48 protein-coding genes and 1 tRNA gene (1 of these 49 running past the window's edge) are annotated in these 57671 nt (G+C 65.3%); 37 read left to right on the top strand and 12 right to left on the bottom strand.

Annotated features, from left to right (window positions below; genetic code table 11):
* The 3 genes from FVD38_RS20155 to dsbD form a co-directional block, all read left to right on the top strand.
* Positions 1-38: the 3' end of a DNA-directed RNA polymerase subunit alpha gene (locus tag FVD38_RS20155; protein WP_005663401.1), read on the top strand. Its footprint begins 940 nt before the window's first position; only the last 38 of its 978 coding nucleotides appear in the window; its start codon lies off the left edge, out of view; the stop codon is at positions 36-38.
* 178 nt (positions 39-216) lie between these two features.
* Complete coding sequence (gene rplQ, locus FVD38_RS20150) at positions 217-612, top strand: 50S ribosomal protein L17 (protein ID WP_005663400.1); 396 nt, start codon at positions 217-219, stop codon at positions 610-612.
* Between the two features lie 129 nt (positions 613-741).
* Positions 742-2565, top strand: a complete 1824-nt coding sequence (dsbD, locus tag FVD38_RS20145) for a protein-disulfide reductase DsbD (RefSeq protein WP_147936465.1) — start codon at positions 742-744, stop codon at positions 2563-2565.
* 55 nt (positions 2566-2620) lie between these two features.
* On the opposite strand, the gene FVD38_RS20140 is transcribed toward dsbD, so the two are convergent.
* On the bottom strand, positions 2621-3154 hold the full coding sequence (locus tag FVD38_RS20140; protein ID WP_147936464.1) for a Spy/CpxP family protein refolding chaperone: 534 nt from the start codon (positions 3152-3154) through the stop codon (positions 2621-2623).
* 195 nt (positions 3155-3349) lie between these two features.
* Between FVD38_RS20140 and FVD38_RS20135 the strand changes: the two genes are divergently transcribed.
* The 5 genes from FVD38_RS20135 to FVD38_RS20115 all read left to right on the top strand — a co-directional run bounded on the left by FVD38_RS20135 (position 3350) and on the right by FVD38_RS20115 (position 11025).
* On the top strand, positions 3350-4078 hold the full coding sequence (locus FVD38_RS20135; protein ID WP_109345397.1) for a response regulator: 729 nt from the start codon (positions 3350-3352) through the stop codon (positions 4076-4078).
* A gap of 17 nt (positions 4079-4095) precedes the next feature.
* Positions 4096-5436 carry an ATP-binding protein gene (locus FVD38_RS20130; RefSeq protein WP_370660652.1) on the top strand — a complete coding sequence of 447 codons (1341 nt, stop codon included), beginning with the start codon at positions 4096-4098 and terminating at the stop codon, positions 5434-5436.
* A 126-nt stretch (positions 5437-5562) separates the two neighbouring features.
* Positions 5563-6744, top strand: a complete 1182-nt coding sequence (locus FVD38_RS20125; RefSeq protein WP_147936462.1) for an efflux RND transporter periplasmic adaptor subunit — start codon at positions 5563-5565, stop codon at positions 6742-6744.
* Entirely contained in the window at positions 6741-9875 is a 3135-nt protein-coding gene (locus FVD38_RS20120) for an efflux RND transporter permease subunit (protein ID WP_147936461.1), read from the top strand. Before FVD38_RS20125 ends, FVD38_RS20120 begins: the two co-directional genes overlap by 4 nt.
* Before the next feature lie 304 nt (positions 9876-10179).
* A complete protein-coding gene (locus FVD38_RS20115; RefSeq protein ID WP_229493855.1) occupies positions 10180-11025 on the top strand; it encodes a hypothetical protein in 846 nt (281 codons plus the stop codon).
* A gap of 262 nt (positions 11026-11287) precedes the next feature.
* Here the strand turns inward: FVD38_RS20115 and FVD38_RS20110 are convergent, their stop codons facing one another.
* The 4 genes from FVD38_RS20110 to yihA form a co-directional block, all read right to left on the bottom strand.
* Positions 11288-11719 (bottom strand): DUF2442 domain-containing protein, encoded by a 432-nt coding sequence (locus tag FVD38_RS20110; RefSeq protein ID WP_147936459.1) that lies wholly within the window; start codon positions 11717-11719, stop codon positions 11288-11290.
* Positions 11706-11954 (bottom strand): DUF4160 domain-containing protein, encoded by a 249-nt coding sequence (locus FVD38_RS27240; RefSeq protein WP_147936458.1) that lies wholly within the window; start codon positions 11952-11954, stop codon positions 11706-11708. The genes FVD38_RS20110 and FVD38_RS27240 overlap by 14 nt, the downstream gene beginning before the upstream one ends.
* A gap of 374 nt (positions 11955-12328) precedes the next feature.
* Entirely contained in the window at positions 12329-13336 is a 1008-nt protein-coding gene (gene hemB, locus FVD38_RS20100) for a porphobilinogen synthase (protein WP_147936457.1), read from the bottom strand.
* 19 nt (positions 13337-13355) lie between these two features.
* Positions 13356-14105, bottom strand: coding sequence for a ribosome biogenesis GTP-binding protein YihA/YsxC (gene yihA, locus FVD38_RS20095; protein WP_147936456.1), 750 nt, complete (start codon positions 14103-14105; stop codon positions 13356-13358).
* 144 nt (positions 14106-14249) lie between these two features.
* Here yihA and FVD38_RS20090 point away from each other — a divergent pair, with 144 nt between their 5' ends.
* The 5 genes from FVD38_RS20090 to msrQ all read left to right on the top strand — a co-directional run bounded on the left by FVD38_RS20090 (position 14250) and on the right by msrQ (position 20019).
* Positions 14250-14924: a c-type cytochrome gene (locus FVD38_RS20090; protein WP_123069465.1), complete on the top strand. Its 675-nt coding sequence runs from the start codon at positions 14250-14252 to the stop codon at positions 14922-14924.
* 120 nt (positions 14925-15044) lie between these two features.
* The gene (locus FVD38_RS20085) at positions 15045-17138 is read left to right on the top strand and encodes a cytochrome c biogenesis protein ResB (RefSeq protein WP_147936455.1); all 2094 of its coding nucleotides are present in this window, start codon (positions 15045-15047) and stop codon (positions 17136-17138) included.
* Positions 17139-17162: 24 nt separating this feature from the next.
* Entirely contained in the window at positions 17163-18341 is a 1179-nt protein-coding gene (gene ccsB / locus FVD38_RS20080) for a c-type cytochrome biogenesis protein CcsB (RefSeq protein ID WP_147936454.1), read from the top strand.
* Between the two features lie 74 nt (positions 18342-18415).
* A complete protein-coding gene (gene msrP / locus FVD38_RS20075) occupies positions 18416-19396 on the top strand; it encodes a protein-methionine-sulfoxide reductase catalytic subunit MsrP (RefSeq protein ID WP_147936453.1) in 981 nt (326 codons plus the stop codon).
* Complete coding sequence (msrQ, locus tag FVD38_RS20070; RefSeq protein WP_147936452.1) at positions 19396-20019, top strand: protein-methionine-sulfoxide reductase heme-binding subunit MsrQ; 624 nt, start codon at positions 19396-19398, stop codon at positions 20017-20019. Before msrP ends, msrQ begins: the two co-directional genes overlap by 1 nt.
* A 33-nt stretch (positions 20020-20052) precedes the next feature.
* On the opposite strand, the gene lysA is transcribed toward msrQ, so the two are convergent.
* Together lysA and lptM are read right to left on the bottom strand one after the other, a co-directional pair.
* Positions 20053-21330, bottom strand: a complete 1278-nt coding sequence (gene lysA / locus FVD38_RS20065) for a diaminopimelate decarboxylase (protein ID WP_147936451.1) — start codon at positions 21328-21330, stop codon at positions 20053-20055.
* Positions 21330-21521 carry an LPS translocon maturation chaperone LptM gene (gene lptM / locus FVD38_RS20060; RefSeq protein ID WP_147936450.1) on the bottom strand — a complete coding sequence of 64 codons (192 nt, stop codon included), beginning with the start codon at positions 21519-21521 and terminating at the stop codon, positions 21330-21332. Before lptM ends, lysA begins: the two co-directional genes overlap by 1 nt.
* A 41-nt stretch (positions 21522-21562) precedes the next feature.
* Between lptM and cyaY the strand changes: the two genes are divergently transcribed.
* Positions 21563-21892, top strand: coding sequence for an iron donor protein CyaY (cyaY, locus tag FVD38_RS20055; protein WP_147936449.1), 330 nt, complete (start codon positions 21563-21565; stop codon positions 21890-21892).
* 173 nt (positions 21893-22065) lie between these two features.
* On the opposite strand, the gene FVD38_RS20050 is transcribed toward cyaY, so the two are convergent.
* Positions 22066-24399 carry a penicillin-binding protein 1A gene (locus tag FVD38_RS20050; RefSeq protein WP_147936448.1) on the bottom strand — a complete coding sequence of 778 codons (2334 nt, stop codon included), beginning with the start codon at positions 24397-24399 and terminating at the stop codon, positions 22066-22068.
* A gap of 320 nt (positions 24400-24719) precedes the next feature.
* Here FVD38_RS20050 and FVD38_RS20045 point away from each other — a divergent pair, with 320 nt between their 5' ends.
* The 11 genes from FVD38_RS20045 (at position 24720) to FVD38_RS19995 (ending at position 37153) form a co-directional block, all read left to right on the top strand.
* The gene (locus FVD38_RS20045) at positions 24720-25784 is read left to right on the top strand and encodes a pilus assembly protein PilM (protein WP_147936483.1); all 1065 of its coding nucleotides are present in this window, start codon (positions 24720-24722) and stop codon (positions 25782-25784) included.
* Positions 25784-26413, top strand: a complete 630-nt coding sequence (locus FVD38_RS20040; protein ID WP_147936447.1) for a PilN domain-containing protein — start codon at positions 25784-25786, stop codon at positions 26411-26413. The genes FVD38_RS20045 and FVD38_RS20040 overlap by 1 nt, the downstream gene beginning before the upstream one ends.
* Positions 26410-27126 carry a type IV pilus inner membrane component PilO gene (locus FVD38_RS20035; protein ID WP_147936446.1) on the top strand — a complete coding sequence of 239 codons (717 nt, stop codon included), beginning with the start codon at positions 26410-26412 and terminating at the stop codon, positions 27124-27126. Before FVD38_RS20040 ends, FVD38_RS20035 begins: the two co-directional genes overlap by 4 nt.
* Positions 27123-27662, top strand: a complete 540-nt coding sequence (locus FVD38_RS20030; RefSeq protein ID WP_123068194.1) for a pilus assembly protein PilP — start codon at positions 27123-27125, stop codon at positions 27660-27662. The genes FVD38_RS20035 and FVD38_RS20030 overlap by 4 nt, the downstream gene beginning before the upstream one ends.
* A 12-nt stretch (positions 27663-27674) precedes the next feature.
* Positions 27675-29873, top strand: coding sequence for a type IV pilus secretin PilQ (locus FVD38_RS20025; RefSeq protein ID WP_147936445.1), 2199 nt, complete (start codon positions 27675-27677; stop codon positions 29871-29873).
* Between the two features lie 28 nt (positions 29874-29901).
* The gene (locus FVD38_RS20020; protein ID WP_147936444.1) at positions 29902-31815 is read left to right on the top strand and encodes an Ig-like domain-containing protein; all 1914 of its coding nucleotides are present in this window, start codon (positions 29902-29904) and stop codon (positions 31813-31815) included.
* Between the two features lie 105 nt (positions 31816-31920).
* A complete protein-coding gene (gene aroKB / locus FVD38_RS20015; RefSeq protein WP_229493857.1) occupies positions 31921-33531 on the top strand; it encodes a bifunctional shikimate kinase/3-dehydroquinate synthase AroKB in 1611 nt (536 codons plus the stop codon).
* A gap of 10 nt (positions 33532-33541) precedes the next feature.
* Positions 33542-34687 carry a deoxyguanosinetriphosphate triphosphohydrolase gene (locus tag FVD38_RS20010; RefSeq protein WP_147936442.1) on the top strand — a complete coding sequence of 382 codons (1146 nt, stop codon included), beginning with the start codon at positions 33542-33544 and terminating at the stop codon, positions 34685-34687.
* Between the two features lie 12 nt (positions 34688-34699).
* A complete protein-coding gene (locus FVD38_RS20005; RefSeq protein WP_147936441.1) occupies positions 34700-35581 on the top strand; it encodes a LysR family transcriptional regulator in 882 nt (293 codons plus the stop codon).
* Between the two features lie 116 nt (positions 35582-35697).
* The gene (locus FVD38_RS20000; protein WP_147936440.1) at positions 35698-36486 is read left to right on the top strand and encodes an SDR family NAD(P)-dependent oxidoreductase; all 789 of its coding nucleotides are present in this window, start codon (positions 35698-35700) and stop codon (positions 36484-36486) included.
* A 28-nt stretch (positions 36487-36514) separates the two neighbouring features.
* The gene (locus tag FVD38_RS19995) at positions 36515-37153 is read left to right on the top strand and encodes an NAD(P)H-dependent oxidoreductase (protein WP_147936439.1); all 639 of its coding nucleotides are present in this window, start codon (positions 36515-36517) and stop codon (positions 37151-37153) included.
* Between the two features lie 69 nt (positions 37154-37222).
* Here FVD38_RS19995 and mutY read toward each other — a convergent pair whose 3' ends face one another.
* From mutY to mutM, 3 genes are read right to left on the bottom strand one after another with little or no spacing between them, the layout of a single operon-like run.
* The gene (gene mutY / locus FVD38_RS19990; protein ID WP_147936438.1) at positions 37223-38347 is read right to left on the bottom strand and encodes an A/G-specific adenine glycosylase; all 1125 of its coding nucleotides are present in this window, start codon (positions 38345-38347) and stop codon (positions 37223-37225) included.
* Positions 38344-40266, bottom strand: coding sequence for a dynamin family protein (locus FVD38_RS19985; RefSeq protein WP_147936437.1), 1923 nt, complete (start codon positions 40264-40266; stop codon positions 38344-38346). The genes mutY and FVD38_RS19985 overlap by 4 nt, the downstream gene beginning before the upstream one ends.
* Before the next feature lie 19 nt (positions 40267-40285).
* Entirely contained in the window at positions 40286-41119 is an 834-nt protein-coding gene (gene mutM, locus FVD38_RS19980; protein ID WP_147936436.1) for a bifunctional DNA-formamidopyrimidine glycosylase/DNA-(apurinic or apyrimidinic site) lyase, read from the bottom strand.
* Positions 41120-41275: 156 nt separating this feature from the next.
* On the opposite strand from mutM, the gene FVD38_RS19975 reads away from it, so the two are divergent.
* The 7 genes from FVD38_RS19975 (at position 41276) to pth (ending at position 47702) form a co-directional block, all read left to right on the top strand.
* Positions 41276-43117, top strand: a complete 1842-nt coding sequence (locus tag FVD38_RS19975; protein ID WP_229493854.1) for a tetratricopeptide repeat protein — start codon at positions 41276-41278, stop codon at positions 43115-43117.
* Between the two features lie 230 nt (positions 43118-43347).
* Positions 43348-43941: an outer membrane lipoprotein LolB gene (locus tag FVD38_RS19970; RefSeq protein ID WP_147936434.1), complete on the top strand. Its 594-nt coding sequence runs from the start codon at positions 43348-43350 to the stop codon at positions 43939-43941.
* A gap of 3 nt (positions 43942-43944) precedes the next feature.
* Positions 43945-44844: a 4-(cytidine 5'-diphospho)-2-C-methyl-D-erythritol kinase gene (ispE, locus tag FVD38_RS19965; RefSeq protein WP_147936433.1), complete on the top strand. Its 900-nt coding sequence runs from the start codon at positions 43945-43947 to the stop codon at positions 44842-44844.
* A 65-nt stretch (positions 44845-44909) separates the two neighbouring features.
* Positions 44910-44986, top strand: a tRNA-Gln gene (locus tag FVD38_RS19960).
* A 145-nt stretch (positions 44987-45131) separates the two neighbouring features.
* On the top strand, positions 45132-46082 hold the full coding sequence (locus FVD38_RS19955) for a ribose-phosphate pyrophosphokinase (protein WP_109345370.1): 951 nt from the start codon (positions 45132-45134) through the stop codon (positions 46080-46082).
* A gap of 323 nt (positions 46083-46405) precedes the next feature.
* Complete coding sequence (locus FVD38_RS19950; RefSeq protein WP_147936432.1) at positions 46406-46993, top strand: 50S ribosomal protein L25/general stress protein Ctc; 588 nt, start codon at positions 46406-46408, stop codon at positions 46991-46993.
* A 124-nt stretch (positions 46994-47117) separates the two neighbouring features.
* Positions 47118-47702 carry an aminoacyl-tRNA hydrolase gene (gene pth / locus FVD38_RS19945; protein WP_147936431.1) on the top strand — a complete coding sequence of 195 codons (585 nt, stop codon included), beginning with the start codon at positions 47118-47120 and terminating at the stop codon, positions 47700-47702.
* 24 nt (positions 47703-47726) lie between these two features.
* On the opposite strand, the gene FVD38_RS19940 is transcribed toward pth, so the two are convergent.
* Positions 47727-49607, bottom strand: coding sequence for a DUF3857 domain-containing transglutaminase family protein (locus FVD38_RS19940; protein WP_147936430.1), 1881 nt, complete (start codon positions 49605-49607; stop codon positions 47727-47729).
* 95 nt (positions 49608-49702) lie between these two features.
* Here FVD38_RS19940 and FVD38_RS19935 point away from each other — a divergent pair, with 95 nt between their 5' ends.
* The 5 genes from FVD38_RS19935 (at position 49703) to FVD38_RS19915 (ending at position 57474) form a co-directional block, all read left to right on the top strand.
* The gene (locus tag FVD38_RS19935) at positions 49703-50788 is read left to right on the top strand and encodes a patatin-like phospholipase family protein (RefSeq protein WP_187271655.1); all 1086 of its coding nucleotides are present in this window, start codon (positions 49703-49705) and stop codon (positions 50786-50788) included.
* A gap of 140 nt (positions 50789-50928) precedes the next feature.
* Positions 50929-52020, top strand: coding sequence for a redox-regulated ATPase YchF (gene ychF / locus FVD38_RS19930; protein WP_147936429.1), 1092 nt, complete (start codon positions 50929-50931; stop codon positions 52018-52020).
* A gap of 123 nt (positions 52021-52143) precedes the next feature.
* Positions 52144-55251, top strand: coding sequence for a DEAD/DEAH box helicase (locus FVD38_RS19925; protein ID WP_147936428.1), 3108 nt, complete (start codon positions 52144-52146; stop codon positions 55249-55251).
* Between the two features lie 97 nt (positions 55252-55348).
* Positions 55349-56194, top strand: a complete 846-nt coding sequence (locus FVD38_RS19920; protein WP_147936427.1) for an MOSC domain-containing protein — start codon at positions 55349-55351, stop codon at positions 56192-56194.
* A 161-nt stretch (positions 56195-56355) separates the two neighbouring features.
* Positions 56356-57474 (top strand): GGDEF domain-containing protein, encoded by a 1119-nt coding sequence (locus tag FVD38_RS19915; RefSeq protein WP_147936426.1) that lies wholly within the window; start codon positions 56356-56358, stop codon positions 57472-57474.
* Positions 57475-57671: the final 197 nt, after the last annotated feature.

Here is a 57671-nt window from a genome sequence, read left to right as displayed (position 1 = left end):
AACTCGAAAACTGGCCACCAGCCGGCCTCGAGAAGTAATAGCATTCACCCGAAAGTACACCCCTACTTTCGGGTGGTAACAGCCAAAAAGGACCGGCAGAGCCGGATCCTTTTTGGATGATAAAACCGTAGTAAAAACCAACCGAACCGGTCCGCGGTCACGCGCAAGTGTGAACGATCGAAGAACTGGATTTGAAAACACCCGAAAGGAAATACCATGCGTCACCGTCACGGCCTTCGTAAACTGAACCGTACCTCGTCCCACCGTCTGGCAATGCTGCGCAACATGACTGTTTCGCTGCTGCGTCACGAAGCCATCAAGACCACCGTCCCGAAAGCCAAGGAACTGCGTCGCGTCATCGAACCGATCCTGACCCTGGGCAAGACCGACACCCTGGCAAACAAGCGCCTGGCCTTCGCTCGCCTGCGCGACCGCGAAATGGTCCAGAAGCTGTTCGCTGAACTCGGTCCTCGCTACGCAAACCGCAACGGCGGCTACCTGCGTATCCTGAAGATGGGCTTCCGCGTTGGCGACAATGCTCCTATGGCCTACGTCGAACTGCTGGACCGTCCAGAAGTCACCTCGGCTGAAGAAGCACCGACCGCCGAGTAATCGGTAGTCTGACGACTAAAAAGACCAGGCCCCCGGCCTGGTTTTTTTTCGTCTATTCAAAATGAGTTCCGGCGTGAAACAGTGGCCGGGTGTACCATTTGCGGTGCGCTTCACAACCTCTTCGACACCATGCTTCGACTTTCCGTTCGTGGCCTGCTCCAGGCCTGCCTGACGCTGTTCGCCGTCTTCTTCCTGTTCACCGCAACGCCAGCCCGTGCCCAGCAGGACTTCCTGGACCCTGCGGTCGCCTTCAAGTTCGAGGCGCGCATGGCGGATCCGCAGACCGCCGAGATCACCTACGTCATCGCCCCCGCGTACTACATGTACCGCGAGCGCTTCGCCTTCAAGGCCAGCGGCGCCGGCATCACGCTGGGCGAGCCGCAGATCCCGCAGGGCAAGGTGAAGTACGACCCGACCTTCGAGAAGGATCTGGAGACCCATACCGGCACCCTGACCATCCGCATCCCGGTCGAGGGCACGGGCCCGTTCACCCTGACCGCCACCAGCCAGGGCTGCGCCGACGCCGGCCTGTGCTATCCGCCGCAGGAGCACAGCGTGAACCTTGGCGCCGGCGGCGCGCAAGCAGCCTCCGGTCTGCCTATCGGTGCGGGCGCAGCGCAGGGCGGCATGTCGACGCCGCTGTCGGAGGTGCCGCCAACGTCTCCGACAGCCCCGGCGCAGGCGCCACAATCCGACCTCTCGAACATTGCGGGCATCCTCGGCGGCGGCAGCCTGCTGGCCATCGTGCCGGCCTTCATCCTGCTTGGCCTTGGCCTGGCATTCACCCCCTGCGTGCTGCCGATGGTGCCGATCCTGTCCTCGATCATCGTGGGCGAGGGCAAGCACGTGAGCCGTTCGCGCGGCTTCGTGCTGTCGCTGGCGTATTCGCTGGGCATGGCGATCGTCTACACCTTGCTGGGCATCGCTGCCGGCCTGGCCGGCGAAGGCCTGGCCGCCGCGCTGCAGAATCCCTGGGTGCTGGGCACCTTCGCGGCCCTGATCGTGGCCATGTCACTGTCGATGTTCGGTTTCTATCAGTTACAACTGCCTAACACCTTGCAGACCCGTTTGACGCAGGCATCCAACAGCCAGCAGGGCGGCAAGCTGCTCGGTGTGTTCGTCATGGGCGCCATTTCGGCCCTGATCGCGGGCCCCTGCGTGGCCGCGCCGCTGGCCGGCGCCCTGGTCTACATCAGCCAGACGCGCGACGTCTTCATCGGCGGCGCGGCGCTGTTCTCGATGGCGGTGGGGATGAGCATCCCGCTGCTGCTGGTGGGCCTGTCGGCCGGCTCGCTGCTGCCGCGCGTGGGGCCGTGGATGGAATCGGTCAAGCGCCTGTTCGGCGTGTTGATGCTGGCGATGGCGATCTGGCTGGTGTCGCCGGTGATCCCGGCCCTGGCCCAGATGCTGCTGTGGGCGGCGCTGCTGCTGGGCTATGGCTTCTATCTGCTGCGCCATACCCGCCATTGGGCGGCGATGGCCTTCGGCGCCGCCTTCGCCGTGCTGGGGGCGACCCAGCTGGTGGGCCTGGCCAGCGGCGGGCGCGACGCCTGGGCGCCGCTGGCGCACCTGGGTGGCGCGCCGCAGAACCACGGACTCGTGTTCAGCCGCATCAAGACCGTGGACCAGCTCGATGCCGCGCTGGTGGCCAACGCGGGCAAGACCGTGATGCTCGATTTTTATGCCGACTGGTGCGTGTCGTGCAAGGAGATGGAGAAGTTCACCTTCGTCGACCCGGCGGTGCAGCAAAAGCTGGCCGATACGGTGCTGCTGCAGGTCGACGTGACGGCCAACGATGCCGACGACAAGGCCATGCTCAAGCGCTTCGGCCTGTTCGGGCCGCCGGGCATCATCCTGTTCGACGGGCAGGGGAAGGAAATCGCGGATAGCCGGGTGATCGGCTTCCAGAATGCGGAGAAGTTCTTGAATTCGTTGGGGCGGTTGGCGCGCTAGCGCGGCGGTCGGTTGAACGCGTGGACGGCGTAGCCGTCCACCCTACGAATATAGCTTACGCGTGGGCGCGCTTGCCGTGGTGGCCGTGATGGCGCGGGCCCTTGCGGTGCTTGGCCTGCTCATCGAAGGTCTTGCGCTGCTCGGGCGTCAGCTGGGCATAGAAGCTGTTCAGGGCCGCCAGGCGCTGCTCCATGCGGGCGGTGCGATGTTTCTGCAGGTCGATCCCTTTCTGCATGCGCTGCGGCGCGCTCAGGCTGGCCCAGGCGGCGCGGTCGCCACGTCCGGCGCGTTCACCCTTCTTCTGCGGCGCCTGGGCTGCGACGAAGGCGTCCCAGGCCGGTTGCTGCTGCGCATTAAGCTTGAGCGCATCGCGCAGCTTGGCCTGGCGTTCGGCGCGGTGTTGTTCCATCTTCGCGCGGCGCTCGCCGGCCTTGGCCTGCCACTCGGCCTTCTTGGCCAGGCGTTGCTCGGCGGTCAAGGCCGGACGGCCTTCGGCCGGGGCGGAGGTCTGGGCCTGGGCGCCGATGGTGGCGCCGAACAGGCCGGCAGCGGTGAGGGCGATCACGAGGTTCTTGCGGAGGGTGTTCATGGTTCTTCCTTTGTGAGAGTCTGGTTGACGTGCATCCGAAACGCTCGCTGCACGGTTCCCATCTTGCGCACAAACTGTAACCGCGGGGTTTCCCCTGTCTCATACATTGTATCAATATGTTTCGGGCCTATAGGCTTATACACAGCGATACAAAATGCTCCTCCGGCATTGTCATAAACTCGGATAATTGCGGTTATGGATACTCCCTCTACGATTCTGATCGTCGACGATGACCGCGACATCCGGACGCTGCTGGCCGACTACCTCGAGTCGAACGGCTACCGGACGCTGGCCGCCGCCGACGGCACGGCGATGTGGAAGGCGCTCGACGAAACCCGTCCCGACCTCATCGTGCTCGACCTGAACATGCCCGGCGACGACGGGCTGACCCTGTGCCGCAAGCTGCGCGCCACCTCGACCCTGCCGGTCATCATGCTGACCGCCCGCAACGAGCCGCTGGACCGCATCCTCGGCCTCGAGATGGGCGCCGACGACTACCTGCCCAAGCCTTTCGAGCCGCGCGAGCTGCTGGCGCGCATCCGCAGCGTGCTGCGCCGCTCGCACGCCATGCCGTCCAATACGCCGTCCGAGAACGTGCAGCAGATGCGCTTCTCGGGCTGGACGCTCGACCTGACCGCGCGCCACCTGCTGAACCCGGACGGCATCGTGATCATGCTATCGGGCGCCGAATTCCGCCTGCTGCGCGTGTTCCTCGAGCACCCCAACCGGGTGCTCAACCGCGACCAGCTGCTCAACCTCACGCAAGGCCGCGACGCCGACCCGTTCGACCGCTCGATCGACATCCAGATCAGCCGCCTGCGCCAGAAGCTGGGCGAGGATGCGCGCATGCCCCAGATCATCAAGACGGTCCGCAACGGCGGCTACGTGCTGGCTGGCCAGGTGACGGTGGAGCCGGCGGCGTGAAGGATTTCTTCGGGTCGATGACGGGCCGCGTTTTCCTGACGCTGCTGCTGGGCGTGTGGATCTCGGCCGCGCTGATCCAGCTGGCGGCCGACTACCAGCGCTGGCGCGACTGGGAGCGCCAGCTCGAGCAGCACCGGCTGGAGCGCGCCGAGCAGATGGTCATGGCCACCGAGATCGTGCCGGCCGAGGCGCGCTCGATCTACCTCGAAGTCGCCAACCGTCCCGGCCTGGAGCTCGAAGTGGCCGACACCCAGCCGGCGGCAGCCCCGGCCACGCCCTTCGCCCAGCAGCTGGCAGCGCGCCTGGGCAAGGGCTACCGGGTCGAATCGGTCGAGGCACGCCCGGCCGCCTGTGACAGCGCGCAGCGCCTGCCGATGATGTACGGCCTGCTCAGCATGGGTTATGGCGGCGCCTGCGAATCGCTCAACGTGCACCTGCGCGATGGCGCCGAGCTGCGCCTGTCGGTGCTGCCGCCGCGCCTGGTCCGGGACGGCGACACCGACCTGCGCATCCTGGTGGCCCTGTTCATGGTCAGCATCGCCGTGCTGGCCTACCTGGTGGCGCGCATGAGCACCCGGCCATTCAAGCAGCTGGCCCAGGCCGCGCAAGACCTGGGGCAGGACATCAACCGTCCGCAGCTCGACCTCACGGGCGCCAGCGAGATCCGCCAGGCCAGCGCCGCCTTCAATGCGATGCAGGCGCGCATCCGCCAGTACATCTTCCAGCGCACCCAGATGCTGGCCGCCATCACCCACGACCTGCAGACGCCGCTCACGCGCATGCGCCTGCGGCTGGAGAAGGTGTCGGACAACGAACTGCAGGAACGCCTGATCGGCGACCTGTCGGCGATGCAGGAAATGGTGCGCGAAGGCCTGGTGCTGGCGCGCAGCATGGACACCACCGAGGCGATGCAGATGCTGGACCTCGATTCGCTGCTCGAGGCAGTGTGCGCCGACGCCAGCGACGCCGGCCAGGACGTCACGCTGCAGGGCAAGGCCACGATGGCGGTGCTGGGCCGGCCGCTCGACCTGCGCCGCTGCCTGGGCAACCTGATCGACAACGCGGTGAAGTACGGCCGCGATGCGCGCGTCTGCGTCGACCGTGTCAACGGCACGGCGCGGGTGCGCATCCGCGACAGCGGCCCGGGCATCCCGAGGAGCGAGCTGGGACGGGTGTTCGACCCGTTCTACCGGGTCGAGACCTCGCGTTCGCGCGAATCGGGCGGCACCGGCCTGGGGCTGACGATCGCGCGCAACATCACCGAGCAGCACGGCGGCAGCATCACCCTGACCAACCACCCGGAAGGCGGTTTGGAAGTGACCCTGATGCTGCCAGCCTACTATCCGAACAAATCGTGAACGAGTAACTCAATACACGCAGCCGTAACAACACTGTGGGACAATGCGCCGCCCTCATTCCAGGGCGGGCGGCAGGGCCACCACGATCAATGATGGAGTCGCCGGAACGGGCGGCAAGGGACGAGAATGAACAAGAAGAATGTCGGCGTCATCGCCGGAATCGCGGCGCTGGTCGTGGCTGGCGGCTGGTACCTGAACCAGGGCAACGATGCCAAGGCGGAGGGCGGAAGCCAGGGACCGGCCGGCGCGGGCGGCCCGCCGCCGGTGACCGTCAACGTGATCGCGCCCGAGCGGCGCGACGTCGGCGTCGAACTGTTCGCCAACGGCAGCGTGACCCCAATGAAAACGGTCAACCTGCATCCGCAGACCGTCACCACGATCCGCCAGGTCCATATCCGCGAAGGCCAGTTCGTCAAGGAAGGCCAGCTGATGTTCTCGCTCGACGACCGCGCCGACATGGCCAACGTCGCCCGCGCCGAAGCGCAAGTGGCGCGCGATTCGGCCACCCTGTCCGACCTCGAGCGCCAGTACAAGCGCAGCCAGGAACTGGTGGCGCAGAACTTCCTGGCCCAGAGCGCCCTCGACTCCCTGCTGAGCCAGGTCGAAGCCCAGCGCGCGCTGGTGCAGTCGAACCAGGCGGCGGCCCGCGCCACACAAGTGAGCGCCAGCTACACCACGATCCGCGCGCCGATGACGGGCCGGGTCGGCGCCATCGACGTCCACCCGGGCACCCTGGTGCAGATGAGCACCTCGCTCACGACCATCACCCAGCTCGATCCGATCAACGTCTCGTTCACCCTGCCGGAATCGACCCTCGGCGCGTTGCTGGCGGCCCAGAAGCAGGGCAATGTCGAAGTCCGGGTCAATCCCGGCAGCGGCGCCGACGATGCCGGGCAAGTCATCGGCCGCCTGAGCTTCATCGACAACGCCGTCGATCCGCAGGCCGGCACCATCCGCGTGAAGGGCGAGTTCGCCAACGGCGACACCAGCCTGTGGCCGGGCCAGTACGTGACCGCCAACGTGGTGGTGCAAACGCTGAAGAATGCGGTGGTGATCCCGCAGACCGCCATCATCACCGCGACCAACGGCACCTTCGTCTACGTGCTGGCAGAAGGCAACGCGGCGCGCCAGGTGCCGGTGCAGCGCGTGTACGCCTTCGGCGACCGCGCCGCCGTCACCGGCCTCAAGGGCGACGAACAGGTCATCACCGAAGGCAAGCAGAACCTGCGTCCGGGCGGCAAGGTGCGCCTGGCCGGGCAGGGCGCCAAGCCGGCCGCTCCGGCCCCTAAAAAGGGCGAGCAGGCATGAATCTGTCCGAACTGTGTATCCGCCGTCCGGTGATGGTGGTGCTGCTGTCGCTCAGCCTGGTGCTGGTCGGCATCCTGTCGTACATGCAGATCCCGGTCGCCGCACTGCCCAGCTATAACACGCCGGTCATCAACGTCTCGGCCAACCTGCCGGGCGCCAGCCCGGAGACGATGGCGTCCTCGGTGGCGCTGCCGCTCGAGAAGCAGTTCTCGACCATCGCCGGCATCAAGCTGATCACCTCGAGCAATACCCAGGGCGACACCAATATCACGCTCGAATTCGACAACGAGATCGATGTCGACAAGGCGGCGGTGGATGTCCAGGCCGCCCTGCTGGTGGCGCAGCGCCGCCTGCCGCTGGAAATGACCGAACTGCCGGCCTACCGCAAGGTCAACCCGGCAGACGCCCCGATCCTGTTCATGCACCTGACCTCGCCGTCGATGGATCTGTCGGAGCTGAACGACTATGCCGAAAACCTGATCTCGCCGGCGATCTCGACCGTGCAAGGCGTGTCCCAGGTGTCGATCAACGGCGGCAAGCGCTTCGCCGTCCGCGTCCGCGCCCGTTCCGATCTGATGAACGCCCGCAACATCTCGATGGACGAGCTGGCGGCGGCGCTGCGCGCGGCCAACTCGAACACCCCATTGGGCATCCTCGACGGCCCGACCCAGGCGCTGACCATCCAGGGCGGCGGCCAGCTGATGCGGGCGGCCGACTTCGCCAACCTGATCATCGCCACCCGCGATGGCCTTCCGGTGCGCTTGCGCGACATCGCCGAGGTGCAGGACAGCTACCAGTCGGTCAAGGCCATGGGCAGCCTGAATGGCGAGCGCTCGATCTCGCTGATGGTGCAGCGCCAGCCGAACGCGAATACCGTGCAGGTGGTCGACGCGGTGCGCGCGCTGATCCCGCGCTTCGAAGGACAACTGCCGGCCTCGATCAAGATCGAGCTGGTGAACGACCGCTCGCTGTCGATCCGCGAGGCGATCCACGACGTCAACCTGACCCTGGCCGGCACCGTGCTGCTGGTCATCCTGGTGATCTTCCTGTTCCTGCACCGCGCCGCGGCCACTTTCATCCCGGCGGTGACGGTGCCGATCTCGCTGCTCGGCGCGCTGTCGCTGCTGTACTGGTTCGGCTACAGCCTGGATAACATCTCCCTGCTCGGCATCACGCTGGCGGTTGGCCTGGTGGTCGACGACGCGATCGTGGTGCTGGAAAACATCGTGCGCCATATGGAGATGGGCAAGAAGCCGATGGCCGCCGCCCTCATCGGCGCGCGCGAAGTGGGCTTCACCATCATCTCGATCTCGATCTCGCTGGTGGCGGTGTTTATCCCGATCTTCTTCATGCCGGGCGTGATCGGCCTGCTGTTCCGCGAATTCGCGGTCGTCGTCGGGCTGGCTGTGCTGGTCTCGGCCCTGGTCTCGCTGACCCTGGTGCCGATGCTGTGCTCGCGCCTGCTCAAGGATGGCGGCCACGTCGATCCGAAAGACATGTCCTGGATCGGCCGCCGCTTCGAAGCCGGCTTCACCCGCCTGCGTAATGGCTATGGCCGCACGCTCGACCTGGCGCTGCGCTTCCGCTTCATCGTCCTCATGCTGGCGGCGGGCACCTTCGTGCTGACCGGCGTGCTGTATTCGACCATGCCGAAAGGCTTCTTCCCAGAAGAAGACATCGGCCAGATCCGCGTGATGGTCGAAGCCTCGGAAGACACCTCGTCGATGGCGCTGGCCGAGCTGCAGGGCAAGGTGGTCGACATCATCCGCGCCAATCCCTATGTGAAGGACACCACCTCGTTCAGCGGCGGCGGCAATACCGGCCGCATGTTCCTGGTGCTCAAGGACCGCGGCGAGCGTCCGCCGATGGACCTGGTGATCGACGACCTGCGCAAGGCCACGCGCGCGGTGCCGGGCGTGCAGGTGTTCATGTCGCCGCAGCAGAACCTGCAGCTGGGCGGCCGCCAGAGCAAGGCGCGCTACCAGTACACGTTGCAGAGCGTATCGGGCGGCGAGATCGGCGGCTGGGCCGAGCAATTCCTGGAAGGCATGCGCAAGGACGAGCGCTTCCGCGACGTCAACAGCGACTCGCAGAACAAGGCGCTGCAGGCGACGGTGGACATCGACCGCGACAAGGCGGCGCTGCTGGGCGTGGAAATGGACGATATCCGCACCGTGATGTACGCCTCCTTCGGCGAGCGCCAGGTGTCGACCATCTATTCCACGGCGGCCAGCTATTACGTGATCCTGGAAGCCGCCGCGAGCGACCGCTACTATGACGAAGCGCTGTCGCGGGTCTCGGTGCGTTCCAAGTCGGGCGAACTGGTCAAGCTGTCGAGCATCGCCAGCGTGCGCCGCACGGTCGGCCCGCTGCAGGTCAACCACCAGGGCCAGCTGCAGGCGATCACCCTGTCGTTCAACCTGGCGCCGGGCGTGTCGCTGGGCGACGCCACTGCCCACATCGACGAGCTGGGGCGCGCAATGAAGCTGCCGGCCTCGGTCATCGCCACCTATGGCGGCGATGCCGCCGTGTTCCAGGACACGCAATCGAGCCAGCTGATCCTGATCATCACGGCGATTGGCGTCATCTACGTGCTGCTGGGTGTACTGTACGAGAGCTATATCCACCCGTTGACTATCCTGGCCGGCCTGCCGTCGGCGGCCGTCGGCGCCCTGATCACCTTGTGGATTTTCGACAAGGACCTGACCCTGATCGCCATGATCGGCATCCTGATGCTGATCGGCATCGTCAAGAAGAACGCGATCATGATGATCGACTTCGCGCTCGACGCCCAGCGCAACCTGGGCATGAGCCCGCAAGAGGCGATCCGCGAGGCCTGCATCCTGCGCTTCCGCCCGATCCTGATGACGACCCTGGCGGCGCTGATGGGCGCGCTGCCGATCGCGCTGGGCATCGGCGCCGGCGCCGAGCTGCGCCAGCCGCTGGGCCTGGCGGTATGCGGCGGCCTGATCTTCTCGCAAGTCATCACCTTGTATATCACCCCGGTGATCTACCTGTACCTGGACCGCTACAGCGGCACCGGCCCGATGACCGACAAGCAGATCGCGAAGGCCGACCAGGACCACGTGGCGCATACGGTTCCACCGGCCCATCCGGTCCACCCGGCATAAGCCAGGTAGCACGGCAGGCGCCCCTTCCGGCCGCCAGCATCGGATACATTATTGTTCCGATACTGGCGGCCGGAAACATTTGGTAACAACCATCAACGGATCGGGAGGCGCGCCCGGGCGGCTAGCGTGATGCGGTTGCGCCGCAAAACGGTTAGACTGCGGCTCTCTGCCGTTTTTTTAGACGTAGCTATCAGGAAACCGATCCATCTTGCGTGACCATTCCCACACCTACGACCAGGACAGTGAAGTGTGTTCCCACTGCGGACAGCCATTGCCGCCCTCGGGGCCGCGCTATGGACTGGGGATGAATTACGGGCGCAAGGGGCCGAGCCGCTTCGGCGTGGGCGGCACGATCGCGGTCCACCTGTTGCTGGTGCTGCTGTGGTTCTACGAGCCGAAGGAACAGGAGCAGCGCACGGCGCGCCCGGCCTCCGAGGACCAGGGCGACAGCCAGGTGGTGTATGTGGCGCCGCTGCGCGAAACCTCACCCAATGAAGCCGCGCCGCGGCCGACGCCGCGGCCCCTGCCGGCGCCGCCGATCCCGCGCGTGGAACAGGAACGCATCATTGTCCAGCGCCTGCCGGACACCATCACGGTCCCCGACGAGCGTCCCGCACCGCCGGCCCCGCCGCAACCGCAGCGCCAGCAGCCGCCGACCGAAGTGCCGCCCGACATGGACATGGCGGCCTATGTGAAGGCCCAGCGCGAGCGCCGCGGCGCGCCGACCGGCGCCGAAGTGCCGGCCCAGGAAAGCGACGCCGCGCGCGGCACCCGCAACGCGCTGGCGAACATCGCCGCCATCAACGGCCGCGGCACCGACGACAGCAACGAGACGGGCGGCATCTTCTCGGTGTCGAACAAGACCTTCAACACCATGGACCTCAAGTTCCGCGGCTGGAACCCGAGCTTCAAGCGGCGCTGGCTGACGGCGGTGACGGTGGAGCAGGGCAGCGAGCGCGATATCGAGACCGCCGTCATCAAGAAGATGATCGAGCTGATCCGGCGCGAGAAGAAGGGCGATTTCGAGTGGGATTCGCACCGCCTGGGGCGTGTGGTCAAACTCAGCGCAAGGCCGCAGGATACGGATCAGCTGGTGGAATTCTTGTACAAGGAAATGTTCCCGGATTACAGGCCGGTGCCGGGCAGGTAATCGCGCCGGACGCTGGCGTACACTTGTTCACCGAATGTTCACGGTGCTCAGGCGACTCGGCGGTCTTCAAGGTCGTTCCGCCACTGGCTCGGCGCCAAGGCGCTGCCTTGCTTGCGCGTCTGGCAACGACTTCGCTGATTGATGACGATACAGCGCCAGGGCCACATGCAGGTTCTCAGCCTCAATTACAGCTTACAGCACCTGAAAGAAAAAAGCCGTTCAGTTCTAACTGAACGGCATTACGGTCGAGCCGTCCGCTTTACTACGCCGGCATCAATTCTTCGTTTTTTTTCTTTTTAGGGCGCCCCCCAAGTTGTCCGTTCGATCGGGCTGCTGCAGCTTTAGCTTCAGTTGACACCTTGCCGCCTTTCTTGCCATTTTTGGCTGCCATCCAACGTTTAGTCCCTAGATAGCCCTCAAGCAAGCCAGGCACGTAAAGGTCCATATCAAGCTTCGGAAAATATATACCGAAACCTGATGGGCTGATCTCGACACCTTCTAGATCTTTTGGCTTAGCGTTCTCCAGGCCCTGCAAGTCCTTTAGCGACATGGTAAGGCCCAACCCAGTTTCCAGATCGACAACTAACCTGGCAATGCGGCGGTCGTATCGGACGCTACTTGCGCGCGGATAGTGCGCTTGCCTATGCGCAGCACGCTTGTTAGCAAGTTCAAAATCGTCATCAGTAATGTTCATGGATCGCCTTCCATTGAGTGCAAAGCACAGTAAGATTTTTGGCTAGCTGAGCAAGGATCTTACTCAATGCACTGCGAGTAAAACCATGGTTCTCGCGCAGGTCAGGAGGGCCGTGAGGGCAGTTCAATCTGAACACAGCCTCACAACCGTTACCAATGACATGTATATGCGCAGGCCTGTGATCATTAGGATAAATGACAACTCGGCAGCCAAGAATATTCAAGACAGTAGGCATTCTATCAGAAACCTAAGCAGGTTGGGTTTGCAGGTATTTATTACAAATCAATAGTAACTATAAGGTACATTAGCATAAGGAATTGCATTCTTACAATAATTTGGTGAGTCCACTTGCAGGGTTACAGGCAAATTCGAGCATGCCCAGCATCCGCCGGTGATCGCTATGCTGCATATGCACCTGTCAAGGGTGCCCAGGCGCCCCCAGTCCGGGACTTCCTGAGCTTGCACGAGAAAATTGGAGCGTGTCATCGAATGCGGTGACGCAGGTTCACAGCCTCGACCACCGCTTACAACACCTGAAAAGAAAAATGCCGCTCAGTCTTAACTGAGCGGCATTAGTGCTTCCGCATGGTTTTTGTTGGCGCGGCGCGATCAGACGGCCTTCAGCTTGCGCGCGATATCCAGCGCGAAATAAGTCAGCACCCCATCCGCCCCGGCGCGCTTGAAGGCCATCATCGATTCCATCATGACCTTGTCGTGATCGAGCCAGCCATTCTGCGCCGCCGCCTTCAGCATCGCGTACTCGCCGCTGACCTGATAGGCGAAGGTCGGCACCTTGAACTCGTCCTTTACACGGCGCACGATGTCCAGGTAAGGCATGCCCGGTTTCACCATCACCATGTCGGCGCCTTCGGCCAGGTCGAGCGCCACTTCGCGCAGGGCCTCGTCGCTGTTGGCCGGGTCCATCTGGTAGGTGTTCTTGTCGGCCTTGCCCAGGTTGGCGCTGGAACCCACGGCGTCGCGGAACGGGCCGTAGAAAGCGGAGGCGTACTTGGCCGAATAGGCCATGATGCGGGTGTGGATGTGGCCCTGCGCCTCGAAGGCGTTGCGGATGGCGCCAATGCGGCCGTCCATCATGTCCGACGGCGCCACGATGTCCACGCCGGCATCGGCGTGGGTGAGCGCCTGCTTCACCAGCATCTCGATCGTCTTTTCGTTGACGATGTAGCCGTTCTCGTCCGGCAAGCCGTCCTGGCCGTGGGTCGTATACGGGTCGAGCGCGACGTCGGTGATGACGCCCAGTTCCGGGAAGTTCTTCTTCAGTTCGCGCACCACGCGCGGCACCAGGCCGTCCGGGTTGGTCGCCTCGATGCCGTCATAGGTCTTGACCGACTGGTCGACCAGCGGGAACAGGGCCATGGCCGGGATGCCGAGCGAAACGCATTCTTCGGCAACCTTGAGCAGCAGGTCGAGCGAGACGCGCTCGACGCCCGGCATCGACGCCACTTGCTGGCGCTGGTTCTGGCCTTCGAGCACGAACACCGGATAGATCAGGTCGGCGGAGGTGATGGTGTTCTCGCGCATCATGGCGCGCGAGAATGGGTCGCGGCGCATGCGGCGCGGGCGGGCCGCCGGATAGGCGGAGGTGATGATGGTCATGTCAACAGTCCTTGCTAGATCAGGCGGAAGGATTATCGTCGTCCGCCGACGGCGCAGCACTTTCTTCGTTGCCGATGTCGTCTCCTGCTTCTTCCTCTTCCTCTTCCGAGTTCAGTCCGGCCAACTCCAGGATCTTGGCGTCCGCTTCCTCGATGCCGATGCGCTTGAGCGCCGAGAACAGCTGCACCGTGAACGGGAAGCCGTTGCCATCCTCGTCGACATAGCTGTCGAGCACGGCGCGTGCTTCGCGCAGGGCATTGGTCGACTCGTTGCGGTTGAGCTTGTCGGCTTTGGTCAGGATGCAGTGGATCGGCTTGCCGGTCGGGGCGAACCATTCCAGCATCTGGACGTCGAGGTCGGTGAACGGACGGCGCGAATCCATGATCAGGATGAGCGCCGCCAGCTGGTCACGGCGCTGGACGTAGTCGCCCAGCAGTTTTTGCCAGTGCAGCTTGGCGGTGCCCGAGACTTCGGCATAGCCGTAGCCCGGCAGGTCGACCAGCAGCGCTTCGATCTCGTCGACCCGGACCGCATCCTTGCGGTGCTGGCCCACGTGGGCGCCGCCGATCGAGAAGTAATTGATGTGCTGGGTACGGCCAGGCGTCTTGGAAGCGAAAGCGAGACCCTTCTGGTTGGTCAGGATATTGATCGCTGTGGATTTGCCGGCGTTCGAGCGCCCGGCGAAGGCGATTTCCGGTACTTGCGTGTCGGGCAAATCGCGCAACTGGTTAACGGTCGTGAAGAACCGGGCTTGCCATAATCTGGACATTGGGGAGAGGGATTAAGGGCCATGAAATGGCGTTGGGGAAACAAAGCTATTGTACAATAAGGGGTTGATTGCTGCTCCGCCCATCGGCGGGTAGATCAAGTCGCTGCACTGAACTTTCTAATTTGACTTTATAAGGTGCCAGTTATGAATCGGTTGACGTCCCCCCTACTCAAAACACTGTTGGTCACTTCGCTGACTGTCTTTGGGGGACTACCGGCGGCGATGGCGGCGTCCGCCGCAACCGCAACCGCGGTCAAAGCCGATCCAGCCAAAGGTGGCGCCCTGTACGAAAACGGCGATCCCGCACGCGGCCTGCCGTCCTGCCTGTCCTGCCACGGTGCGGCCGGCAATTCGTCGATCGCGATCAATCCGAAACTGTCTGGGCAGTTCGCGACGTATACACACAAGCAGCTGATCGATTTCACGACCGCGCACCGCCAGCAGCCCATCATGACGACCTATGCCAAGATGCTGACGGAGCAGGAGAAGAAGGATATCGCAGCCTGGCTCGCGACGCAGGCGCACAAGCCTGGCGCGGCGAAAAATAAAGAGACCGTGGAACTGGGCCGCAAGATTTATCGTGGCGGCATCGCGGAAAAAGGCGTGGCGGCCTGCGCCAGCTGTCACGGCGCCACCGCCAACGGCATCCCGGCGCAATACCCGCGCCTGGCCGGCCAGCACCAGGATTACACCACCGCCCAGCTGGAAGCATTCAAGACCGGCAGCCGCGCCAACAGCCCGCAGATGACGGTGCTGTCGCAACGGATGTCGCCGGAAGAGATGCGTGCGGTGGCCGACTATATTGCCGGCTTACGCTAAAAGTGTCGCTTTAGCGCTACGCATGAGCATGAGATGAACGGAAGAGGGCGGCAGCATCGAGCTGACGCCCTTTTTTCCACGCGCGGGCCCCGCCTTCGCGCAGGATGAAAGTTGTAGAGTATGAGTACCACCGGAATTGAACTGAATACCCGCCGCCGCTGTCTGGCCGAGGCGGTCGAGCTGATCTCGTCGATGCGCTTCGCGATCAGCCTGCTCACCATCATCTCCATCGCCTCCGTCATTGGCACCGTGCTCAAGCAGAACGAGCCGATGCCCAATTACGTGAACCAGTTCGGGCCGTTCTGGTTCGAGATTTTCGACAGGCTCGGCCTGTACAACGTCTATTCGAGCTGGTGGTTCCTGGTCATCCTGGTGGTGCTGATCGTCTCGACCGCGCTGTGCGTGGTGCGCAACACGCCCAAGATGCTGCGCGATATGCGCAGCTGGCGCGAAAACGTGCGTGTCGACTCGCTGCGTAATTTCCACCACAAGGCTGAATGGCAGGCGCCGCTGGCGCGCGCCGCGCTGGCCGAGCAAAGCGCCCTGCGCCTGCGCCACGCCGGCTATGCCACCAAGATCGTGGAAAAAGACCAGGCCATCCTGGTGTCGGCCAAGAAGGGCGCCGGCAACAAGTTCGGCTATATCTTCGCGCATAGCTCGATCATCGTGATCCTGCTGGGCGGCATGCTGGATTCGGAACTCCCCGTGCGCGTCCAACAATGGTTCTTCGGCAAAACGCCCTTCACCGGTAGCGGCGTGATCGCCGAGATCCCGGCCCAGCATCGCCTGGGCACGGGCAATCCCAGCTTCCGCGGCAATACTGCGATCGCCGAGGGCCAGACCAGCCATACCGCGATCCTGAACCAGCCGTCCGGCGTGCTGGTGCAGGAATTGCCGTTCGGGATCGAACTCAAGAAATTCCACATCGAGTTCTATTCGACCGGCATGCCCAAGCTGTTCGCCAGCGACGTCGTGGTGCACGACCTGGAGAACGGCCATAAATTCGAATCCACGATCAAGGTCAACCATCCGCTGATCTACAAGGGCATCGCCGTCTACCAGTCGAGCTTCGACGATGGCGGCAGCAAGCTCCGGCTGACCGGCTTCCCGATGACGGGCGCCAGCGCGGCCAGCTTCCCGATCGAAGGTGAAGTCAATGGCGCGACCGAGCTCAAGTTCGGTAAGGACAGCTATGCCGTCGAGTGGTCGGGCTTCCGCCCCTTCAACGTCGAGAACGTCGCCCAGGGCAACGATGCGCGCGCGGTGGGCAAGAACATCGGCTTCAATGCGCAGTTGTCGGCCACGCTGGGCAAGGCCTCCGGCGCGGCGGCCGATCCGGACGCCAACAAGGACCTGAAAAACGTCGGCCCCAGCGTGCAATACAAGCTGCGCGACCACACGGGCCAGGCGCGCGAGTACATGAACTACATGCAGCCGCTGACCCTCGAAGGCGCCCAGGTCTACCTGGCCGGCGTGCGCTCGAACCCGTCCGAGAATTTCAGCTTCCTGCGCATCCCGTCCGACGAGCGCTACGGCGTAGGCGACTGGATGCGCCTGCGCGCGGCGCTGTCCGATCCGGTCGCGCGCCAGGAGGCGGCCGCCCGCTACGCCAGCCGCGCGCTGAGCGCGGAACAGCGCGGCGGCGGGCTGCTTTCCGGCCAATTGAAGGATTCGGCCGCGCGCACGCTCGACATCTTCGCCGGCGGCGACGGCCGCGGCGGTTTCGTCGGCGTGGCCCGCTTTTTGGAACAGATCCCGCAGGCCGAGCAGGAAAAGGCGGCCGGCATCTTCATGAAGATGCTCAACGGCGCGTTGTGGGAGTTGTGGCAGGTGGCGCGCGAGAAGAACGGCGACGCCGCCGCCAAGCCGACCGACGAGAACGGTCGCTTCCTGCAACTGGCCACCAATGCCTTGTCGGACAGCTTCCTGTACGGCGCCCCGGTCTATTTGCAGCTGGACGATTTCACCGAAGTAAAAGCGTCGGTGCTGCAGATGACGCGTTCGCCGGGCAAGAATGTGGTCTACTTCGGCTGCCTGCTGCTCACGCTGGGCGTGTTCGCGATGTTCTATATTCGCGAGCGCCGCGTCTGGATCTGGGTGCGCGACGTAGATGGAGGGGCCGAGGCCCTGATGGCGATGAGCACCCAGCGCAAGACACTCGATTTCGAGCGTGAATACGAAGAATTGTCGGTCAAGCTGCCGCAACCGGCGTAAGCTGGCGACGATCTGGAGAAAATGATGGAACTGTCCCAAACGAAAAACAGCGCCCCGGCGCGCTCGACCGACAAATACCAGGAAAAGGTCGGCTACTTCCGCCGCCTGACCGCGGCCGACTGGCTGTACGGCATCGCGCTGCTGGCCGCGGCCCTGTACGCGCAAATCCAGTACGGCCATTTCATGGACATCTATGAAGAGGCGATCCTGATCTGTACCGCGCCGGTATTCGCGGCGCTGGGCTGGTACTGGAAGCCGATGCGCTGGCTGTTCCCGCTGGTCGGCGTGCTGTCGCTGGGCGCGATCTCGATGTACGACGGCAACCTGGCGGCGGCTGAGCAGAAATTCTTCCTCAAATACATGCTGTCGAGCGGTTCGGCCATCCTGTGGATGAGCGCGCTGTTCATGTTCTCGACCGTGTTCTACTGGGTCGGCCTGTTCAGCCGCGGCAAGTTCGGCGGCAATGTCGGCGCCAACCTGTGCTGGGCCGCGATCGTGATCGGCTCGGTCGGCATGATGGTGCGCTGGTACGAAAGCTACCTGATCGGTCCGGACGTCGGCCACATCCCGGTGTCGAACCTGTACGAAGTATTCATCCTGTTCGCGATCATCACCGCGATGTTCCACCTGTACTACGAAGAACACTACGCCACCCGCCAGCTGGGTCCGTTCGTGATGCTGATCATCGCCGCCGCGGTCGCCTTCCTGCTGTGGTACACGGTGTCGCGCGACGCCGCCCAGATCCAGCCGCTGGTCCCGGCGCTGCAGAGCTGGTGGATGAAGATCCACGTGCCGGCGAACTTCATCGGCTACGGCACCTTCGCCCTGGCGGCGATGGTCGCCACCGCCTACCTGCTCAAGTCGCACGGCATCCTGGCCGACCGCCTGCCGTCGTTCGAGGTGCTCGACGACGTGATGTACAAGTCGATCTCGGTCGGCTTCGCGTTCTTTACCGTCGCGACCATCCTGGGCGCCCTGTGGGCGGCCGAGGCCTGGGGCGGCTACTGGTCGTGGGACCCGAAAGAGACCTGGGCCCTGATCGTCTGGCTCAACTACGCGGCCTGGCTGCACATGCGCCTGATGACCGGCCTGCGCGGTCGCGTGGCGGCCTGGTGGGCGCTGGTGGGCCTGCTGGTGACCACCTTCGCCTTCCTGGGCGTCAATATGTTCCTGTCTGGCTTGCACTCCTACGGCGAGCTCTAACTGTGTTGGTGGCCTAACGCTGGCTTAAGGGAACTTCGTGTAATGTGAAGACTCTTAAGCTCGCGGGGCCAGCCATGCTGTTCAAACGTCATCCCAACGGACTCGATCTTCCGTTCCCATCCGAAATCACGCCGCAAGAGGTCTATACCGGGCGGCGTCAATTCATCGCCCGCATGGCGGCCACGGCGGCAGTCGGCGGCGGCGTGTGGGAGATGGCCAACCGCGAAGCCTTCGCCCAGGCCGCACCCGCCCAGAAGCTGGCGGCGCGCGCCAACGTGGCGCTGTCCACCGACGAGAAGCAGACCCCGTTCAAGGACGCTGCCGGCTACAACAATTTCTACGAGTTCGGCCTCGACAAGGACGATCCCGCCAAGAACGCGCATACGCTGGTCACGCGTCCCTGGACCGTGCGCATCGAGGGCGAGGTCAACAAGCCGCTCACGCTCGACATCGACGGCCTGCTCAAGCTGGCCCCGCTCGAGGAACGTATCTACCGCCTGCGTTGCGTCGAAGGCTGGTCGATGGTCATTCCCTGGATCGGCTATTCGCTGTCGAACCTGCTCAAGCAGGTCGAGCCGACCGGCAACGCAAAATTCGTCGAATTCACCACCCTGGCCGACCGCAAGCAGATGCCGGGACTACGCAGCGGCGTGCTCGACTGGCCATATGTCGAGGGCTTGCGCATCGACGAAGCCATGCACCCGCTCACCCTCCTGGGCATGGGCATGTACGGCCAGGTGCTGCCGAACCAGAACGGCGCCCCGGTGCGCCTGGTCGTGCCCTGGAAATACGGTTTCAAGTCGGCCAAGTCGATCGTGCGTATCCGCCTGACGAGTCGCCAGCCGCGCACCGCCTGGAACGATTCGGCGCCGCGCGAATACGGCTTCTATTCGAACGTGAACCCGAACGTCGACCATCCGCGCTGGTCGCAGGCGAGCGAACGCCGCATCGGCGAGACCGGCCTGTTCCAGCCGAAGCGCAAGACGCTCATGTTCAACGGCTATGACCAGGTCGCCTCGCTGTACACCGGCATGGACCTGAAACGCTATTACTGATGGCGTTGCAGCTTTCCAATAAGCAGATCGGGTGGGTAAAAGCGGCCGTTTTTGTCCTCTCGCTGCTGCCCTTCGCGCGCCTGGTGTGGGGGACGGCGAGCGGCGCCTTTACCGATCCGCTGGCGGAAATCACCGGGATCAGCGGCGAATGGGCGCTGTACTTCCTGTGCATCACGCTGGCGGTCACGCCGCTGCGGCGCCTGACGGGCTGGAACTGGCTGGTGAAGCTGCGGCGCATGGTGGGACTGTTCACCTTCTTCTATGCGCTGGTGCACTTCATCGCCTTCCTGTGGTTCGACCATTTCTTCGACGTCGCCGCGATGCTGGCGGATGTGGTGAAACGGCCGTTCATCCTGGTCGGCTTCATCGCCTTCGTGCTCCTGATCCCGCTGGCGGCCACCTCGACCAATGCGATGATCAAGCGCCTGGGCGGCAAGCGCTGGCAATGGCTGCACCGGCTGATCTATGTGATCGGTCCGCTGGCGATCCTGCACTACTGGTGGATGAAAGAGGGCAAGAGCGACTTTGCGCAGCCGATCCTGTTCGGCGCCATCGTGGCCGTGCTGCTGGCGCTGCGGGTGTTCTGGCATGTCAGGCGCAAACCACAAACCGTGCGCGCCTAAAATTGAAAAGGCCCGCATTGCGCGGGCCTGTTTTTATTTGATCATGGTTTCGAGTGCGAACACCTCGGCCGGTGTCTCGCGCCGCCGCACCAGATGGGTGACCTCGCCATCGACGATCACCTCGGCCGCGCGGCCGCGGGTGTTGTAGTTCGACGCCATCGTCATGCCATAGGCGCCGGCCGTCATGATGGCCAGCAGGTCGCCCTGTTCCACCGCCAGCTCGCGTTCGCGCGCCAGCCAGTCGCCCGACTCGCACACCGGGCCGACGATATCCCACACCAGTTTTTCACCGTCGCGCGGGGTCACCGGCTGCACGCCCATCCAGGCCTGATACAGGGTCGGGCGCATCAGGTCGTTCATCGCGGCGTCGACGATGCAGAAGTTCTTCTCGGCGCCGGGCTTGAGGAATTCGGTCTTCGTCAGCAGCACGCCGGCATTGGCCACGATCGAGCGGCCCGGCTCGAAGATCACCTTGATCGGCCGGCCGCCTTGTTTTGCCGCGCCCCAGGCGTCGATGCGCGCGAACAGGCGGCCCAGATAGTCGCCCACCGGCACCGACGGCTTGTCGCCGGCCACGCCGTAGTCGACGCCGATGCCGCCGCCGATGTCCAGGTGGTGCAGGTGGATGCCCTCGGCGTCCAGGGTATCGATCAGCTCGATCAGTTTATCGAGGGCTTCGAGCAGCGGGGCGTCGTCCAGCAGCTGCGAGCCGATATGGCAGTCGATGCCGACCACGTCCAGGTGCGGCAGGCTGGCGGCGGTGCGGTAGGTGTCCAGCGCCTCGTCGAAGGCCACGCCGAACTTGTTGGCTTTCAGGCCGGTCGCAATATACGGGTGGGTCTTGGCGTCGACGTTCGGGTTCACCCGCAGCGAGACCGGAGCACGCATGCCGAGCTTGCCGGCGACCTCGTTCAGGCGGTGCAGTTCGGGGATCGATTCGACGTTAAAACACAAAATGCCTTTTTCCAGCGCAAGCTGCATCTCGTCGACGGTCTTGCCGACGCCCGAGAAGATGGTCTTGCCCGGGTCGCCGCCGGCCGCGATCACGCGCAGCAGTTCGCCGCCCGAGACGATGTCGAAGCCCGCACCCTGGCGCGCCAGCAGGTCGAGCACGGCCAGGTTCGAGTTGGCCTTCATCGCATAGCAGACCAGGGCGTCGCGGCCCTGGCAGGCGTCTTGGTAGGCGGCGAAGTTGTCGAGCAGGGCGGCTTTCGAATAGACGTAGGTCGGCGTGCCGAATTGTTCCGCGATGGCGGACAGCGAAACGTTCTCGGCGTGCAGGACGCCGTCTTGGTGCGAAAAATAGGACATTAGCGGTGCGGTGCGGGCGTGGAGGCGTTGTTCGAAGGGACGGGCTGGGCTGGCTGGTCGACCGGGGCTACGGGCGGCGCCGCTACGGGCCGGGTGGGCGGCGTCGGCATGTACAGGTCGCCGGTCTGGCCGCAGCCAGACAGGGCGGCAAGCAAAACAGCAGCCGGGAGAAGCGCAAGAGAGGACTTCACGATTAGAATCACGGTTTAATTAGCAGATTTTGGAGTGTAGCATGACCGAAACCGAATTTTTGGACCTTGCCGACCTGACCCTCAAGCAGATCGAGGAAGCCTTCGACCGCCTGAACGACGAGGACGTGATCGACGTCGAATGCAAGCGCAGCGGCAATGTGCTGGAGATCGAGTTCATCGACAACGGCTCCAAGATCATCGTCAACAGCCAGGCGCCGTTGCAGGAGATGTGGGTGGCGGCACGCTCGGGCGGCTACCACTACAAGCGCGTGGGCGACGAATGGCGCAATACGCGCGATGACAGCGAGTTCTTTGCGTCGCTGTCGCAGTATGCGGGCGAGCAGGGCGGGGCGCAGGTTTCTCTGGTTTGATTTGATGCCGGGGAGCCTGAGGCTCCCTTTTTTTGTTAGCTGAAAAACGTCGTCCCCGCGAAGGCGGGGACCCAAGCTTGCCTGCATACCACTTACTTCAAACGTAATGGCAGAGCGGAGGACTTGGGTCCCCGCCTTCGCGGGGACGACGGTTTTAAGGCTAACGAATTTGCTTAGAACAACTCGTTCCTCACCGCATCACGCTCCTTCTGCTGTTCCGGCGCCGGTGGCGGCCCCACGTCCAGTGTCTCGACCCCGCTGCCCGGCGGCGTCTCGGCGTAATAGTAATCCGACCCGTACTGCACCAGCCCGGCCGGCACTTCGCGCTCGACGTTCGGCTCGCCCTTGAGCGCCTTCTGCATATAGCCGATCCAGATCGGCAGCGCCAGGCCGCCGCCCGTTTCGCGGGCGCCCAGGTTGCGCGGCTTGTCATAGCCCATCCAGGCGATGCCCACCACCTTCGGCTGGTAGCCGGCGAACCAGGCGTCGATCGAGTCGTTGGTGGTGCCGGTCTTGCCCGCCAGGTCGGTGCGCTTGAGCGCCATCGCCTTGGCCGCGGTGCCGTAGCGCACCACGTCCTTGAGCATGCTGTCCATCAGGAAGGCGTTGCGCGCGTCGATCACGCGGTTGGCCTCGTCGCCGGCGCGCGCTGGGCGCGCCTCGGACAGCACCTTGCCGTCGCTGTCGGTGACCTTCGAGATCAGGTAGGGGCTGATGCGGTAGCCGCCGTTGGCGAATACCGCGTAGGCGCCGGCCATCTGCAGCGGCGTGGTGGCGCCGGCGCCCAGCGCCAGGGTCAGGTAGGCCGGATTGCGTTCCGGCTCGAAGCCGAAGCGGCCCGCGAATTCCTGGCCGTAGCGCGCGCCGATCTTGTTCAGGATGCGGATCGAGATCATGTTCTTCGACGAGGTCAGGCCGCGCCGCATGGTCATCGGACCTTCATACTTGTTGTCGTAGTTCTTCGGCTCCCAGGCCTGGCCGCCGGTCTGGCCGGCATCGAAGCTGATCGGGGCGTCGTTGACGATCGTCGCCGGCGACAGGCCGCGCTCGAGCGACGCCGAGTAGATGAAGGGCTTGAACGAGGAACCCGGCTGGCGCCAGGCCTGCGTCACGTGGTTGAACTTGTTGCGGTTGAAGTCGAAGCCGCCGACCAGGGCGCGGATCGAGCCGTCCTCGGTATTGGCCGCCACGAAGGCCGATTCGACTTCCGGCATTTGCGTGATCAGCCACTTCGACTCGTCGTCCTGCATCACGCGGATCACGGCGCCGCGGCGCACGCGGCGGTTCGGCGCCGCCTTGTCGGACAGCCAGGCGCGCGCGAAGGCCAGGCCCTGGCCGGTAATGGTGATCGTGTCGCCCGAGGCGATGGTGGCCTGGACTTGCGTGGCGGAGGCCTGCAGCACGACGGCGGCGATGATGTTGTCGCTGTCCGGATGCTCCGCCAGCTCGGCCTCGATCGCCTCGTCCGCGTCAAGCTTGGCGCCCGGGATGTCGATGAACGATTCGGGGCCGCGGTAGGGGCGGCGGCGCTCGTAGTCCATCACGCCGCGGCGCAGGGCCAGGTAGGCGGCGTCCTGGTCGGCCTTGGTGATGGTGGTGAACACGTTCAGGCCGCGGGTATAGGTATCTTCCTTGAACTGCTCGTAGACCAGCTGGCGCGCCATCTCGGCCACGTACTCGGCATGCACGCCGAAGGCGGTGCTGTCGGTCTTGATCTTGAGCGGCTCTTCCTTCGCCTGGGCGAACTGGGCGTCGTTGATATAGCCGAGCTGGTGCATGCGCTGCAGGATGTATTGCTGGCGCGTTTTGGCGCGGGTCGGGTTGACCACGGGATTGTAGGCCGACGGCGCCTTCGGCAGCCCGGCCAGCATGGCCGCTTCGGCCACGGTGATGTCGCGCAGGTCCTTGCCGAAATAGATCTGGGCCGCCGACTGGAAGCCGAAGGCGCGCTGGCCCAGGTAGATCTGGTTCATGTACAGCTCGAGGATCTGGTCCTTGGACAGGTTCTTCTCGATCTTCCAGGCCAGCAGGGCCTCGTAGGCCTTGCGCTTGAAGGTCTGCTCAGACGACAGGAAGAAGTTGCGCGCGACCTGCTGGGTGATGGTCGAGGCGCCCTGGCGTGCGCCGCCGGTGGCGTTGCGGAAGGCGGCGCGCAGGATCCCCAGGTAGTCGATGCCGCTGTGCTCGTAGAAACGGTCGTCCTCGATCGACAGCACGGCCTTCTTCATGACGTCCGGGATGTCCTTGAAGTGGACCAGGGTGCGGCGTTCCTCGCCGAACTCGCCGATCAGGACGTTATCGGCTGTAAAGATACGCAGCGGCATCTTGGGCCGGTAGTCGGTGATCGTGTCCAGCGCCGGCAGGTTCGGGTAGGCCATCGCGAGGGCGAACACGAGCACCAGCACGCCGATGGCGCCCAGGCCGAACAGGCCGGCGACGGCCATCAGGACCAGGCGTTTGGGGCTGAACTTCGAGGAAGAAGAGGACGCTGCTTGTTTCTCTTTCATGCTGACTTTCACTTTGTTGATCCGCCTCATTATAAGGCAGCGGTTTGGAGCCCGATACTGGCCAGAGCTTAACGGAACTCAAGGGGAATATTGGCCTGGCAATGAAAACGCCAGAGTGTGGCGCGCACGCCCCGAAACGGGGTGTTCCAGTGCAGAAATTTCTTGTCCGCAGTCATCCTTTGTTGCTACGATCCGTGGCGGTGCTGCACGTAAGTACCGGATTTTTAAAAGAAAGTTATAAGAAGTAAATAGCTGTTCTATTTACGACAACATCCAATTTCCGGGCGCTCAAGCCCATTCTGCAGCCAGGGGTGTATTTGGTGATCAATCTGGGTTCCTTGTTTGGTAAATCGACTCCGCCGATGGTCGGGCTCGATATCAGCACGTCCGGCGTCCGCCTGGTCGAGCTGGCCGATGCCGGCAAGGGTATCGTGCGCCTGGAGCGCTACGCCACCGAAGCGCTGCCGCGCGGCGCCGTGGTGGACGGCAATATCGAAAACATGGACCAGGTCGCCGAGGCGGTGCGCCGGGTCTGGAAGAAGAGCGGCACCCGCGCCCGCCACGTGGCGCTCGGCATGCCGCCCGCCGCCGTGATCACCAAGAAGATCATCCTGCCGGCCGGTTTGTCGGAAGACCAGCTGGAAGTGCAGGTCGAGTCCGAGGCCAGCCAGTATATCCCGTTCGCGCTCGATGAGGTCAGCCTCGACTTCGACGTGATCTGCCCGGCCCCGAATTCGCTGGACGACATGGAAGTGATGCTGGCCGCCGCGCGCCGCGAAAAAGTCGAGGACCGGGTCGCGATCGCCGAAGCGGCGGGCCTTACCGCCACCGTGATGGATATCGAATCGTACGCCGCGCGCAGCGCGCTCGAACACGCCGCCCTGCCGCGGCAGGACCAGATCGTGGCCCTGTTCCAGATCGGCGCCCACGCCACCCACGTGTCGGTGCTGCTCAATGGCGAAGCGGTCTACGAGCGCGAGCAGCCCTTCGGCGGCAATGCGCTGACCCAGGACATCGTGCGCAGCTACGGCATGGCGTTCGAGGAAGCCGAGACGCGCAAGAAGGCGGGCGACCTGCCCGAGAACTACCGCGCCGACGTCCTGGCGCCGTTCCTGGAAAGCGCGGCGCTGGAAATCACGCGCGCCATCCAGTTCTTCTACACCTCGACCCCGTACACGCGGATCGACGGGCTGTACCTGGCCGGCGGCTGCGCGCTGCTGCCCGGGATCCTTGACATCGTGGCCAGCCGCACGCGCCTCCCGGTCAACCTCGCGGCGCCCTTCGAGGGCATGCAGCTCGGTTCCGGCGTGCGCGAACACCAGCTGCGCCAGGACGCCCCGGCCTACCTGGTCGCCTGCGGCCTGGCGCTGCGGAGGTTCGGCTGATGATCCGGATTAACCTGCTGCCCCACCGCGAAGCCAAGCGCAAGCAGAAGCAGGCCGCCTTCGTCGCCCTGCTGGCGCTGGGCGGCGTGCTGGGCGCCATCGTGGTGATGCTGGTCGGCGGCTATAACGCCAGCCAGATCTCGGTCCAGAACCAGCGCAACGACGTCCTGAAGAAGGCCAGCGCGGAGCTGGACAAGAAGATCGGCGAGATCACCAACCTGAAAGAAGAAATCGCGGCCCTGCAGGCGCGCCAGCAGGCGGTCGAGGACTTGCAGGGCGACCGCAACCAGCCGGTGCACCTGCTCGACGAACTGGTGCGCCAGACGCCGGAGGGCGTGCACCTGAAATCGGTCAAGCAGAACGGCCAGCGCGTGATCCTGACCGGCAACGCCCAGTCGCAGGAGCGGGTGGCCGAGCTGCTGCGCAATCTGTCGAGCGGCTCGCCGTGGCTGCAGAACCCGGACCTGACCGAGGTCCGCGCGATCAGCCTGACCCAGGGCAAGACCAGTCGCAATGTGGTCGAGTTCACGCTCGGCGTGTCGATCAAGCGCGCGCGCCTGAGCGAGGGCGAAGAGGCTGCGGATGGCGATAAGCCGGCCGCGGCCAAGCGTGAGGCGGAGACGTCATGAACATCGACATCAAAGACCTCGGCGCCCGCCTGGCGGCGCAATTCCAGGACCTGCAGGGCCGTCCGCCCGGCCAGTGGCCGCTGGCGCCGCGCCTGCTGTGCGCCGCCGGCGTGCTGTTGGCGGTCGTCGGCCTGGGCTACTATTTTTACTGGAGCGACCAGTTCGCGGCCCAGGAACGCGGCGCGCTCGACGAGCAGAAGCTGCGCGAGGAATACAAGACCAAGATGGCGCAGGCGATCAACCTGGAGGCGCTCAAGGCGCAGAAGGCCCAGGTCGACCAGTACGTGGTGCGCCTGGAGAAGCAGTTGCCGAACAAGTCCGAAATGTATTCGCTGCTGTCCGACATCAACCAGTCGGGCGTCGGCCGCGGCCTGCAGTTCGAGCTGTTCAAGCCGGGCCAGGAAGTGGTGCGCGACTACTACGCCGAGCTGCCGATCGACATCAAGGTGAACGGCCGTTACCACGACATGGGCGCGTTCGCCGCCGACATGGCCAACCTGCCGCGCATCGTCACCTTGAACAACCTGACCCTGCAGGTCGGCAAGGACGGCAGCCTGGGGATGCAGGCGGTGGCCAAGACCTTCCGCTACCTCGACCAGGAAGAACTGGCGGCCCAGCGCGCCGCGCAAGCGGCCGAGAAGAAGAAGGGCAAAGGCAAGGGCAAAGGTAAGGACAAGACCAGCGCCAAGGCCAAGACCGGGGGCAAGAAATGATGCGCGCACGAGTGACAGCGTTGTTGCTGGCGAGCGGCCTCTTGGCCGCCTGCGGCGACGGCGGCGTGGGCGAGACCCGGGCCTGGATGAAACAGGTGGAAAAGCAGACCGTGCCGAAGGTCAAGCCGCTGCCGGAGCCGAAGACCTTCGAGCCCTATGGCTACGATGCGCGCCAGGCGCCCGATCCCTTCGATCCGGGCAAGCTGCTGGGCGAGATGGCGCGTATGGCGCAAGCCAGCGGCAATGCCAACCAGCCCGACCTCGAGCGGCCGAAGGAATTGCTGGAGACCTTCCCGCTCGACATGATGCGGATGGTCGGCACGATGCAGAAGGGCGGCGTGACTTACGCGCTGGTGCAGGTCGAGCGCTCGCTGTACCGGGTGCGCAGCGGCCAGCGGATTGGACAGAACTATGGGCGCATCACGCGTGTGAGCGAGGGCGCCATCGAGATCAGAGAATCGGTGCAGGACGCCACTGGCGACTGGGTGGAACGCATGGCCCACATCGAGCTGCAGCATCGCGCTGCGGCAAAATAAGGAGAGCAGTAAATGACCTTCAACGTCAAGATTCGCTTCGCACCGCCGGCATGGCTGGCGCGCGCCGCGGCCGCACTCATGCTCATGATGTGCGCCGGCGCCGCCGTGGCCCAGGGCAACGCGATCGAATCGATCACGGCCAACCAGCAGGGCAGCAACGTGGTCATCAACGTGACCATGCGCGAGGTCCCGGCGCGTGCGCCGATCGGCTTCGCGATCACCAATCCGTCCCGCATTGCGCTCGACTTCGGCGCCACCGCCAATGCCACCGGCAAGACGGTGCACGAGATGAACCTGGGCGACGTGCGCAGCCTGAACGTGGTGCAGGCCGGCGAACGTACCCGCCTGGTGCTGAACCTGGCGCGCGCCCTGAATTACGCCACCACGATCGACGGCAAGTCGGTGATCGTGACGGTGGAAGGCTCGGGCGGCGTGGCGCGCCCGCTCAATGCCAGCGGCATGCCGGCAGTTGCAGCGGCGCCGTCCGCGCTTCCCGCCTCGCGTCCCCAGTTGCGCGACCTCGACTTCCGTCGCGGCGCCAACGGCGCCGGCCGGGTCGTGGTCGACCTGCCCGCCAACCAGGTGGCGGTCGACGTGCGCCAGACCGACAGCGGCGTGACCGTCGACTTCCTCAATGCGCGCCTGCCGGAGTCGCTGCGGCGGCGCCTGGACGTGACCGATTTCGGCACGCCGGTCACCCGCGTCTCGACCCAGGCCCAGGGCGACAACGTCCGCATGACGGTGGAGGCGCAAGGCAACTGGGAACAGTCGGTGTTCCAGAGCGATTCCCAGCTCGTGGTCGAGGTGCGCAAGGTCGAAGGCGACCCGAATCGCAGCAGCCTGGGCTCGCGCGACAACCCGCAGGGTTATCGCGGCGAAAAGCTGTCGTTCGAGTTCCAGGACGTCGAAGTGCGCGCCGCGCTGCAGGCGGTGGCCGACATTTCGGGCCTGAACATCATCGCCAGCGATTCGGTCACCGGCTCGCTGACCCTGCGCCTGAAGGACGTGCCGTGGGACCAGGCGCTGGACGTGATCCTGACCGCCAAGGGCCTGGACCAGCGCAAGAACGGCAACGTGGTGTGGATCGCGCCGAAGGAAGAACTGCTGACCAAGGAAAAGCTCGAACTCGAGCAGCGCGCCCAGATCGCCGAACTCGAGCCGCTGCGCTCCGAGATCTTCCAGCTCAATTACCAGAAGGCGGAATCGTTCCGCAACGTGTTCGGCCTGGACGCCGCCGGCGCCACCGCCAGCAGCGACGCCGGCGGCCGTAACCGCGTGCTGTCGCGGCGCGGCAGCGCGATCATCGATCCGCGCACCAACCAGCTGTTCGTGACCGATATCGCCTCCAAGATCGAGGACATCCGCAAGCTGATCCAGAAGACCGACATCGCCTCGAAGCAGGTGCTGATCGAGGCGCGCCTGGTCGAGGCCAACGACGGCTTCTCGCGCAACCTCGGCGCCAAGCTGGGCTTCAACGACCTGCGCACCCAGCGCGGCGGCGACTCCGGCTGGCAGATCAGCGGCAACGAGCGCGTCGCCATCGGCGGCAACCTGGCCGGCGTCGGCCAGGTGACGGGCCAGACCCCTGCCAGCACCAGCATCGACAACACCACGATGGTCAACCTGCCGGCGGCCAACATCGGCGGCATCGCCCCGTCGACGCTGGCGTTCTCGCTGTTCTCGTCGGCCGCCAACCGCTTCCTGAACCTGGAGCTGTCGGCGCTGGAAGCCGATGGCAAGGGCAAGATCATCTCCAGCCCGCGCGTGGTCACCGAGGACAAGCAGGTCGCCGTGATCGAGCAGGGCGTCGAGCTGCCCTACGAGCAGGCAACCAGCAGCGGCGCCACCTCGATCGCGTTCAAGAAGGCCAATCTGCGCCTGGAAGTGACGCCGCAGATCACGCCGGACGGCAACGTGGTGCTGGAAGTGGACGTCAACAAGGATTCGAAGGGTGAAGAGACGCGCGCCGGCTTCGCGATCAACACCCAGCACGTCAAGACCAAGGTGATGGTCGAGAACGGCGGCACGGTGGTGCTGGGCGGGATCTACCAGCAGACCGAGCGCAACAACGTGACCAAGGTGCCGCTGCTGGGCGACGTCCCGCTGCTGGGCTATCTGTTCAAGACCACCGGCACCGAGCACAGCAAGACCGAGCTGCTGGTCTTCATCACCCCGAAGATCGTGAACGAGAACGTGGCGGGCACGCGCTGAACTGACTTTAACCCCAACTGATAATAATATGAACAACCAGCACATCAAGTACGGCAGCCTGGCGCTGCTCCTGGCCGCAACCCTGTCCGCCTGCGGCGGCGGTGGCGGCAGCCCGGGCACCCCGGGCGGCAGCGGCGGCAATGGCAGCGGCGGCACGCCGGTCACGCCGGCCGCGCCGACCGTCGGCGTCAGCCTGGTCAGCGCCTCGGGCACGGCCAGCACCTCGCTGTCCGGCGCCACTCCGCTGACGGTACGCGCCCTGGTGCTCGACGCCAACAAGCAGCCGGTACCGAATGCGCTGGTCACCTTCACCACCGCCGCCGACCTGGCCGTGTTCGCGCCCGGCGCCGGCACCGCCCTGACCGATGCCAGCGGCACCGCCAGCATCACCATGCGCGTGGCCAGCCTGGCGGCCGGCGGCGCCGGCACCGTCACCGCCAGCGCCACCGTGGCCGGCACCGCCGTCACCAGCACCGCCAACTACTCGGTCAACGCCACCGCGCTGACCTTCAGCGCGCTGCGCCTGGAGCCGGCCAGCATCAACGCCTATGATTCGAGCAGGATCTCGGTCGACCTGCTGGCCAACGGCGCCAAGTACATGGGCCAGGTCAACGTCAACTTCACGTCGGCCTGCGTGGCCGCCGGCAAGGCCACGCTGGCGGCCGTGGTCGCTACCAACAACGGCACCGCCGAGACGGTCTACCGCGACCAGGGTTGCGGCAACAACGACACCATCACCGTGACCGCCGATGGCGTCACGACCCCGGCCACGGGTTCGCTCGTGATCGCCCAGCCGGGCGCCGCGTCGGTGCAACTCGTCGAGGCGCTGCCGATCGACAAGTCGATCGTGATCCGCGGCCAGGGCGGCATCAACCGCACCGAGACCGCGACCCTGCGCTTCCGCGTGTTCGACCTGTTCAACCGTCCGCTGGCCAACAAGGAAGTGCGGTTCTTCATCGAGCCCGAGGGATTGGTCAACCTGAACAAGAGCATCGACCGCACCGACCAGAACGGCGAGGTGATCACCACCGTCAATTCGGGCTCCGTGCCGACCTCGTTCCGCGTGCGCGCCGTGCTGCCCGGCACCGCCAGCGGCAATGGCGCCGACATCTCCACCACCTCGGACTCGATCGTCGTGACCACCGGCCTGCCGGTGCAGCGCGCCTTCTCGCTCTCTGTGACCCAGGGTAACGTGGATGGCTGGGAATTCGACAGCGGTCCCGTCACGCCTGCCGCCACCGTCAACGTGCTGCTGGCCGACGCCTTCGGCAACCCGGTCGCCGACGGCACCCCGGTCGTGTTCCAGACCAATATGGGCGCCATCGGCTCGTCGGACAAGGGCGGCTGCACCACCGTCAATGGCGGCTGCTCGGTGCCGTTCCGCACCCAGGAACCGCGCAAGGCCATTCCGGGCATTCCGGCCACCCCTTGTAATACCGGCCCCGGATCGAGCCCGGACGTCAATCGCATGGGCGTGGCCACGGTCTGCGCCAGCACGACCGACGGCGCCAACACCCAGTTCGCCAGGACCACGATCACCTTCAGCAATGCCGACGTGACGAACGTCTACCTGGAAAACGTGCTCAAGCCCCAGTCCGGGTGGCCAATCGACCTGGGCAGCGCCAACGCCAACGACTCGAAGGTATTCACGCTCAAGCTCACCGACCTGAACGACAACCCGCTGCCGGCCGGCACCACGATCTCGGTCAGCGGCGCGGTCAATGCCACCGGTGTGGAAGTGATCCCCGAAACCGTGCCGAGCATCTTCGTCGGCACCGCCACGGGCGCCGTGGGGTCGAGCCACACCGTCACCGTGGCCGCGACCGGCGAAAAGCCGTGCACGACCTCCAGCGCGGCCACCTTCAACGTGCGCGCCACGACGCCACGCGGCAAGATCACCTCGATCCCGTTCAAACTGGCCTTCACGTGCTCCCGCCCATAAAATTGGCGGATTGACAGGCGGCCAGTCTATACTGGCCGTCTTTTTATCAGAGCGGGTTTGGTAGTGCCACATCCCAAGAACGACAATATCTTCCTTGTTGGCCTGATGGGGGCGGGGAAGACCACGATCGGCCGATTGCTTGCACGCAAGCTCAATCGCCGCTTCGTCGATTCCGACCACGAGATCGAGGCGCGTACCGGCGCCACCATCCCCTGGATCTTCGAGATCGAGGGCGAGGCCTGTTTCCGGCGGCGCGAAGCGGACGTGATCCGCGACCTCACCGGCCAGCAGGGCCTGGTGCTGGCCACCGGCGGCGGCGCCGTGCTGGACCCGCGGAATCGCGCCTACCTGGCCGAGCGCGGCACCGTGATCTACCTGCGCGCCTCGATCGGCAGCATCCTGCAACGCACCGCCCACGACAAGAACCGTCCGCTGCTGCAGACGGCCGACCCGCGCGCGAAACTCGAAGAGCTGTGGACCCAGCGCGATCCGCTGTACCGCGAGATTGCGGACCTCGTCATCGACACCGGCCGTCCTAACGTACAATCGATGGTACAGACCATATTGGATCAGCTGGCGGCGCAGGAAACAGCGCGCGCGCGCCGGCTGGCAAGGACATCGATGAACGAACAGGACCACATCACCCTCAACGTCGACCTCGGCGAACGCAGCTACCCGATCGCGATCGGCCCCGGCCTGCTGGACGACGCCGCACTGCTGGCGCGCCACATCGGCGGCAACAAGGTGGCCATCGTCACCAACACCACCGTCGCGCCGCTCTACCTGGCCAAGGTGGCCGGCCACCTGCGCGCCGCGGGCCGCGACGTGCTCGAGATCGTGCTGCCGGACGGCGAAGAGCACAAGAACTGGCAGTCGCTCAACCTGGTGTACGACGCGCTGCTGCAACACAAATGCGACCGCAAGACCACGCTGGTGGCGCTGGGCGGCGGCGTGATCGGCGACCTGACCGGCTTCGCCGCGGCGAGCTATATGCGCGGCGTGCCCTTCGTGCAGATCCCGACCACCCTGCTGTCCCAGGTCGATTCCTCGGTGGGCGGCAAGACCGGCATCAACCACCCGCTGGGCAAGAACATGATCGGCGCCTTCTACCAGCCGCGCGCCGTCATCGCCGACACCGCGACGCTCGACACGCTGCCGGCGCGCGAGCTGTCGGCCGGCCTGGCCGAGGTGATCAAGCATGGCGCCATCCTCGACGCGGCCTACTTCGACTGGATCGAGGCGAACGTTGAGGCCCTGCTTGCGCGCGAGCCGCAGGCGCTTGCCTATGCGATCGCGCGCTCGTGCGAGATCAAGTCCGACGTGGTGCGCAAGGACGAACGCGAAGGCGGCCTGCGCGCGGTGCTGAACTTCGGCCATACCTTCGGCCACGCGATCGAGAATGGCCTGGGCTACGGCGAGTGGCTGCACGGCGAGGCGGTCGGCTGCGGCATGGTGATGGCGGCCGATATGTCCGCGCGCCTGGGCCTGATCGAACCGGCCGCCGTTGAGCGCGTGCGCGCCCTGGTGCGCGCCGCCGGCCTGCCGGCCGTGGCGCCCGATCTTGGCGAGGCGCGCTGGATCGAGCTGATGGAAGTCGACAAGAAGAACGAGGGCGGCGAGATTCGCTTCATCCTGCTCAAGCCGCTCGGCAGCCCGTCGATCACCACGGCCCCGCTGGACATCCTGCGCTCGACCCTGGCGGCGTGCAGCGGCTGAGGGGCACACGATGAACGCTACGTGGAGCTTCGACGCCAGCCTGGCTCCCTACGCGGCGCACTCGTCGCAGTCGCGCGGCCGGCGCCACATCGAACCAGGCCCGGGTTCGCGCAGCGAATACCAGCGCGACCGCGACCGCATCATCCACTCGACCGCCTTCCGCCGGCTCGAATATAAAACCCAGGTATTCCTGAACCACGAGGGCGACCTGTTCCGCACCCGGCTGACCCACAGCATCGAGGTGGCGCAGATCGGCCGCACCCTGGCGCGCAGCCTGCGCCTGAACGAAGACCTGGTCGAAGCCACCGCGCTGGCGCACGACCTGGGCCACACTCCCTTCGGCCACGTGGGCCAGGACGTGCTCAACGACTGCATGAAGGACTTCGGCGGCTTCGAGCACAATCTGCAAAGCCTGCGCGTGGTCGATCATCTGGAGGAGCACTACGGCGCCTTCGACGGCCTGAACCTGACGTTCGAAACGCGCGAGGGCATCCTCAAGCACTGCTCGCTGAACAATGCGCGCCAGCTGGGCGAGCTGGGCCAGCGTTTCATCGACCGCAGCCAGCCCAGCCTGGAGGCGCAGCTGACCAACCTGGCCGACGAGATCGCATACAACAACCACGATATCGACGACGGCCTGCGCTCCGGCCTGCTGACCATGAAGCAGATGGAAGAGGTGGAATTGTTCGCGCGCCTTCGCTGGCAGGTCGAACAGCAATACCCCGGGTTAGCGGGACGGCGCGCGCTCTACGAGACGATCCGCCTGATGATCACGGCGATGACGGCCGACCTGGTCGAGACCTCGGCCCAGCGCATCCTGGACGCGAACCCGCAGACCATCGACGACGTGCGCGCGGGCCCGCCGCTGATCCGCTTCTCGGACACCATGCGCGCCGAGACCACGGCGCTCAAGCGCTTCCTGTACGCCAACCTGTACCGCCACTTCCAGGTCAACCGCATGCGGGTGAAGGCGAGCCGCATCGTGCGCGAGCTGTTCCAGGCCTTCCTCGACGACCCGGTGCTGCTGCCGAACGACTACCAGGTCGAGGGCGACCCGATGAAGCAGGCGCGCAAGATCGCCGACTACATCGCCGGCATGACCGACCGCTACGCGATCCGCGAGCATCGGCGCATCTTTTCGCTCGATCACTTCTGATCCCGGGCCGCCATGGACCGGATCGACGCGCTGCGCCTGCTGCTCGACGTTTCAAGCACCGGCAGCTTTTCGGGCGTGGCGCGCCAGCGCAACGTTGCCATCTCCACCGTCACCCTGGCGGTCGACCAGCTGGAGCAGGAATTCGGCATCGCCCTGCTCAAGCGCTCGACGCGCCGCCTGGCCCTGACGCACGAGGGCGAGCAACTGGTGGCGGACGCGCGCCGCCTGGTGGGCGAGTGGGACGGCCTGCTGGCCGCGCTGAAGGAAGACGGGCCGCTCTCCGGGCCGATCCGCATCGGCGCCACCAACGACTTCGGCCGCAAGCAGCTGCGCCCTTTGCTGGACGCCTTCCAGGCGCTTCACCCCGGCCTGCGCCTGGCCCTGCTGCTCAGCGACAGCACGGTCGACCTCATCCACGAAAACATCGACCTGACCTTGCGCAGCGGCCCGCTGCCGGATTCCGGCCTGCATGCGCGCCTGCTGGTGCGCGGCGACCGCCTGGTGTGCGCCGCCCCCGATTATTGGGAGCGCGCCGGCCGGCCGACGCATCCCGAACAGCTGGCCGGGCATAACTGCCTGGTGCTGGCGCGGCCCGATGCGCCGCTGGCTGCCTGGAATTTCCAGTCCGAGGGCAAGCCGTTCAACGTCAAGGTGAGCGGCGACCGCCAGTCCAGCGACGGTGAAGTATTGCGCGATTGGGCGCTGGAGGGCAGGGGCGTCACCTTCAAGAACCGCTGGGACGTGCAGCGCGACCTCGTCGCCGGGCGCCTCGAAGCCGTGCTGGACGACTTTCTGGCGGGGCCGGTCGACCTGTACGCCGTGTACCCGGTCAGCCCGCCCAGCCGGCGGGTGGCGGCGCTGGTGGATTACCTGGCGGCGGCGCTGGCAGGGTAGGGCGCAAGCCGGCGCCGATTAGCGCCGGATCTCGAAAGGTGATTTGTCCTTTGGCCGATGTTTCGGCCGCCGGCCGAGGTCTAAGATGATTTCTCTTACTGAACAGGAGAATCATCATGCATATCGACTTGACCGGCAAGACCGCTATCGTGACCGGCTCGACCCGCGGCATCGGCTACGCGATCGCCGAAGGACTGGCGCGCACCGGCGCGTCCGTGGTGCTCACCGGACGCAAGCAGGACCAGGTCGACCGGGCGCTTGCGCAGCTGCGCGCGGCAGTCCCCGCCGCCCAGGTGCGCGGCGTCGCCGCCGATCTCGGCACCGCCCAGGGCGTCGCGACGCTCAAGGCGGCCGAGCCGCACGCCGACATCCTCGTCAACAACGTCGGCATCTTCAACCCGCAACCGTTCGCCGAGATCCCGGACGAAGAGTGGACCCGTTTCTTCGAGATCAACGTCATGTCCGGCGTACGCGCCAGCCGCGCCTACCTGCCCGGCATGCAAGAGAAGGACTGGGGCCGCATCGTGTTCATCTCGTCCGAGTCGGCGCTGAACATCCCGGCCGACATGATCCACTACGGCTTCACCAAGACCAGCAACCTGGCCATCTCGCGCGGCCTGGCCAAGAGCCTGGCCGGCACCGGCATTACGGTCAATGCGGTGCTGCCGGGGCCGACCCTGTCGGAAGGCGTGCAGCAGATGGTGGCGCCGGGCGGCGACCATGCCAGTGCGCTGGCGGCGGCGAACGCGTTCGTGCGGGAGCACCGCAGCTCGTCCATCCTGCAACGCGTGGCCACGCCCGACGAGGTGGCGAACATGGTCGTCTACGTCTGCTCGCAACAGGCCTCGGCCACGACCGGCGCCGCGCTGCGCGTCGACGGCGGAACGGTCGACACCATCGCGTAATCCAACTACTACCGAAGGAAACAGGAAGATGAACCAACTGCTCTCGCGCCTGGAATGGCGCTACGCCACCAAGAAATTCGATCCGGCGCGCCCGGCCGCCCAGGAACAGGTCGACCGCATCGTCGAGGCGATCCGCCTGGCGCCGACCTCCAGCGGCCTGCAGCCTTATGACCTGATCGTGGTGAGCGATCCCGCGCTGCGCACGCGCATCAAGCCGGTCGCCAACGACCAGCAACAGATCGTCGACTGCTCGCACCTGCTGGTATTCGCCGCCTGGGACGACATGACGCCGACCCGCATCGACAAGATGTTCGACCTGGTGAACAGTGAGCGCGGCTTTGTCAACGAGGGCTGGGAAGCCTATCGCAAGGTGTTGCTGAACAAGCATGCGGCGCAAGGCAGGCAGGCCAATTTCGAATTCGCCGCGCGCCAGGCCTATATCGGCCTGGGCACCGGCATCGTGGCTGCCGCCATGGAAGGGGTGGATGCGACGCCGATGGAAGGCTTCGATCCGGCCGGCGTGGACCAGGTGCTGGGACTCGAGGCCATGGGCCTGCGCAGCGTGAGCATGCTGGCGCTGGGCCACCGCGATGCGGATGGCGACTGGCTAGTGAAGCTCAAGAAGGTACGGCGTTCGCGCGAGGACTTCGTTCTCGCTTTTGGCTGAGGTTCGCCGACCGTTTCAATAATTTTTGATTTTCACGGCCCGTGAAAATCGAAGAAAATTGAAAACGAATCATCCGAACAAGCTTGGCCTTGCCAGATCCAGCAACAGCTTCTTGACTGGCGCTGGCAGCGGCGCCTCGCCGATCGTATCGAGTTTCCACCAGACGTGCCCTGGCGGCAGGGCCGCGCGCGTCGCCAGCGTCACCGCGAACGGCGCGATGTGCAGCTTGTAGTGGGTGAAAACATGCACCAGCGGGCTCAGTGGCCGCACTTCGTCGATCGTGCCAAATGGCCCGGCGGCAGCGGCAACGTCCGAGGTACAGACCGGCGCTTCATCCTCATCCATCGGCACGTGTCCGCCCACTTCCGGCAGCGACAGCAGGCCGCCCCAAATGCCGGTTTGCGGACGCTGCTCCAGCAGCACCTCGCCGCGGTCGATGACGACCAGCAGCGCGGTGCGCTTTTCCGGCGTCGCCTTCTTTGGTTTACGCACCGGCAGTTCGGCGGTGCGGCCGGTGGCGAAGGCGACACAGCGCGCCTGCAGCGGGCAGCGGCCGCAGTCGGGACGCGAACGGGTGCACAGGGTGGCGCCCAGGTCCATCAGGCCCTGGGTATAGGCCTCGATGGCGCCCGGGTTGCCGGCCACCTCGGGGAGCAAGGCGTCGGCGCGGCGCCAGAGCGCATCCTCAATGGGTTTCAGGCCAGGATAGGCATCGATGCCGAACACGCGCGCGAACACGCGCTTGACGTTGCCGTCCAGGATGGCGGCGCGCACGCCGCTGGAAAACGCCGCGATCGCCGCCGCCGTCGAGCGGCCGATGCCGGGCAGGTCGGCCAGCAGCGCCGGGTCGCTCGGGAACACGCCGTCGTAGTCCTGCACCACCCGTTTGGCACAGGCGTGCAGGTTGCGTGCGCGGGTGTAGTAACCGAGGCCGCTCCAATGGGCCATCACGTCTTCCGATGGCGCCTCGGCCAGCGCGTGGACGGTCGGGAAGCGCTCCAGGAAGCGGGCGTAGTAGCCCAGCACCGCGGCGACTTGCGTCTGTTGCAGCATTATCTCGGACAGCCAGACGCGGTAGGCGTCGGTGGTGTTTTGCCAGGGCAGGGTGTGGCGGCCATGGCTGCGCTGCCAGTCGATCACGGCCTTCGAGAAGGTCGGATCGGCCAGCTGGTCAAACTCGGTGAGGCGTTTCATGCGATATCGGGTGAGTGGCTCTGGGCCGCAAGTTGGGTGGTGACGCCGGCCGCGATGGCGGCCAGGCGGATGCGCGTGGATTCGAGCTCGGCCTGGCCGTGCTCGAAGGCGCCGATCTTCTGTTCCAGGCTGTCGCTGGCGTCGTGGATGCGCTGGACCGTGGCCTGGCGCTGGCGCAGGTTGTCGCGGTGCTGGCGGATCTGCGTTTCCAGCGGCGCGTTGGCGACCTTCAGCCAGGCTTCGACGTCGGCGTTGGCGGCGCGGTAGACGCGCCGCACGCGCGAGGCGATCGAGTCGAAGAAGCGCTCGAGCAAGGTCGCGCGGCTGGTCATCAACAGGGTCGCGGTGCCGAACTGACGCTCGAACAGCGTTTCGATGGCGTCGATCTCGTCGACGTGGCGCGTCAATGATAAAGCTTGCGGCAGCGCCAGCGACAGGCCGTGTTCGGCCGCGAAGCGGCGGTGCATGGCATCCATCATGGACTTGATCTCGTCGACCTTGGCGCAGGCGTCGAGCAGGCCGGCGCGCGCGCCGGCGAAGTAGTTGCGCACCGGCGCGCGCATGCCGGTGGCGAAGCGCGCCGCCGACATCGCGGCGCGCACCGTTTCGGTCCGGTCCTGGAGGCCGTCCATGCCGACCAGGGTGTACAGCTCGGTCGACAGGCGCGTGAACACGGCGCGCGTGCCCTGCAGCTTGAACAGGCCGGCGTCGAATTCCTTCTTCTCGGCTTCCACCCGGCGCACCATGTGGGCGATCATGCCCTGGTTCTTGCCGCGCAGGCTGCGCAGCTCCTGCAACTGCTCGACCAGTTCGCGCAGGCGCGCCGCCACCAGCACGTGCTGGCCTGCCGCCAGGATCTCGAGGTCGGCGCGCAACTGGCGCGCATTGATCGTGCGCCGCGCCGGGATCAACTGGTGGAACAGGGCCGATTCGAGCGCCCCCATGCGGCTGCGCTCGAACAAGTCCATGTCGCCGCCGATGCGTCCGACCAGCGCCTTGTGGGCCGAGACCGGATAGACCTGGCCGGCGTCCAGCCCGAGCAGGCGCGCGACGTCGTGCTGCTGGCGCGCGATCTCGGTTTGCACGGCGACCGGGCTTTTGAGCTCGTCCCACATGGCGTCGATCTTGTTCAGCACCGCGAGCCGGCCCGGCCCGGCGCCGATATGGGTGCGCCAGACCTCGATGTCGCTGCGCGTCACGCCGGTGTCGGCGGCCAGCACGAACAGCACCGCGTGCGCGTTCGGGATCAGGTTCAGCGTCAGTTCCGGCTCGGTGCCGATCGCGTTCAGGCCCGGCGTGTCGAGGATCACCAGGCCCTGCTTGAGCAGCGGGTGCGGCAGGTTGATGATGGCATGGCGCCAGCGCGGGATCTCGATATGGCCGTCCGCATCGACGCCGGCGGCCAGGTCGGGATCTTCCGGGTCGAACAGGCCGTAGCGCTCGGCCTCGCCCGTCGCCACATGGCGGGTCTGGCTGACCTGGCGCAGCGTCTCGTGCATCGCGCCCGGGTCGTCCAGGTCGAGCGGCAGCACGGTCCAGGCGCCGGGATCGTCGCGGTAGTCGCCCGTGGACAGCTGGCCGGCGCGGGTCTCGATCGGCAGCAGGCGGATGCAGGGCGGCAACTGGGCATCCCACAGCAGCTCGGTCGGGCACATGGTGGTGCGGCCGGCGCTGGACGGCAAGATGCGCTGGCCGTAGTCGGCGAAGAACAGTGCGTTGATCAGCTCGGTTTTTCCACGCGAGAACTCGGCCACGAAGGCGACCGACAGCCGGTCGTCGCGCAAGCGTCCGAGCGCGCGCGCCAGCACCTGTTCGCCGGCGGCGTCGATCAGGCCGGCTTCGCGCAGGGCAGTGCCGTAGCCATCGAGGCTGGCGGCAACGCTGGCTCGCCACGCTCCATACTGTTGTAGATCCTGCATCGTTCAGCCCGTTATGTCTTCAGCGCTGGCACTGCGCGCAATAGAAGGTCGAGCGCTGGCCCTGCTTGATCTGGCGGACCGGCGCCTCGCATTGGCGGCAGGGCACACCAGCACGATCATAGACGAAATATGTCTGCTGGAAATATCCAGACTGCCCATTTACAGCAATAAAGTCACGCAGGGTACTGCCGCCCTGGACGATGGCGGCGGCCAGGATCTCGCGGATCACTTCGGCCAGCCGGTCGTAGCGCGCGCGGCTGATGCGCGAGGCCGCCGTCTTGGGGCTGATGCCTGCCCGGAACAGGCTCTCGCAGGCGTAGATATTGCCGACGCCCACCACGATGTCGCCGGCCAGCAGCACCTGCTTGATCGGGGCGCTGCGGCGCCGCGTTGCCCGGTGCAGCAGGGCGCCATCGAACTGCTCGCCGAGCGGTTCCACGCCCAGGCCGCGCAGCAGGATGTGTTCTTCCAGGTCGCCATCCTCGTTGGCATGCCACAGCACGGCGCCGAAGCGGCGCGGATCATGCAGGCGCAGCACTTGCACGCCATCGGGGCCATTGACGACGAGGTCGAAATGGTCGTGCTTGCGTGGTTCGATGCCCGGCGGCAGCACGCGCAGGTGGCCGGACATGCCCAGGTGGATGATCAAGGTGCCGTGCTCGAAATGAATCAGGAGGTATTTGCCGCGCCGGCCGGTGGACAGGATGCGGCGGCCGGCCAGCAGCGCGGACAAGCCGGGCGGGAAGGGCCAGCGCAGGCCGTCGCGGCGGCAGACGACCTGCTCGACCACGCGGCCTTCGATGTGGGGCGCGACACCGCGCCGGGTGACTTCTACTTCTGGCAGTTCAGGCATGGGGGAGACGAATCGTGTAAAGTCGGGTTGCCGTCGCGGCTGGGCAGCCTGCGGGCCGGGCTGGCGCCAGGGATCCTTACGCAGCTCATGCGCGGCAGGCGCCTGCGCGTGAGCGTAGAATCAAATCAAAATATCAACTCGGATCTTGGACTTGCTTTGAAAAACGCTTTCGCCATTGTAACCGTCTCCGGGCTGCTTGCAGGCCTGCTCTCAGGATGTGCTGCCTCCCCGCAACAGCAGTCGCTCGCCGCCGGCGAGGACGCCAAGTTCGGCCAGCAGCAATCCGCGCAACAATCCGCGCAGAAAGAGGCCGAGCCCGAGCTGGACGAAGAAGAGCTGGCGGCCAAGCAAAAGGCCGAGGAAGAAGCGCGCCTGCCCAAGGTCGAGCTCACGCCCGTCATGCTCGAGCAGCTGATGAAGGCGGAATTCGCGTTTCGCAATGGCGACTGGCAGGGGCCTTATCTGACCGTCTACAACCTGGCCCAGCGCACCCACGATCCGCGCCTGGCGCGCCGCGCGGCCGAGATGGCAGTGGCCGCCAAGCAGGCCGACGACACCCTGGCCGCGGTGCGCCTGTGGTACCGGCTCGACCCGGATTCCGACGAAGCGACCCAGTATTTCGTCGGCATGGCCGTCACGTCCGACAAGATCTCTGAACTCGAACCGATCTTCGAACAGCGCCTGCGCGAGGCGACCCCGGCCCGGCGCGGCGTGCTGCTGTTCCAGGTCCAGCAATTGCTGGGCCGCGCGAAGGACAAGGAAGCGGCGATCGCCATGCTCGAGCGACTGATCGCGCCCTACGAAAATACGATGGAAGCGCGCGTCGTGCGCGCCCAGATCGCGCTGGTGCGTGACGACAAGGCGCTGGCCCGCAGCGAAGCCCAGGCGGCGCTGGCGATCAAGCCCGACGCCGAGATCGCCCTCTTGATGCTGGCGCAGGTGACCGAGGACGAGGCGCAAGTGGTGGCCTTGATGCAGAAATTCCTCAAGAGCTATCCGAAGGCGAGCGACGTGCGCGCTGCCTATGCGCGGGTGCTGGTCAACCGCAAGGATTATCCGGCTGCGCGGCGCGAGTTCGAGCTGCTGGTCAAGGCCCAGCCCGACAATGTCGCCCATCTGTATGCGCTGGGCATCCTTGCCACGCAGATGAACGATGCCCTCGGCGCCGAACAATATTTCACGCGCTTCGTGGAAGTCCTGGGACGCAATCCGGACGACGAACGCGATCCTTCGCGCGCGCTATTGATCCTGTCGCAACTGGCGGAAGAGCGCAACGACCTGGTCGGCGCCCTGCAATGGCTGGACAAGGTGCCTGAAGGCACGGACCCGCAGACCCGTTTCAATACCCAGCTGCGCCGCGTCCACCTGGTCGGCAAGGGCGGCGACGTGAACAGCGCGCGGCGCCTGCTGGCCGAGATCAAGACCGACGATCCGGCGCGCCAGGCCCAGCTGATGGCGGCCGAGGCGCAACTGCTGCGCGAAGCCAACCAGTTGCAGGAAGCCTATGCGGTGATGGAAGCGGCCACCAAGCGCTTCCCGAAGAATCCCGACCTGCTGTACGACTTCGCGCTGCTGGCCGAAAAACTGGGCAAGGTCGACGTGATGGAAGCGCAATTGCGTGAAGTGATGGCGCAGGCGCCGGACAATCACCATGCCTATAACGCCCTCGGCTATTCGCTGGCGGAGCGCAATGTGCGCCTGCAGGAAGCCTATGGCCTGATCGCCAAGGCGCTCGACATGGCGCCGGACGATCCCTTCATCATGGACAGCATGGGCTGGGTTCATTATCGGATGGGCAATCTGGTTGAGGCCGAGAAATTCCTGCGCCGCGCCTACGGTTTGCGCAAGGACCCCGAGATCGCCGTCCACCTGGGCGAAGTGCTGTGGCAGAAGGGCGATAAGTCGGCGGCCGAGAAGCTGTGGCGCGAGGCGGGCGCCAAGGATCCGCAGAACGACACGCTGCGCACCACGCTGGCGCGGTTGCGGCCTGCCTTGTGAAATAATCCTTTTTTGCGGGGGGCAGCATCGTTAAGTTAAGCTGCAGCCACGTCGTCCCCGCGCAGGCGGGGACCCAAGTTGCATGCACTGCCACTGCGTTCAGTCGAAGCGGCAGAGCGAAAAACTTGGGTCCCCGCCTTCGCGGGGACGACGTTTCCGCGCTCGCTGACAGCAATCAGGCTGTTGGCTACGTTCATGTTTTTTCTTAACTGCACTCCAGACATTTTTCTATGCCGCTGACCCGACGTCTCACCCTGCTCGCCTGCGCCGCCATCCTGGCCGGCTGCGCCACCAGCACCGCCAACCTGTCCACCGCCACGGTCGGCGATTACCGCGACACGATCGACCTGTCGGGCAAGCTGTCGGTCAATTATCAGAAGGATGGCAGGCAGGAGTCGATCACCGGCAATTTCAACTGGGAACAGCGTCCCGCGGCGATCGACGTCGCCCTGATTTCCCCGCTGGGCCAGACCGTGGCCACGATCAATGTCACGCCGACGACTGCGACCCTGGTCCAGGGCGGCCAGGAGCGTACGGCGGGCGACATCGACAGCCTGACCCAGGAGACCCTGGGCTGGCCGCTGCCGGTGTCCGGCCTGCGCGACTGGCTGCAGGGCTATGCGTTGGATGCGCAGGGGCAGCGCTTCCGCGCCTCGCCGGCCAATAACAGCGTGACGACCAAGGATGGCTGGCGGTTGCGCTTCGTCGAGTGGCAAGATTCGGCGGCGGCCCAGCCGACGCCGCGCCTGATCCAGGCCGAGCGCGCCGCCTCGGGCGACATCACGGACCTGGCGATCCGCATCGTCATCCTGCCGGCAGCCTGATCCATGCGTTCGCTGCACGATTGCCCGGCGCCGGCCAAGCTCAACCTGTTCCTGCACGTCACCGGCCGCCGCGCCGATGGCTACCACCTGCTGCAAAGCGTATTCCAGCTGATCGACCGTGCCGACCGCCTGCATTTCGACTTGCGCGACGACGACCAGATTCGCCGCACCAACGACGTGCCGGGCGTGCCCGAAGAGCAAGACCTGGTCGTGCGCGCGCTGCGCCTGCTGCAGGCCGAGTTTGCGCGCCGCCACGGCCGGCTGCCGCCAGGCATCTCCGTCAGGGTGGACAAGGTCTTGCCCATGGGTGGCGGGCTGGGCGGCGGGTCGTCGGATGCGGCCACCGCCTTGATGGCAGCCAACGCGCTGTGGCAAGCCGGCTTGAGCCGCGAAGAATTGATGGCGCTGGGCTTGCCGCTGGGCGCCGACATCCCGTTCTTCCTGTTCGGCGAAACCGCGTTCGCGGAAGGCGTGGGGGAGGCCTTGCAGGCAGTGCCGGGGCCGGATTGCTGGTATGTGGTGATCGAGCCGGGTGTCGCGGTGCCGACGCCCGCAATTTTTTCTGCGCCGGATTTGACAAGAGATTCAAAGCCCGTCAAAATAGCGGACTTTTCCAGCCACACCGATTCATGCAGTACGGTTGGTTTTGGGAAAAATGATTTGCAGGACGTGGCGATGCGCCTATTCCCGCCGGTAGCAGAGGCGGTTGAATGGTTGAGCAGCCATGGCGATGCCAGGATGACTGGCTCAGGGGCGTGCGTGTTTTGCGCGTTCTCCAGCGAAGACGCTGCCGACCAGGTGTTGGCGCAAGTGCCGGGCAAGTGGACGGCATGGAAGGCGAAGTCGCTGAAGACACACCCGCTGATGAAATCGCTCTTGCAAAATCAGGGAGTTGTAGTATAAAATACTGCCTGTCGCAGCGTTGAGCAGCAAGTTAAAATGCTAGCGGCAAGCAGTAAAGATCGTGTAGGGGAATCGCCAAGCTGGTTAAGGCACCGGATTTTGATTCCGGCATACCAAGGTTCGAATCCTTGTTCCCCTGCCAAAGTTTTCTTGTTCTGTCGATGCCTTAGCGTCCAGCAGGAAAATCGCGATACGGTGCCGAGCGCCGCGTCAGCATGCTAATCAGCCGGTTAATCCGGCTGATTGTTTTTCTACCGTTCAAACGCTTTTTACCCTTTAGGACTCCCATGGCTTACGAAAACCTGATGGTTTTTACCGGCAATGCCAATCCGGCACTAGCAGAGGGGGTCGCAAAAAGCCTCGGCATTCCTCTCGGTAAAGCAGTCGTCTCCAAGTTCTCCGACGGCGAAGTCATGGTCGAGATCAACGAGAACGTGCGTGGGAAGGACGTCTTCGTCCTGCAATCGACTTGCGCCCCGACCAACGACAGCCTGATGGAAATCATGCTGATGGTCGACGCCCTCAAGCGCGCTTCGGCTGGCCGTATCACCGCCGCCATTCCTTACTTCGGCTATGCCCGTCAAGACCGCCGCCCGCGTTCGGCGCGTGTCGCGATCTCGGCCAAGGTCGTCGCGAACATGCTGGAAGAAGCCGGCGTCGAGCGCGTCCTGATCATGGACCTGCACGCCGACCAGATTCAAGGTTTCTTCGACATCCCGGTCGACAATATCTACGCATCGCCAATCCTGCTGGGCGACCTGCAGAAGCGCAACTACGACGACCTGCTGGTCGTGTCGCCTGACGTCGGCGGCGTGGTGCGCGCACGCGCCCTGGCCAAGCGCCTGGGTTGCGACCTGGCGATCATCGACAAGCGTCGCCCGAAGGCGAACGTGTCGGAAGTGATGAACATCATCGGTGAAGTCGAAGGCCGCAACTGCGTGATCATGGATGACATGGTCGACACCGCAGGCACCCTGTGCAAGGCCGCCGAAGTGCTCAAGGAGCGCGGCGCCAAGAAAGTCGTTGCCTATTGCACGCACCCGGTCCTGTCCGGCCCGGCGATCGATCGCATCGCGAACTCGCCGCTGGACGAACTGGTCGTCACCGACACCATCCCGCTGAGCCCAGCCGGCGCCGCTTGCGGCAAGATCCGCCAGCTGACCTGCGCACCGCTGCTGGCCGAGACCTTCAAGCGGATCGTCAAGGGTGACTCGGTGATTTCGCTGTTCGTCGACTAAGTTTTTTAGTCGCTGAAATTCGCGGCGCGCCTGGCTAACAGCCGGCGCGCCGTTGACGTATCAGAATAAGTTACACCAAGCACGTCGTTCCCGCGGAGGCGGGAACCTAATTTAGCGAGCGTCTCGACATCGCTTGCAGTACTTGGGTTCCCGCCTTCGCGGGAACGACGTTGTGGTAGTGCCGAAGTATCGATTTCTTGAGCGCGCAGCATTGGCGCTCTTTCTTGACCGTCCCTGGTCGCGGGGATGGTCGCCACTTGGGCAACCGGGTCGGGAAACTTTTTTCCCGACATTCGGGCCCGATTTATTTTTTGGAGTTTCAAATGAAAGTAGTCGCATTCAACCGCACTCAACAGGGCACCGGAGCGAGCCGCCGCCTGCGCAACGCTGGCCAGACCCCAGGCATCATCTACGGTGGCACCGAAGCCCCGGCACTGATCGCCCTGGACGGCAACGCGTTGTACCACGCGCTCAAGAAAGAAGCATTCCACGGTTCCGTGCTGGACCTGGAAATCGACGGCAAGACCCAGCAAGTGCTGCTGCGTGACTTCCAGATGCACGCATTCAAGCAACTGGTCCTGCACGCTGACTTCCAGCGCGTCGACACCTCGAAGCCGATCCACACCAAGGTCACCCTGCACTTCGTGAACGCCGAAGTCTCGCCAGCAGTCAAGCTGAGCGGCGCCATCGTGTCGCACGTGCTGAACGAAATCGAAGTGTCCTGCCTGCCAGGTCAACTGCCAGAGTTCATCGAAGTCGATCTGTCGAAGCTGGAATCCGGCCAATCGATCCACACCGGCGACCTGGTCCTGCCAGAAGGCGTGACCGCGCTGACCCATGGCCAGAACCTGACCATCGTCACCACCTCGATCCCACGCGGCGCAGCTACTGCTGAAACCGCTGCTGAGTAATATCGGCTGATCGCGCCGCTTCGGTGGCGCATCGAAAAGACCCGCCGCGGCTTGCCCGGCGGGTTTTGTTTTTTGTGCTCGGCAGGTTTGAGCGATAATCGCGTTTTTCCTAAAAGACCCACGCATGTCTATCCGTCTGATCGTCGGCCTCGGCAACCCTGGCCCGGAATACGAACAAACCCGCCACAATGCCGGCTTCTGGCTGGTCGACAACCTGGCCAACAGCCTGCCGGGTTGCCGCCTGCAGCGCGAATCGCGCTTCAACGCCCTGGTGGCCAAGACCTCGATCTCGGGCAACGATGTCTGGCTGCTCGAGCCGCAGACCTTCATGAACCGTTCGGGCCAGTCGGTCGGCGCGCTGGCGCGCTTCTATAAAATCAATCCGGACGAAGTGCTCGTCGTGCACGACGAGCTCGACCTGATGCCCGGCGTCGCCAAGCTCAAGAAGGGCGGTTCCTCCGGCGGCCATAACGGCCTGAAAGACATCACCGCGGCCCTCGGCACCCAAGAATACTGGCGCCTGCGCCTGGGCATCGGCCATCCGCGCAGCCTGAGCCTGCAACAGGGCGTGGCCGACTTCGTGCTGCACCGCCCGCGCAAGGAAGAACAAAGCCTGATCGAGGAATCGATCGACAAGAGCCTGCGCATCATTCCGCTCGCCTGCGAAGGCAAGCTCGACGTGGCGACGATGCAGTTGCATACGGCCTGAGGCCGCGCTCTTCGATTCTTTGGCTCATCCTCCCCGCACCACGACCTGCGAGCGCAGGTCGCGCAGCATGCGCTCGAGCGCCGGCCGCATGCGCCGGTAGTCGTCGGGCGAGCAGGTGGCCGCCGTGTGCCTGAACTTGAGCTGGCGCTTGACCGTCACCAGCGCGCCGCGCCGCTGATAGTGCGAACGGTAGGCGAAGTTGGCATCTTCCACCTTGACGGCGCGTGGCAGGGCCAGCACCTGCGCTCGCCTCGGCAGGTGGAAGCGTAGTTCATCCTCGGCATCGATCGCCGGGCACACGAACTCCTGGCGCCGCTCGGGTTCCTGCGTGAACGCGAACACGGCGTCGCCCAATCCTCCCCAGAAGTTATACGTGGTGGCCAGCCCTGCGGGCCCCGGCAGTTGCGTGAAGCCGCTGCTGGCGCCGCGGAACGACAGGGTGTAATCGTCGGCCACGCCTTCGGTATCCCCCGGCTCCAGCACGCCGCCACCCTGTTGCCCCAGCCCTTGCAGCATGCGTTCGACGAAGCGGTCGCGCTCGGCCGCCGGCGTGGCGCGCACCACGCGCCGGTAGGGCTCGGCCTGGGCGCCGCTGCTGGTGCGCGTGACCTTGAAGCGGCTGCCGCCGTCGGGCTGGATGTCGAACTGGGTAAACGTGCGGCTGCGGGCCTGCTGGAAGAAGGGGATCATCGCGAATTCGCCCGAGCGCGCCAGCACTGCCGGCTTGCCGAGCAGCGACGCTGGCAAAAAGCCGCCCGCCACCGATTCGGCGGTCGGGTCGAGATACAGCTGCAGCGAAGGAATGTAGACGATCGCGTGATTGAGCACGCCGAGCGTCGGCACGTCGGGCAGGCGATAGGCGTCGCCGTTATTGACCAGCGCCACCGTGCTGTCGATGCCGGAACTGGCCAGCAGCGCCTCGAGCAGGGTCGCGTGGTCCTTGCAATCGCCATAGCGGTTGGCCAGCACGCTCGACGCCGCATGCGGCACCACGCCGCCGGGGCCCAGGTAGACGCCGACGTAGCGCACGTTCTTGCGCACCCAGTCGGAGAGGGCGATTGCGCGCGTGCGGCGGTCGAGGATGGCGCCCGTGATGCCGGCCGCCAGCGCCGCCACCGTGTCGTCGGGCAGCGCCTTGCCGGCGGCGCGCTCCTGGTAGGCGCGCGCGAATGCGGCATAGTCGGCGAAGGTCGAGACCGCGAGCCGCTTGCCGTAGTCGAGATAGCTGACGGAATCGGCCTCCAGCCGCGCATTGTCGCCGTCGACGTAGCGCCAGGCGTAGCGGCGCTTGCCGGGCGCAGGGGCGGGCGTGCTCATGGTGGCAATCGCCTCGAAGCCGACCGCGTCGGCGTGCAGGGGCATCGAGGCCGGCATGTCGTAGATCAGGCGGAAGTCGCGCTGGCGCTGGAAGCGCGCCGAGGTCAGGTCTTCGAAGTGGCCGGGAAACAGCGGCGTGTGGCGCCGCACGACGTAGCGCACCGCGACCTTGTCGCCCGCTTCGACGTCGGGGAAGACGACGATCTTGAGCCGCGTGTCCTGGAACATCGGGGCGTCGAGCGAGGCGGCTTCTTGCTGGTCGCGGATCTGGTGCGGCTGCACCGCCAGGCGCCGGCCGTCGGCCTTCTCGGTATGCGCTTCGACGGAGACGACTTCGTCGAGCGACTGGTTGTAGCCGATGTAGAACTGGGCGTGTTCGTGCAGCGCCGCGCGGTTGACGATGGTCTTGGCCTGCTCGACCGTGAGCGTGTAGCCGCCGCCCGTTTCGACCACGAAATGCTGGACGTAGCGGTCCACCACCACCGAGCGGTCGGTGCCGCTGTCGGCCTCGAGCGCGCTGGCAGACGCAGGCAGGCCCAGCAATGGACACAGAAGCAGACACAGCATGACGACGAAGCGCAGGGGCATGGCATTCTCCGGACACGCGACCGGCCCATGTTACGCAGCAGTACGGTGGCAGGATTGATCGGGCGCAAGTGCATGCTTCCTGCGATAATTTCGGCATGAAGGCGCTCACTTTTCATGCCGGGCCGCTGGCCATGGCGCAGATTGCAGAATACGGCTTGCGGGCCCAGGACATGGCCATCGTGCCGGCCGCGGCGGGCGGCCCCAAGGGATTGATCTTCCAGTCGCTCGACCAATGGATGTTCGGAGAATGGTTTCCTTCGGCCCCGCGCGAACGCACGCTGATCGGCGCCTCGATCGGCGCCTGGCGCATGGCGGCCGCCTGCCAGAAGGATCCAGTGAAGGCTTTCGCCCTGCTGGGAGAGCTGTACGCGGGCCAGCGCTACACGCGTCTCAAGCCCACGCCGCAGGACATCGACGAGGTCGTGCAAGCCTTGCTGGGCGAGCTGGTGCGTGGGCATGAAGACGACATCGTCAACCACGAGCACTACCGGCTGCACCTGCTGACCGTGCGCGGGCTGCGTTCGCTGGCGGCGCCCGCGCACCGCTATGCCGAGATGCGCGGCTTCCTGTCGGCGGCGCTGCACAACGCCGGCTCGCGCGCCTGGCTGGGGCGCCTGATGGAGCGGGTGGTGATTGGCGATGCGCGGAGTCAGGCGCCATGGCTGCGCGAGCGCTTCGACAGTTTCAATACGCATTTCACGACGCTCACGCGCGACAACCTGGCGGCCGGACTGCTCGCTTCGGGCACGCTGCCCCTGATCATGAAGGCGGTGACCGGCATCGCCGAGGCGCCCGCCGGCAGTTACTGGGACGGCGGCATCATCGACTACCACCTGGCGCTGCCGTATTCGCGGGCGAAGGGCGAGCTGGTGCTGTACCCGCATTTCACCGAGCACATCGTGCCGGGCTGGCTGGATAAAGGATTCCCGTGGCGGAGGGCGGCGCGCGGCGCCAATCGTGGCTGGCTCGACAACGTGCTGCTGGTGGCGCCGTCCGACGAATTCCTGCGCACGCTGCCGCGCGGGAAACTGCCGGACCGCGCCGATTTCAAGTTCTACGGCCTGGATCACGATGAGCGCGTGCGCACCTGGAAGAGGGCGATCGGGGAAGGGGAGCGGTTGCGCGATGAGCTGGCCGAATTCGCCCTGCGGCCGGACCCAGGGCGCATCAAGCCGATCTAGCTTGTCATTGTGAAAACCCGACCGTTGCGGCAGGCGCGGAAAGCGCCGTTTTTTGCGGCAGCCGGCCCGGTCCGGGTTACAATGCAGGGTTTAGAGCGGTTCATCGATCGCTCGCGCTTATCGAATTAGGAAGAGTATCCATGACCCTCAAATGCGGCATCGTCGGCCTGCCCAACGTTGGCAAATCCACCCTGTTCAACGCACTGACCAAGGCCGGCATTCCGGCTGAAAACTACCCGTTCTGCACCATCGAGCCGAACGTGGGCGTGGTCGAGGTGCCGGATCCGCGCATCGACGCACTGTCCGCGATCGTCAAGCCGGAACGCGTGGTCAAGGCCATCGTCGAATTTGTCGACATCGCGGGCCTGGTGGCCGGCGCGTCGAAGGGCGAGGGCCTGGGCAACCAGTTCCTGTCGCACATCCGCGAAACCGACGCCATCGTCAACGTGGTGCGCTGCTTCGAAGATCCGAACGTGATCCACGTGGCCGGCAAGGTCAGCCCGATCGACGATATCGAAGTCATCCAGACCGAACTGGCGCTGGCCGACATGGGCACCGTCGAGAAAGCCATCCACCGCGAGCAGAAGAAGGCGCGCTCGGGTGACAAGGACGCGGCCAAGCTGGTCGCCCTGCTCGAACGCGTGCTGCCGCACCTGAACGAAGGCCAGCCGGTGCGCACCATCGGCCTGGATGCCGAAGAGATGGCGATCATCTACCCGCTGCACCTGATCACCGCCAAGCCGGCGATGTTCGTGGCCAACGTGTCGGATACCGGTTTCAAGGACAATCCGCTGCTCGACCAGCTGACCGAGTTCGCCAACAAGCAGAACGCCCCGATCGTCGCCATCTGCGCCTCGATCGAATCCGAGATCGCCGAGATGGACGACGCCGACAAGGCCGACTTCCTGGGCGATATGGGCATGGACGAGCCGGGCCTGGATCGCCTGATCCGCGCGGCGTTCAAGCTGCTGGGCCTGCAGACCTACTTCACCGCCGGCGTGAAGGAAGTGCGCGCCTGGACCGTGGCGATTGGCGCCACCGCGCCGCAGGCCGCGGGCGTGATCCACACCGACTTCGAGCGCGGCTTCATTCGCGCGCAGACCATTTCGTATGATGACTTCCTGACCTACAAGGGCGAGTCGGGCGCCAAGGAAGCGGGCAAGATGCGCGCCGAGGGCAAGGAATACATCGTCAAGGATGGCGACGTGCTGAACTTCCTGTTCAACGTCTGATCCACCGGGCGCGCGCTGCGCCCAACCCTACGCAAGCCCTTCCTTCCGAAGGGCTTGTTGCTTTTTGGCTTATACAAAAACAATAAGGCATGCCGTCTGGATACGGTTGAGCTACAGGAAAACATGAACGATACAGTCCAGAACCGCTTGCTGCCCTTGCCGTACTGGCGTGCCGCGCTGGCCGAAGTAAGCCTGCTCCATCCCGAGGTAGCACCCGACAGCAAACCGATCGCACTCACGGAAAACGACGGCGCGTGGCGGGTCGCGCAAGCCGCGCCCGACCTGGCGAGCTGGATCGAGGCGCAGTTCAATGCCAGCAAGCTGGAACGGGCCGGCCGCATCCCCTTCGTACTGATCCCGGCCCGGCTGGCGCTGGAAGCGAGCCATGGCGCCAAGCAGGACGGCGCCGAGTTGCACAAGGGCGCCTCGGTGCTGTGCATTCCCTGCCTGCTGGACCGCCAAGGCGTCTTGTCGCCCGACCCCGAGCGCATGCCGTGGATTCCGCGCGAGCTGCTGGAACCGACCCTGCAGCGCACGTCGGTTGGCGCGCTGGCCAGTGTCGATGAATTCATCGGCGCGCTGCCGGAGCAAGCCACCGGCATGGGCGATACCTTCCACGTGGCGGCGCGCCTGTTCGAAGCCGTGACGGGGGCCGGGCTACCCGGGCTTTGCGCAATGGCGCCGGCCGAGCCAGGCCAGCGGCTGCCGAATTTCGCGCTGGACGAGCACCGCCTGGTGTCGGGCTGGCACGGCATGCCCTACGAGCCGCCGATCGTCGCGCGGCATCTCCTGAAGCTGTACGACCGCATCATCGCCGAGGGGCCGCCCACGCCGCTGCTCGACACCTTGCGCACCGTCGCCGACCGGCTTGCGCGCGCACCGCTGCCGCTGCAGCAGACCGCGCCGTATGACGGCCAGACGGTCGGCCACATGCATCCGCTTCACCACTTGTCGCCGTCCCAGCGCACGGCGATGGTCGAATTGCAGCGCCTGGCCGAGGGGCAGATCCTGGCGGTGAACGGTCCGCCCGGCACCGGCAAGACCACCTTGCTGCACAGCGTGGTGGCCCAGCTCTGGGTCGATGCGGCCCTGGCCGGCGGCGATTGCCCACTGATCGTGGTCGCCTCGACCAATGTGAAGGCGGTCGAGAACGTGCTCGACAGCTTCGCGAAGATCTCGGCCGAGACCGGGCATCGGCGCTGGCACCCTTACGGGCGCGGCTTCGGGCTGTTCCTGGCGTCCGAATCGCGCCAGACCGAGCATCCGGTCTGCACCGGCAAGAGCCATCCCTTCGAGGAGTTCGAGACGCCGGAAATGCTGGCGGCGGCGGAGCGCCATTACCTCGACTGCGCGGCGATGCATTTCAGGCGGCGCGGCGATGGCGTCGGCACCGTGGTCCACGACCTGCACGCCGAACTGAAAGCGCTGGCCGCCCACCTCGACACGCTGGTGGCGGCACGCCATACCCTGTTCCATGCGCTCGGCCAGGATGTCGACGACGGCGCCGTCGCCTCGTACCGCGCCTTGCTGGCGACCTTGAACGAGGAACTCACGCGTTGCCGTGAACTGCTGGCGCAACTGCGCGCGCGTCTGGACGAGAGCGAACAGGCCGCCGACGCCGCCTTGCGCGCCTACGAGGCGCGCCGCGACGACATCATGCAGGCCGAGAAGGCATGGGCGGCCTATCTGGCCGATGCCTCGATCTGGCTCGACCTGTTTAGTTTCGTGCCGGCCGTGCGCCGGCGCCGCATGGCGCGCGACCGCCAGGTGCTGATGGCGCATCCGCTGACTGCCGACCTCCAGCACCGCGCCGACGGCGTGCCGGGGCATTTCCATACGCTCAAGAAGGAAGCACTGCAGCACAAGAACGATACCGCGGCCGAGCTGCTCGCTTTGAAAGGGGAGCTTGCACGCCAGGGGGACGAGGTCAAGCAGGAGATGGCGCGGGCCGAGACGGAGCGCGCACGCATCACCAGCGCCTTCGCCGCCTGGCGCGACGTGGCCGGCGACGATCCGGAACTGCTCGACGCCAGCCTGGCCAACCTGAACGAGCACCTGGACAAGAAGGTGCGCGCGCGCATGTTCGCCGTCGCCGACTGGTACTGGTCGGGCCAGTGGATCCTGGAAGTGCGGCACCGGATCAGGAGCGGCATCAAGGATACGAAGGGGCGCAGCAAGCTGGAAGCGAAGTACCGCCGCTTCGCCAAGCTCTCTCCCTGCCTGGTGTCGAACTTCCACATGGCGCCGTCGTTCTTCACCGCCTGGGAAGGCGAGGACATGCCGTTCTGGAACACGATCGACCTGCTGGTGGTGGACGAGGCGGGGCAGGTCTCGCCCGATATCGGCGCGCCGATGTTCGCCCTGGCGCGGCGCGCGATGGTGGTCGGCGACACCTTCCAGATCGAGCCGGTCTGGAACAGCGGCGAAGCGACCGACCGCGCCAACGCCGTCAAGTTCGGCCTGGCGCCGGCCTTCCACGACCCCGCCTACGACCGCCTTGAGCAGGGCGGTTATGCATCGGCCAGCGGCAGCCTGATGCGCATCGCCAACCGCAGCTGCGCGGTCCAGCAGTATGAGGACGTGCGCGGCCTGATGCTGACCGAACACCGCCGCTGTGTGCCGGAACTGATCGATTACTGCAACCGGCTGATCTACGCGGGCCGCCTCGAACCGAAACGCGCATCGCTGCCGCCGGCGGAGCGGATCCTGCCGCCATTCGAGCTGATTCACGTCGGCGGCAGGGATGCGCGGCGCGGCGGCAGTCGCTACAACGAGTTCGAAGCGGCCGCGGTCGTCGATTGGCTCAAGGCCCACCGCGCCGACATCGAACGGCATTACCTCGATGACGCGGGCAAGCCGACGCCGATCTGGAAGCTGGTGGGCATCGTGACCCCGTTCGCGGCGCAGGCAGGCGCCATCGAACGGCGCCTGCGCCGCGACATGCCGGACCTGCTGCGCAAGGACAGCCGCCTGACCGTCGGCACCGTGCACGCGCTGCAGGGCGCCGAGCGCGCCATCGTGCTGTTCTCGCCGACCTATGGCGAGAGTTTCAATGGCGGCGCCTTCTTCGACCAGAAGCCGAACATGCTCAACGTCGCGGTATCGCGCGCCAGGGACAGCTTCATCGTCATCGGCAACCGCAAGGTGTTCGATGCCAGCCGCACCGCGCTGCCGTCCGGCCTGCTGGCGACGTATCTGGTGGAACGCAGCCGCGAAACGGTCGAGGGCTAGCAGGGGCAGGGCGGGTTCGATGGAATCCGCCTTCGGGATCGTGCCGGCGGCGCCGAATGCTGCCATACTGTTGGCTTCATACCATCCCGATCACAGCATGGCCACCGTCACTGAACTCCTCCTTTATCCGATCAAGTCCTGCGCCGGCCTGTCCGTGCCTGAAGCGACGCTCGCCCTCGACGGCCTGTCGGCAAACGGCGTACATGACCGCGAATGGATGGTGGTAACGAGAGAGGGCCTGTTCCTGACCCAGCGCGAATACCCGCGCATGGCGACCATCGCGCCGCGCGTCGAAGGTGAAGATCTGGTGGTCGAAGCGCCCGGCATGGCGCCAATCCGCCTGCCGCTGGCGCACGACCTCGACGCGCCGGCGATCGAAGTGCTCATCTGGGACGACCACGTCCTGGCCGCCGACTGCGGCGACGATGTCTCTGTCTGGTTCTCCGACGCCGTCGGCGCTCCATGCCGCCTGGTGCGCTTCCGCCCCGACGTCGTGCGTCCGAAGATCAGCCCATGGACTGGCGGCTTGCCCGCCGCCGCCCGCTTCTCTGACGGCTACCCGATCCTGCTGATCGGCCAGTCCTCGCTCGACGACCTGAACGCCAAGCTAACAAACGCCGGCCGTGCCGCGCTGCCCATGAACCGCTTTCGTCCCAATATGGTCGTGGACGGAATCGACGCCTTCGAAGAAGACTTCGTGGCCGAGTTCTCCGCTGGCGAAATCAAACTGCGCCCGGTCAAACCCTGCGCCCGCTGCCCGATTCCGTCGGTCGACCAGGCCACCGGCATCCCCGGCCCCGACCCGCTCGACATCCTGCAAACCTACCGCGCCAACGCCCGTATGGACGGCGCCGTCACGCTGGGCATGAACGTCATCGTCGAGGACGGCATCGGCCGCATTTTGCGCGTGGGCCAGGAACTAAACGCCGAGCTTGCTTTCTAAGTACAACGGTAAGTACGACGACAAGGCGAACGTCGGCGGCACCGCAACAGTGTCGCAAAATCGCCTATTCCCGCATCTTCCCCGATGCCGACAGGCGGTTTTTCATATCCAAGCAAGAGTGGATGGCGTAATGTTACGGTTATTGCTGAAAGGAATGCTCCATGCATGAGCCGAGCGCGTCGACGCGAGAACTGATGGCGGAAAACGAGACCTTGCGCGCGCGCATGGCGTACCTGCTCGAGCAGGCCGAACGCAACCACGAAATCATGTGCCGCCACCAGGCCTTCGACCTGCAGATCGTCGGCGCCGGCAGCTTTCCGGAACTGGTCGGCACGATCTTCCGCACGCTGCCGGTGATCTCGGAGCTGGACACCGTCACCCTGTCGCTGGTCGACCCGGATGCCGACATCTATACCGTCATGCACCGCCTGGGCGTCGATTTCGAGGGGTTCCCCAACCTGATGTTCTGCGAGCATGCGGTCGAACTCGGCTTCGACATGTCGCCCGAGCGCCGTCCGCGTCCGATCCTGGGGCCTTATGCGCCGTCGCAGCACTGCGCCGTGTTCCCGCATCCGCCCGCCGGCCTGCAGAGCGTGGCCCTGGTGCCGCTGCTGCGCAATACGCGCCTGATCGGCAGCCTGAACCTGGGCAGCGCCGATCCGGCCCGCTTCACGCCGAACCTGGGTACCGACTTCGTCGAGCACATGGGCTCGATCATCGCGATCTGCCTCGAAAACGTGATCAGCAACGAGATGCTGAAATACATCGGCCTCACCGATTCGCTCACCGGCGTCTACAACCGCCGCTACATGGACCGCCGCCTGCTCGAAGAGATCGCGCGCGCGCGGCGCCAGGGCTATCGCCTGTCCTGCATGTACATCGACATCGACCACTTCAAGCGCGTCAACGACACGGTCGGCCACCAGGGCGGCGACGACGTCCTGCGCGAGGTGTGCGGCCGCATCAAGGCCGAGCTGCGCATGTCGGATGCGCTGGGCCGCTTCGGCGGCGAAGAATTCGTGGTGCTGCTGATCGATGCCGACCTGGAAAGCGCGAGCATGGTCGCGCAGCGCATCCGCGCCAGCGTGGCTGCCGAGCCGGTGAGCCTGGGCGGTGGCGAGCGGGTCGACGTGACGGTGTCGATCGGTGTCGCCGCGCTGTCGGATTTCGCGCGCGACAACGCGATCGAGGGCGTTGCGCAGGAACTCGTCGCATCGGCCGATGCGGCGCTGTACCAGGCCAAGGCCGGTGGCCGCAACAAGGTCGTCACGTTCGCTTAATCGTACACGTTAAGCTAAACCCCGTCGTCCCCGCGAAGGCGCGCGAAGGCGGGGACCCAAGTGTGCTCGCATCTCGACAGCATTTGCAGAACTTGGGTTCCCGCCTCTGATGTGACCCCTTAAACTGAGACGGTTGGATGCTCGCTTAGACGGCCTGGGTTCTGTACTGCACAGGACTCAGGCCGTTCAGTTTGATC

Source organism: Massilia arenae (genome assembly GCF_008014745.1).
Lineage (GTDB): Bacteria > Pseudomonadota > Gammaproteobacteria > Burkholderiales > Burkholderiaceae_D > Telluria > Telluria arenae.
Note: the sequence above shows the minus strand (reverse complement) of the source record. Positions and strands in the feature narration are given on the sequence as shown.

Coding starts and splice junctions, on each gene's coding strand:
- FVD38_RS20140 (WP_147936464.1), bottom strand. CDS start 3,154: ATGAACACCCTCCGCAAGAACCTCGTGATCGCCCTCACCGCTGCCGGC.
- FVD38_RS20115 (WP_229493855.1), top strand. CDS start 10,180: ATGAATTACGGGCGCAAGGGGCCGAGCCGCTTCGGCGTGGGCGGCACG.
- FVD38_RS27240 (WP_147936458.1), bottom strand. CDS start 11,954: ATGCCTACTGTCTTGAATATTCTTGGCTGCCGAGTTGTCATTTATCCT.
- dsbD (WP_147936465.1), top strand. CDS start 742: ATGCTTCGACTTTCCGTTCGTGGCCTGCTCCAGGCCTGCCTGACGCTG.
- FVD38_RS20085 (WP_147936455.1), top strand. CDS start 15,045: ATGAGTACCACCGGAATTGAACTGAATACCCGCCGCCGCTGTCTGGCC.
- FVD38_RS20000 (WP_147936440.1), top strand. CDS start 35,698: ATGCATATCGACTTGACCGGCAAGACCGCTATCGTGACCGGCTCGACC.
- rplQ (WP_005663400.1), top strand. CDS start 217: ATGCGTCACCGTCACGGCCTTCGTAAACTGAACCGTACCTCGTCCCAC.
- FVD38_RS19985 (WP_147936437.1), bottom strand. CDS start 40,266: ATGCAGGATCTACAACAGTATGGAGCGTGGCGAGCCAGCGTTGCCGCC.
- FVD38_RS20035 (WP_147936446.1), top strand. CDS start 26,410: ATGAACATCGACATCAAAGACCTCGGCGCCCGCCTGGCGGCGCAATTC.
- FVD38_RS19935 (WP_187271655.1), top strand. CDS start 49,703: ATGAAGGCGCTCACTTTTCATGCCGGGCCGCTGGCCATGGCGCAGATT.
- FVD38_RS20130 (WP_370660652.1), top strand. CDS start 4,096: ATGACGGGCCGCGTTTTCCTGACGCTGCTGCTGGGCGTGTGGATCTCG.
- msrP (WP_147936453.1), top strand. CDS start 18,416: ATGCTGTTCAAACGTCATCCCAACGGACTCGATCTTCCGTTCCCATCC.
- FVD38_RS19940 (WP_147936430.1), bottom strand. CDS start 49,607: ATGCCCCTGCGCTTCGTCGTCATGCTGTGTCTGCTTCTGTGTCCATTG.
- FVD38_RS19950 (WP_147936432.1), top strand. CDS start 46,406: ATGAAAGTAGTCGCATTCAACCGCACTCAACAGGGCACCGGAGCGAGC.
- hemB (WP_147936457.1), bottom strand. CDS start 13,336: ATGACCATCATCACCTCCGCCTATCCGGCGGCCCGCCCGCGCCGCATG.
- lysA (WP_147936451.1), bottom strand. CDS start 21,330: ATGTCCTATTTTTCGCACCAAGACGGCGTCCTGCACGCCGAGAACGTT.
- FVD38_RS19915 (WP_147936426.1), top strand. CDS start 56,356: ATGCATGAGCCGAGCGCGTCGACGCGAGAACTGATGGCGGAAAACGAG.
- FVD38_RS20030 (WP_123068194.1), top strand. CDS start 27,123: ATGATGCGCGCACGAGTGACAGCGTTGTTGCTGGCGAGCGGCCTCTTG.
- FVD38_RS20135 (WP_109345397.1), top strand. CDS start 3,350: ATGGATACTCCCTCTACGATTCTGATCGTCGACGATGACCGCGACATC.
- mutM (WP_147936436.1), bottom strand. CDS start 41,119: ATGCCTGAACTGCCAGAAGTAGAAGTCACCCGGCGCGGTGTCGCGCCC.
- FVD38_RS20090 (WP_123069465.1), top strand. CDS start 14,250: ATGAATCGGTTGACGTCCCCCCTACTCAAAACACTGTTGGTCACTTCG.
- mutY (WP_147936438.1), bottom strand. CDS start 38,347: ATGAAACGCCTCACCGAGTTTGACCAGCTGGCCGATCCGACCTTCTCG.
- FVD38_RS19970 (WP_147936434.1), top strand. CDS start 43,348: ATGCCGCTGACCCGACGTCTCACCCTGCTCGCCTGCGCCGCCATCCTG.
- FVD38_RS19995 (WP_147936439.1), top strand. CDS start 36,515: ATGAACCAACTGCTCTCGCGCCTGGAATGGCGCTACGCCACCAAGAAA.
- FVD38_RS20120 (WP_147936461.1), top strand. CDS start 6,741: ATGAATCTGTCCGAACTGTGTATCCGCCGTCCGGTGATGGTGGTGCTG.
- FVD38_RS20020 (WP_147936444.1), top strand. CDS start 29,902: ATGAACAACCAGCACATCAAGTACGGCAGCCTGGCGCTGCTCCTGGCC.
- cyaY (WP_147936449.1), top strand. CDS start 21,563: ATGACCGAAACCGAATTTTTGGACCTTGCCGACCTGACCCTCAAGCAG.
- FVD38_RS20010 (WP_147936442.1), top strand. CDS start 33,542: ATGAACGCTACGTGGAGCTTCGACGCCAGCCTGGCTCCCTACGCGGCG.
- FVD38_RS20110 (WP_147936459.1), bottom strand. CDS start 11,719: ATGAACATTACTGATGACGATTTTGAACTTGCTAACAAGCGTGCTGCG.
- FVD38_RS20125 (WP_147936462.1), top strand. CDS start 5,563: ATGAACAAGAAGAATGTCGGCGTCATCGCCGGAATCGCGGCGCTGGTC.
- FVD38_RS20005 (WP_147936441.1), top strand. CDS start 34,700: ATGGACCGGATCGACGCGCTGCGCCTGCTGCTCGACGTTTCAAGCACC.
- FVD38_RS20025 (WP_147936445.1), top strand. CDS start 27,675: ATGACCTTCAACGTCAAGATTCGCTTCGCACCGCCGGCATGGCTGGCG.
- msrQ (WP_147936452.1), top strand. CDS start 19,396: ATGGCGTTGCAGCTTTCCAATAAGCAGATCGGGTGGGTAAAAGCGGCC.
- FVD38_RS19925 (WP_147936428.1), top strand. CDS start 52,144: ATGAACGATACAGTCCAGAACCGCTTGCTGCCCTTGCCGTACTGGCGT.
- ispE (WP_147936433.1), top strand. CDS start 43,945: ATGCGTTCGCTGCACGATTGCCCGGCGCCGGCCAAGCTCAACCTGTTC.
- FVD38_RS19920 (WP_147936427.1), top strand. CDS start 55,349: ATGGCCACCGTCACTGAACTCCTCCTTTATCCGATCAAGTCCTGCGCC.
- FVD38_RS20050 (WP_147936448.1), bottom strand. CDS start 24,399: ATGAAAGAGAAACAAGCAGCGTCCTCTTCTTCCTCGAAGTTCAGCCCC.
- pth (WP_147936431.1), top strand. CDS start 47,118: ATGTCTATCCGTCTGATCGTCGGCCTCGGCAACCCTGGCCCGGAATAC.
- FVD38_RS20040 (WP_147936447.1), top strand. CDS start 25,784: ATGATCCGGATTAACCTGCTGCCCCACCGCGAAGCCAAGCGCAAGCAG.
- ychF (WP_147936429.1), top strand. CDS start 50,929: ATGACCCTCAAATGCGGCATCGTCGGCCTGCCCAACGTTGGCAAATCC.
- FVD38_RS19955 (WP_109345370.1), top strand. CDS start 45,132: ATGGCTTACGAAAACCTGATGGTTTTTACCGGCAATGCCAATCCGGCA.
- yihA (WP_147936456.1), bottom strand. CDS start 14,105: ATGTCCAGATTATGGCAAGCCCGGTTCTTCACGACCGTTAACCAGTTG.
- aroKB (WP_229493857.1), top strand. CDS start 31,921: ATGGGGGCGGGGAAGACCACGATCGGCCGATTGCTTGCACGCAAGCTC.
- ccsB (WP_147936454.1), top strand. CDS start 17,163: ATGGAACTGTCCCAAACGAAAAACAGCGCCCCGGCGCGCTCGACCGAC.